This is a genomic window from Pelomonas lactea, from assembly GCF_043555885.1.
GTDB lineage: Bacteria > Pseudomonadota > Gammaproteobacteria > Burkholderiales > Burkholderiaceae_C > Pelomonas > Pelomonas lactea.
This window is the reverse complement of the sequence record NZ_JBIGHX010000007.1, coordinates 280,579-336,547: the sequence shown is the minus strand read 5'-3', so window position 1 is coordinate 336,547 and position 55,969 is coordinate 280,579. Positions and strand designations below refer to the sequence as shown.

Annotated in this window: 48 protein-coding genes (2 of these 48 running past the window's edge); 22 read left to right on the top strand and 26 right to left on the bottom strand. The window is 71.4% G+C overall.

Going from position 1 to position 55,969, the window contains the following annotated elements; genetic code table 11:
• Positions 1-691, top strand: the 3' portion of a protein-coding gene (locus tag ACG04Q_RS19705; protein WP_394512995.1) for a circularly permuted type 2 ATP-grasp protein. Its footprint begins 1,982 nt before the window's first position; the window shows 691 of its 2,673 coding nt (coding positions 1,983-2,673); its start codon lies off the left edge, out of view; the stop codon is at positions 689-691.
• Positions 688-1,623 carry a transglutaminase family protein gene (locus tag ACG04Q_RS19700; protein ID WP_394512994.1) on the top strand — a complete coding sequence of 312 codons (936 nt, stop codon included), beginning with the start codon at positions 688-690 and terminating at the stop codon, positions 1,621-1,623. The genes ACG04Q_RS19705 and ACG04Q_RS19700 overlap by 4 nt, the downstream gene beginning before the upstream one ends.
• Here ACG04Q_RS19700 and ACG04Q_RS19695 read toward each other — a convergent pair whose 3' ends face one another.
• Positions 1,624-1,890 (bottom strand): hypothetical protein, encoded by a 267-nt coding sequence (locus ACG04Q_RS19695; RefSeq protein ID WP_394512992.1) that lies wholly within the window; start codon positions 1,888-1,890, stop codon positions 1,624-1,626.
• Positions 1,891-1,944: 54 nt separating this feature from the next.
• Between ACG04Q_RS19695 and ACG04Q_RS19690 the strand changes: the two genes are divergently transcribed.
• Positions 1,945-2,355, top strand: a complete 411-nt coding sequence (locus tag ACG04Q_RS19690) for an Lrp/AsnC family transcriptional regulator (protein WP_394512991.1) — start codon at positions 1,945-1,947, stop codon at positions 2,353-2,355.
• Here ACG04Q_RS19690 and ACG04Q_RS19685 read toward each other — a convergent pair.
• The 5 genes from ACG04Q_RS19685 to ACG04Q_RS19665 form a co-directional block, all read right to left on the bottom strand.
• On the bottom strand, positions 2,316-3,491 hold the full coding sequence (locus ACG04Q_RS19685) for a PepSY-associated TM helix domain-containing protein (protein WP_394512990.1): 1,176 nt from the start codon (positions 3,489-3,491) through the stop codon (positions 2,316-2,318). The genes ACG04Q_RS19690 and ACG04Q_RS19685 overlap by 40 nt on opposite strands.
• Positions 3,492-3,493: 2 nt before the next feature.
• Positions 3,494-5,662, bottom strand: a complete 2,169-nt coding sequence (locus tag ACG04Q_RS19680; RefSeq protein WP_394512989.1) for a TonB-dependent receptor — start codon at positions 5,660-5,662, stop codon at positions 3,494-3,496.
• 213 nt (positions 5,663-5,875) lie between these two features.
• Positions 5,876-8,407, bottom strand: a complete 2,532-nt coding sequence (locus tag ACG04Q_RS19675; RefSeq protein ID WP_394512988.1) for a S8 family peptidase — start codon at positions 8,405-8,407, stop codon at positions 5,876-5,878.
• A gap of 86 nt (positions 8,408-8,493) precedes the next feature.
• Positions 8,494-11,103: a CHASE domain-containing protein gene (locus ACG04Q_RS19670; protein ID WP_394512987.1), complete on the bottom strand. Its 2,610-nt coding sequence runs from the start codon at positions 11,101-11,103 to the stop codon at positions 8,494-8,496.
• Positions 11,104-11,192: 89 nt separating this feature from the next.
• A complete protein-coding gene (locus ACG04Q_RS19665; protein WP_394512986.1) occupies positions 11,193-13,916 on the bottom strand; it encodes a sensor domain-containing diguanylate cyclase in 2,724 nt (907 codons plus the stop codon).
• Between the two features lie 100 nt (positions 13,917-14,016).
• Here ACG04Q_RS19665 and ACG04Q_RS19660 point away from each other — a divergent pair, with 100 nt between their 5' ends.
• From ACG04Q_RS19660 to ACG04Q_RS19650, 3 genes are read left to right on the top strand one after another with little or no spacing between them, the layout of a single operon-like run.
• Positions 14,017-14,562 (top strand): DinB family protein, encoded by a 546-nt coding sequence (locus tag ACG04Q_RS19660; protein WP_394512985.1) that lies wholly within the window; start codon positions 14,017-14,019, stop codon positions 14,560-14,562.
• 13 nt (positions 14,563-14,575) lie between these two features.
• Positions 14,576-14,935, top strand: coding sequence for a hypothetical protein (locus ACG04Q_RS19655; protein WP_394512984.1), 360 nt, complete (start codon positions 14,576-14,578; stop codon positions 14,933-14,935).
• A gap of 54 nt (positions 14,936-14,989) precedes the next feature.
• A complete protein-coding gene (locus tag ACG04Q_RS19650) occupies positions 14,990-15,133 on the top strand; it encodes a hypothetical protein (RefSeq protein ID WP_394512983.1) in 144 nt (47 codons plus the stop codon).
• 1 nt (position 15,134) lies between these two features.
• Here the strand turns inward: ACG04Q_RS19650 and ACG04Q_RS19645 are convergent, their stop codons facing one another.
• The 3 genes from ACG04Q_RS19645 to ACG04Q_RS19635 all read right to left on the bottom strand — a co-directional run bounded on the left by ACG04Q_RS19645 (position 15,135) and on the right by ACG04Q_RS19635 (position 20,159).
• Positions 15,135-15,692, bottom strand: a complete 558-nt coding sequence (locus ACG04Q_RS19645; protein WP_394512981.1) for a pyridoxamine 5'-phosphate oxidase family protein — start codon at positions 15,690-15,692, stop codon at positions 15,135-15,137.
• Positions 15,693-15,861: 169 nt separating this feature from the next.
• Positions 15,862-16,527 carry a hypothetical protein gene (locus ACG04Q_RS19640; RefSeq protein WP_394512980.1) on the bottom strand — a complete coding sequence of 222 codons (666 nt, stop codon included), beginning with the start codon at positions 16,525-16,527 and terminating at the stop codon, positions 15,862-15,864.
• 101 nt (positions 16,528-16,628) lie between these two features.
• On the bottom strand, positions 16,629-20,159 hold the full coding sequence (locus tag ACG04Q_RS19635; protein ID WP_394512979.1) for an indolepyruvate ferredoxin oxidoreductase family protein: 3,531 nt from the start codon (positions 20,157-20,159) through the stop codon (positions 16,629-16,631).
• A gap of 113 nt (positions 20,160-20,272) precedes the next feature.
• Here ACG04Q_RS19635 and ACG04Q_RS19630 point away from each other — a divergent pair, with 113 nt between their 5' ends.
• A complete protein-coding gene (locus tag ACG04Q_RS19630; RefSeq protein ID WP_394512978.1) occupies positions 20,273-20,752 on the top strand; it encodes an Lrp/AsnC family transcriptional regulator in 480 nt (159 codons plus the stop codon).
• Positions 20,753-20,782: 30 nt separating this feature from the next.
• The gene (locus tag ACG04Q_RS19625; protein WP_394512977.1) at positions 20,783-21,799 is read left to right on the top strand and encodes a sensor domain-containing diguanylate cyclase; all 1,017 of its coding nucleotides are present in this window, start codon (positions 20,783-20,785) and stop codon (positions 21,797-21,799) included.
• Between the two features lie 22 nt (positions 21,800-21,821).
• Here ACG04Q_RS19625 and ACG04Q_RS19620 read toward each other — a convergent pair whose 3' ends face one another.
• From ACG04Q_RS19620 to ACG04Q_RS19595, 6 genes are all read right to left on the bottom strand, one after another.
• Complete coding sequence (locus ACG04Q_RS19620; RefSeq protein ID WP_394512976.1) at positions 21,822-22,586, bottom strand: sensor histidine kinase; 765 nt, start codon at positions 22,584-22,586, stop codon at positions 21,822-21,824.
• 45 nt (positions 22,587-22,631) lie between these two features.
• Positions 22,632-24,224, bottom strand: a complete 1,593-nt coding sequence (locus ACG04Q_RS19615) for a hybrid sensor histidine kinase/response regulator (RefSeq protein ID WP_394512975.1) — start codon at positions 24,222-24,224, stop codon at positions 22,632-22,634.
• Between the two features lie 109 nt (positions 24,225-24,333).
• On the bottom strand, positions 24,334-24,978 hold the full coding sequence (locus tag ACG04Q_RS19610; RefSeq protein WP_394512974.1) for a response regulator: 645 nt from the start codon (positions 24,976-24,978) through the stop codon (positions 24,334-24,336).
• A gap of 33 nt (positions 24,979-25,011) precedes the next feature.
• Complete coding sequence (ccsB, locus tag ACG04Q_RS19605; protein WP_394512973.1) at positions 25,012-26,361, bottom strand: c-type cytochrome biogenesis protein CcsB; 1,350 nt, start codon at positions 26,359-26,361, stop codon at positions 25,012-25,014.
• Positions 26,358-28,430 (bottom strand): cytochrome c biogenesis protein ResB, encoded by a 2,073-nt coding sequence (locus ACG04Q_RS19600; protein ID WP_394512972.1) that lies wholly within the window; start codon positions 28,428-28,430, stop codon positions 26,358-26,360. The genes ccsB and ACG04Q_RS19600 overlap by 4 nt, the downstream gene beginning before the upstream one ends.
• A 75-nt stretch (positions 28,431-28,505) precedes the next feature.
• Positions 28,506-29,126 carry a c-type cytochrome gene (locus ACG04Q_RS19595; protein WP_394512970.1) on the bottom strand — a complete coding sequence of 207 codons (621 nt, stop codon included), beginning with the start codon at positions 29,124-29,126 and terminating at the stop codon, positions 28,506-28,508.
• A gap of 70 nt (positions 29,127-29,196) precedes the next feature.
• Between ACG04Q_RS19595 and yihA the strand changes: the two genes are divergently transcribed.
• Complete coding sequence (yihA, locus tag ACG04Q_RS19590) at positions 29,197-29,970, top strand: ribosome biogenesis GTP-binding protein YihA/YsxC (protein WP_394512968.1); 774 nt, start codon at positions 29,197-29,199, stop codon at positions 29,968-29,970.
• A gap of 3 nt (positions 29,971-29,973) precedes the next feature.
• Here the strand turns inward: yihA and ACG04Q_RS19585 are convergent, their stop codons facing one another.
• Positions 29,974-32,010, bottom strand: coding sequence for a DUF1631 family protein (locus tag ACG04Q_RS19585; protein ID WP_394512967.1), 2,037 nt, complete (start codon positions 32,008-32,010; stop codon positions 29,974-29,976).
• An 87-nt stretch (positions 32,011-32,097) separates the two neighbouring features.
• Between ACG04Q_RS19585 and ACG04Q_RS19580 the strand changes: the two genes are divergently transcribed.
• Both ACG04Q_RS19580 and ACG04Q_RS19575 read left to right on the top strand, forming a co-directional pair.
• Complete coding sequence (locus ACG04Q_RS19580) at positions 32,098-34,281, top strand: tetratricopeptide repeat protein (RefSeq protein ID WP_394512966.1); 2,184 nt, start codon at positions 32,098-32,100, stop codon at positions 34,279-34,281.
• Positions 34,282-34,312: 31 nt separating this feature from the next.
• The gene (locus tag ACG04Q_RS19575) at positions 34,313-35,140 is read left to right on the top strand and encodes a MipA/OmpV family protein (protein ID WP_394512965.1); all 828 of its coding nucleotides are present in this window, start codon (positions 34,313-34,315) and stop codon (positions 35,138-35,140) included.
• An 82-nt stretch (positions 35,141-35,222) separates the two neighbouring features.
• Here the strand turns inward: ACG04Q_RS19575 and groL are convergent, their stop codons facing one another.
• From groL to ACG04Q_RS19540, 7 genes are all read right to left on the bottom strand, one after another.
• Entirely contained in the window at positions 35,223-36,872 is a 1,650-nt protein-coding gene (gene groL, locus ACG04Q_RS19570) for a chaperonin GroEL (protein WP_394512964.1), read from the bottom strand.
• Positions 36,873-36,955: 83 nt separating this feature from the next.
• The gene (locus ACG04Q_RS19565; protein ID WP_268167201.1) at positions 36,956-37,246 is read right to left on the bottom strand and encodes a co-chaperone GroES; all 291 of its coding nucleotides are present in this window, start codon (positions 37,244-37,246) and stop codon (positions 36,956-36,958) included.
• Between the two features lie 175 nt (positions 37,247-37,421).
• A complete protein-coding gene (locus tag ACG04Q_RS19560; protein ID WP_394512963.1) occupies positions 37,422-38,420 on the bottom strand; it encodes a hypothetical protein in 999 nt (332 codons plus the stop codon).
• Positions 38,413-39,408, bottom strand: coding sequence for a hypothetical protein (locus ACG04Q_RS19555; RefSeq protein ID WP_394512962.1), 996 nt, complete (start codon positions 39,406-39,408; stop codon positions 38,413-38,415). Before ACG04Q_RS19555 ends, ACG04Q_RS19560 begins: the two co-directional genes overlap by 8 nt.
• A complete protein-coding gene (locus ACG04Q_RS19550) occupies positions 39,408-40,004 on the bottom strand; it encodes an RAMP superfamily CRISPR-associated protein (RefSeq protein ID WP_394512961.1) in 597 nt (198 codons plus the stop codon). The genes ACG04Q_RS19555 and ACG04Q_RS19550 overlap by 1 nt, the downstream gene beginning before the upstream one ends.
• Entirely contained in the window at positions 40,001-42,964 is a 2,964-nt protein-coding gene (gene cas10 / locus ACG04Q_RS19545) for a type III-A CRISPR-associated protein Cas10/Csm1 (protein ID WP_394512959.1), read from the bottom strand. The genes ACG04Q_RS19550 and cas10 overlap by 4 nt, the downstream gene beginning before the upstream one ends.
• Positions 42,965-43,205: 241 nt before the next feature.
• Positions 43,206-43,481, bottom strand: a complete 276-nt coding sequence (locus ACG04Q_RS19540) for a hypothetical protein (protein WP_394512957.1) — start codon at positions 43,479-43,481, stop codon at positions 43,206-43,208.
• Positions 43,482-43,722: 241 nt separating this feature from the next.
• On the opposite strand from ACG04Q_RS19540, the gene ACG04Q_RS19535 reads away from it, so the two are divergent.
• The 3 genes from ACG04Q_RS19535 (at position 43,723) to csx16 (ACG04Q_RS19525) (ending at position 46,366) form a co-directional block, all read left to right on the top strand.
• A complete protein-coding gene (locus ACG04Q_RS19535; protein ID WP_394512956.1) occupies positions 43,723-44,181 on the top strand; it encodes a hypothetical protein in 459 nt (152 codons plus the stop codon).
• Positions 44,163-44,552 (top strand): hypothetical protein, encoded by a 390-nt coding sequence (locus ACG04Q_RS19530; RefSeq protein WP_394512955.1) that lies wholly within the window; start codon positions 44,163-44,165, stop codon positions 44,550-44,552. Before ACG04Q_RS19535 ends, ACG04Q_RS19530 begins: the two co-directional genes overlap by 19 nt.
• A gap of 89 nt (positions 44,553-44,641) precedes the next feature.
• Entirely contained in the window at positions 44,642-46,366 is a 1,725-nt protein-coding gene (gene csx16 / locus ACG04Q_RS19525) for a CRISPR-associated protein Csx16 (protein WP_394512954.1), read from the top strand.
• Between the two features lie 7 nt (positions 46,367-46,373).
• Here csx16 (ACG04Q_RS19525) and cas6 read toward each other — a convergent pair whose 3' ends face one another.
• Positions 46,374-47,261, bottom strand: a complete 888-nt coding sequence (cas6, locus tag ACG04Q_RS19520; protein WP_394512953.1) for a CRISPR system precrRNA processing endoribonuclease RAMP protein Cas6 — start codon at positions 47,259-47,261, stop codon at positions 46,374-46,376.
• 104 nt (positions 47,262-47,365) lie between these two features.
• Between cas6 and csx16 (ACG04Q_RS19515) the strand changes: the two genes are divergently transcribed.
• Complete coding sequence (gene csx16, locus ACG04Q_RS19515) at positions 47,366-47,689, top strand: CRISPR-associated protein Csx16 (protein WP_394512952.1); 324 nt, start codon at positions 47,366-47,368, stop codon at positions 47,687-47,689.
• Here csx16 (ACG04Q_RS19515) and csm6 read toward each other — a convergent pair.
• Together csm6 and ACG04Q_RS19505 are read right to left on the bottom strand one after the other, a co-directional pair.
• Positions 47,686-48,855 carry a CRISPR-associated ring nuclease Csm6 gene (gene csm6 / locus ACG04Q_RS19510; protein ID WP_394512951.1) on the bottom strand — a complete coding sequence of 390 codons (1,170 nt, stop codon included), beginning with the start codon at positions 48,853-48,855 and terminating at the stop codon, positions 47,686-47,688. The two genes, csx16 (ACG04Q_RS19515) and csm6, sit on opposite strands and share 4 nt — an antisense overlap.
• Positions 48,856-48,862: 7 nt before the next feature.
• Positions 48,863-49,159: a hypothetical protein gene (locus ACG04Q_RS19505; protein ID WP_394512950.1), complete on the bottom strand. Its 297-nt coding sequence runs from the start codon at positions 49,157-49,159 to the stop codon at positions 48,863-48,865.
• A gap of 393 nt (positions 49,160-49,552) precedes the next feature.
• Between ACG04Q_RS19505 and mraZ the strand changes: the two genes are divergently transcribed.
• The 7 genes in view from mraZ to mraY are tightly spaced (at most 4 nt apart) and all read left to right on the top strand, a layout consistent with a single transcriptional unit that may run on beyond the window.
• A complete protein-coding gene (mraZ, locus tag ACG04Q_RS19500; protein ID WP_394512949.1) occupies positions 49,553-49,993 on the top strand; it encodes a division/cell wall cluster transcriptional repressor MraZ in 441 nt (146 codons plus the stop codon).
• On the top strand, positions 49,993-50,946 hold the full coding sequence (gene rsmH, locus ACG04Q_RS19495; RefSeq protein WP_394512948.1) for a 16S rRNA (cytosine(1402)-N(4))-methyltransferase RsmH: 954 nt from the start codon (positions 49,993-49,995) through the stop codon (positions 50,944-50,946). The genes mraZ and rsmH overlap by 1 nt, the downstream gene beginning before the upstream one ends.
• A gap of 4 nt (positions 50,947-50,950) precedes the next feature.
• Positions 50,951-51,214: a cell division protein FtsL gene (gene ftsL / locus ACG04Q_RS19490; protein WP_394512947.1), complete on the top strand. Its 264-nt coding sequence runs from the start codon at positions 50,951-50,953 to the stop codon at positions 51,212-51,214.
• On the top strand, positions 51,211-52,998 hold the full coding sequence (locus tag ACG04Q_RS19485) for a peptidoglycan D,D-transpeptidase FtsI family protein (protein ID WP_394512946.1): 1,788 nt from the start codon (positions 51,211-51,213) through the stop codon (positions 52,996-52,998). The genes ftsL and ACG04Q_RS19485 overlap by 4 nt, the downstream gene beginning before the upstream one ends.
• A complete protein-coding gene (locus ACG04Q_RS19480; RefSeq protein WP_394512945.1) occupies positions 52,998-54,464 on the top strand; it encodes a UDP-N-acetylmuramoyl-L-alanyl-D-glutamate--2,6-diaminopimelate ligase in 1,467 nt (488 codons plus the stop codon). Before ACG04Q_RS19485 ends, ACG04Q_RS19480 begins: the two co-directional genes overlap by 1 nt.
• Complete coding sequence (locus ACG04Q_RS19475) at positions 54,461-55,846, top strand: UDP-N-acetylmuramoyl-tripeptide--D-alanyl-D-alanine ligase (protein WP_394512944.1); 1,386 nt, start codon at positions 54,461-54,463, stop codon at positions 55,844-55,846. The genes ACG04Q_RS19480 and ACG04Q_RS19475 overlap by 4 nt, the downstream gene beginning before the upstream one ends.
• Positions 55,836-55,969: the 5' end (the start) of a phospho-N-acetylmuramoyl-pentapeptide-transferase gene (mraY, locus tag ACG04Q_RS19470; RefSeq protein ID WP_394512943.1), read on the top strand. 1,045 nt of this gene lie beyond the right edge of the window; 134 of the gene's 1,179 nt are visible here — the first part of the coding sequence; its start codon is at positions 55,836-55,838; its stop codon lies beyond the right edge, outside the window. Before ACG04Q_RS19475 ends, mraY begins: the two co-directional genes overlap by 11 nt.

Below are 55,969 nucleotides of genomic sequence, written 5' to 3'. Positions count from 1 at the left end.
GCTGTCGCCCGAGGCCTGGCGCCTCATCCACGAGGCCGCGGCGCAGTTCGAGCAGCACCTGCGCGCGGTGCTGGACCGGCCCGGCACGTCGGTGCCGATGACCGACGTGCTGGGCGTGCTGTCGCGGGCCGACACCCACCTGGCCGCCATCACCGGCGCGCAGACCGACCGCATGACGCGTGACGACGGCTGGCGGCTGCTGTCCATCGGCCGGCAGATCGAGCGCCTGTCCTTCCACGCCGACGTGCTGGCCGAGGCCTTCGTGCAGCACGGCCCCGGCCCGGCCCTGGCGCAACCGCTGGCGCTGACGGAGGACGGCTTTGCGCTGTTGCTGGGCGTGTTCGACTCCACCATCACCTACCGCGCGCAGTTCCAGGCGCGCCGCGAGGCGGCGCCGCTGCTGCACCTGCTGGTGCACAACACCGACAACCCGCGCTCGCTGGCCTGGGTGGCGCGCACGCTGCGCGAGCGCTTCACCAAGCTGGCCCGCCACGACCCCGGCTGGGCCGCCGACATCGGCGCCGAGCTGCCCGCGCCCGAGACCTGGCCGCTTGCCGAGCTGGCGGCACCGGGGCCGATGCTCGTCGAGCAACTGCGGCGCGCCGCCGCGCAGGCCGGCGAGCTGTCGGCGCTGCTGAGCCACCGCTATTTCGCGCACGTCACGGGCGGCGAGCAGAGGGTGTGGCAATGACCGTCACGCTGGCCGTGCACCACGTCACCGAGTACACCTACGAGGCCTCGGTGGAATGGGCGCACCACACCGCCTGCCTGGCGCCGCGCGAGACGCCCTGGCAGGCGGTCAGCGGCTGGCACCTCTCCATCGACCCGCTGCCCGACGGCTGGGGCATCGAGGGCCAGGAGATGGACGACGTGGCGCTGGCCCGGCACCTGCGCCGTGATCCCTGGGGCAACCGCCACCTGAGCTTCGGCCATGCCCGCGTGCACGAGGAGCTGCTGGTCGACAGCCGCTTCACCGTGCGTCTGCTGGACCGCCCCGCCCCCGACCCCCACCGTGGCCCCGCCTGGGAGGCCGTGGCGCAGGGGCTGCGCTACCGCGCCGGGCGTGCGCTGCAGGAGGCCGACGAGTTCGCGCTGGCCTCCGCCTACGCCGCGCCCGACGCCGCGCTGGCCGCCTACGCGCGCCGCGCCTTCCTGCCCGGCCGCACGCTGGCCGCGGCGGGCCTGGCGCTGATGCACCAGATCCACGCCGACCTGCGCTACCTGCCGCACAGCACGACGGTGGCCACGCGCGCGTCGGATGCGCTGGCGCAGCGCAGCGGCGTGTGCCAGGACTTCGCGCATGTCTTCATCGCCGCCTGCCGCGCGCTGGGGCTGGCCGCGCGCTACGTGTCGGGCTACCTGCTGACGCGCCCGCCGCCGGGCCAGACCAAGCTGGTCGGCGCCGACGCCTCGCATGCCTGGGTGGAGCTGTGGTGCCCCGAGCAGGGCTGGCTGGCGCTGGACCCGACCAACGATGTGCCGGCCAACCTGGACCACGTGACGCTCGCCTGGGGGCGCGACTACGCGGACGTGGCGCCGCTGCGCGGGGTGCTGCGCGGCGGCGGCGTGGCCACGCTGCGCGTGGGCGTGACGGTGGAGCCGATCGGCCAGCCAGGCGCCTGATCAACTGCCCAGCAGCGGCAGCACCGACACCACCATCAGCAGGGCCGCGCCCCAGTTGAAGGCCTGCAGCGCGCGCGGCCGGTGCAGCCAGCGGCGCATCTGCTCGCCCAGCAGCACCCAGGAGCCGCAGCAGGGCAGGTTGACCGCCACGAACACCGCGGTGATCAGCCACGCGCCGAGGCGGCCGTAGGCCGTCACCGCCGTCAGCGCCATGGCCCAGGCCTTGGGGTTGACGACCTGGAGCAGCGCCGCGGCGACGAAGCCCATCGGCCGCCCCTGTTCGCGCCCGTCCGCCCGAGATCTTGCGCGAGCTGGCCGCTGATGGCCGCTGATTGCCGCCTGACCAATGCCGAGCTGTCCCAGCGCATCGCCCTTTGCCCATCCGCCTGCCTGCGCCGGGTGCAGGAGCTGGAGCGGCTGGGCGTCATCAAGGGTTACCGGGCGGTGCTGGACCCGGCGCGCCTGGATCTGGGCTTCGTGGCCTGTGTGGCCATCGGCCTGTCGCGTCACACGCCGGCCGAGCAGCGGGGCTTTGAACAGGCCATGCGCGATTGCCCGGTCGTGCGCGAATGCCACAACGTCACGGGTGCATTCGAGTACCTGATCCGCGTGGAAGTGGCCGACCTGCCGGCCTACAAGCGCTTCCATGCCGATGTGCTGGGTGGCCTGCTGCAGGTCAGCATGATCACGAGCTACATCGTGATGGAGTCGCCCAAGGACGAGCGCGGCTGAGCCGCACGGCGCTGGCGGCGGCGCCACCACAGCCAGGCACCGGTCGCGAACAGCGTGGCCGGCAGCAGGCCGAAGGCCGTCCACAGCAGCCGGGCCACCAGGCCCAGCGCCTCGCCGCTGTGCAGCGGAAAGAAGCTGTCGACCAACTGGTTGCCCGCCGGCGCAGCGAGCGGGTCATACCGCGCCAGCATGCGGCCCTGGCGGTCCAGCCGCACGCGGGTGTAGCCGGTGGATTCGCGCAGCTCGCCGGGCTGCAGAAGCCGCACCTCGACCGGACCCTTGCCGGCCAGCGTCAGGCGTGACCAGCGCGCCGCCGGGAATTCCTGCTGGGCGGCTGCCACCCAGGCGTCCGGCCCGACGGCGGGGCCCGAGGCGGTGCCCGTGCCCGTGCCCGCGGCCGGCTTGGGCAGCTTGGCCAGGCGCTGCAGCGGCAGCACGGCAGCCACGCCGTCACGCGTGGGATTGGGAAACACCAGCGCCGCCCCGGTCAGCGACACCACCAGTGCCACCGGCAGCAGCCACAGCCCGGCAGCCCGGTGCAGTTCGTACCAGCGCCGGGCCGGCGGGCCCTGCCAGCGCACGCGCAAGGCCTGGCCCCAGGCTTTCAGGCGCGGCCCGGCGCTGCGTGGCCAGGACAGCCACAGGCCCGTCAGCGTGAGGCCGGTGAAGAGCAGCGCCACCACGCCGGCGACGACATGGCCGGTCTCGCCGCCGAGCAGGTGGCTGTGCAGCTCGTACAGCAGCGGCACGGCATGGGCGGCGTCGAAGCGCACGGCACCCCGCTCCCGCGAGCCGAGGTAGCGGCCGCAGTGCGGGTCGATGAAGTGTTCGGTGCGCCAGCCGGTTCCGGGCTGGCGTGCTTCCCAGACCTGGTAAGGCCCACCCGGCTCGCGGGGCGCCACCACCGTCTGGGCGCGGGCGCTGGGGGCATGGTCGGACAGCAGCGCCAGCGTGTGCGCCACCGGCTGGCCGGTGGCCGGGCAGGCCTGCGCCGGCGCGCGGAACCAGGCCGGGTTCAGGGCCGCGTCCAGCGATTGCTGCCACACCATCAGGCTGCCGGTGAGACCCAGCAGCACCAGCACCAGACCGGCCAGCAGGCCGACCCAGCGGTGCAGCAGCGTGAAGAGCTTGCGCATGGTCAGAAGTCGCGCCGCCAGCTCAGCGTCCAGGTGCGGCCGCGGCCTGCGTAGTAGTCGTCATTCGTGCCGGAGTAGTTGGCCTCGCCGTAGTAGGTGAAGTAGCGGCGGTCCAGCAGGTTCTCGATGCCCAGGCCCCACTGGCCCCAGGCCGTCTGCCAGCGGCTGGCGAGGTCCAGCACGGTGTAGCCGGAGAAGCGCTCGGCCAGCGAGGTGCTGCCCGAGGTCTTGCCCAGGTTGGCCTCACGGGGCCGGTAGTGCGACAGGTTGAGCTGCGTGCTCCAGGCGCTGCTGGGCGTCCATTGCGCACCGAGCAGGAGCTTGTCCGGCCCCTGCGACCGCGCGCCCAGCATCAGGTCCAGCGGCTGGCCGGCGGCACTGGCCGTGCGGCCCAGCGTGCGGGCATAGGTGCCGTTGAGCTTGAAGGCGGCATTGAAGCGGTGCTCCGCGGTGAGCTCGACGCCCTCCACCTCGATGGGCACGCGCTGCACCGTGCCGATGCCGTTGGACACGACGATCTGGCTGCCCAGCTCCGAGCGGGACCGGTAGACCGATGCGGACAGCGTCGTGCTGCCGCCGCGCCAGTTGGCGCCGACCTCGTGGTTCTTCACGACGATGGGCTGCAGGTCGACCAGCTGACCCACCGACTGGTTCGCGGTGCGCACCGCACGCAGGATGAGGCCGGCGTCCGGTGGGCCGAAACCCTCGTTGTAGGACGCAAACGCCGACCAGCCGCTGCGGCCGAAGCGCCAGATGCCGCCCAGGCTCTTCACCAGCTGGTTGGCGCGACGCTCGCCGCCGGTGACGAGGGTGTTGCCGTAGAAGGCCAGCGTGCGGTAGGTGTCGACCTGCAGGCGCGTGTGCTCGTCGCGCAGGCCGCCGCGCACGGTCAGCGGGCCGGCCTCGTACTCCAGCTGGGCGAAGGGCGCGAGGCTGCGGTAGTGCAGGGGCGGCACCCAGGTGCGGCCGGTCTGCGTCAGGCGCTGCGAGGAGGTGTCGTCCAGCAGGTCCAGGCCGGCGGTGAGCTCCAGCCCCTGCAGCCCGACGTCGGGCCGCACCCAGCTGCTGCGCAGGCCCCATTTGTCGGCCACCACTTCGCTCTGGTCGACGAGGGTGCCCACCGGCGCGAGGCTGGCGTCCTGGAAGGTGCTGATCAGGCCGCCGCTGTAGCGCGCCTTGAAGTCCTGCTTGAAGAGCTGCACGCTGGCGCGGCCGCCGGCGAGGTCGTCATGTGTCCACTCCAGGCTGGCCGAGCGCACGCGGTTGCGCGGCGCGTCCCAGGCCGGGCGCCCGTCGGTGGAGGTGGTGGGCTGGCCGGTCGCGCGGTTGCCGGGCACGTCGATCCGGTCATCGAAGCCGTCGGCGTTGAACCCGTTGACCATGATCTGAAGGCGTTGCGCACCGAACTCGGTGCCGGCCTTGAGGAAGAGGTCGGCCGAGCGGTGCAGCGACTCGGTTGCCAGCGGCCGGCCGGCGCCATCCACGCCGCTGTCCTGGCTCGAGGTGCCGGCGTAGAAGATCACATCCCAGGGCTGGCTGCTGGCGTTGCCGTTGCTGCGGTGCTGCAACAGGTAGCCGGTCTTCCAGCTGCTGCTGTCGCCGTCGAACTGCGTGCCCAGCTTGACCTCGACCGCCTGCTGCGTGCCTGCCCGCGTCGGGCGGCGGGTGATGGTGTTGATGATGCCGCCGGTCGCGCCCATGCCCTGGGCCGCGGAGGCGCCGCTGACCACCTCGATGCGCTCCACGACCATCGGGTCGGCGAAGTAGCCCTCGCGGCCGCCGAAGCGCAGCGGGTTGGTCTGCGGAATGCCGTCCAGCAGCAGCAGCGCATTGCGGCCGCGCAGGCCTTCACCGAAGTTGCTCAGCTTCTGCCGCGACGGCGCGTAACCGGGCACCTGCTGGGCCAGCAGGGCGCTGGGGTCTTCGCTGACGAGGGTCTGGGTGTCGATGTCGGCGCGGGAGATCACGCCGACGGCGCCGGGGATGCGGTCCAGCGCCTTGCTGCCGCGCGTGGCCGTGACGAGCACGGCTTCGAGCTGCTGGGTGGGGACGTCGGCGGCGCGTGCGCCAGGGCTGAGCAGCGCGGCGCCCAGGGTCAGGACGAAGGGATGCCGGCTCGGGAGTCGGCGGCGGGGCGGTTTCTGATCGGCAGTGGCAGTCGTGCGAGGCATGGCGGGAGCAGGGCAAGGGGGCGCGCAGGCCGGGCGGCGACAACGTCGCCGTACCAGGGCGGCCCGGGGAAAGCCCGGCAGTGTATCTTGCGAATGAGAGTGATTCGCATTAACGACAGTGCAATGCCTGCCGCGTGCTCGCGGATCGGTGAGCCGGGTTTGCCGCGCGGCGTCGTGCCCGGCGTCGTGCCCGGCGCAGGCCGCGCGAGGGCCTCACACGCCGGCGCGCCGCCGCCGGCGGCACCCGGCCATCAGCGCCGCAGCCAGCAGGCCCGGCAGCCACGCTGCCGACATGCCCCCACCGCCGCCGCCCGAGCTGTTGCTCGAACCGCTGGTGGCCGTGCTGGCCGCCGCGACCGTGATGACCTGCGTCTTCACCGCCTGAGCGCCGGCGCTGTCGGTGAGCGTCAGCTGCACGGTGACCGTGCCCGCCGCGCTGGTGGCCAGCGTCGCCGTGGTGCCCGCCGTGGCGCCGCTGAACGATGCGATGCCGCTGCCACTGGTGATGCTCCAGGCATGGCCCGTCAACGTTCGCCCCGCTGGCGCGCTGGAGCCGGCGCTGTCCAGCAGCACGTTGTTGCCGGCCGTCACCGTCGTGGCCGACGCGTTGATGCTGGCCGTCGGGCCCTGCGGCGTCACGGTGACCGTTGTGCTGGCGCTGCCGGTCTGGCCCAGCGAGTCGGTCGCTGTCAGCGTGACGATGAACGTGCCGCTGCTGCTGCCCAGCGTGGACACCGCGGCCGTCGCCGCGTTCGTGGCGGTCGTGAAGCTGGCCAGCCCGGCCGGCGCGGCGCTGACGGCCCACTGGTAGCTGGCGATCGTGAAGCCCGTCGCCGCCGTCGTGCTGCTGCCGTCGAACGTGACCGGCGTGCCCGCGGCCACGGCGCTGGCCGACGCGACGATGCCCACGGTCGGCGCCGCCGGCGCGGTGACGGTCAGCGTCCTCGTCGTCGTGGCGGTCTGGCCGAGGCTGTCGGTCACGGTCAGCTGCACGGTCACGGCGCCGATGCCGCTCGTCCTCAGGCTGGCCGTGGCGCTGTTTGTCGCCCCGCTGAAGCTTGCGATGGCCGCGCCGCTGGTGAGGCTCCAGGCCCAGCCGGTGATGCTGCGTGTGCCGGGCGCGGTGGACGCGCCGGCATCCAGCGTCACCATCGAACCGGCGGTCACCGTCGCGGCGCTGGCGCCGATGCTGGCCGTCGGCGTGGCGGTGTTGGCGGCGGCGGCCACGGCGGCGCCCACGTCCAGCAGGCCGGCGCCGCAGGTGGACGTGGTGCAGTAGCACTCGTCCTGCACGGTGGCCGTGGGCGCGCGGCAGGCCGGCACGCTGCTGCCCGCGGGTTGCGCGGGAAAGCTGCGCGCGGTGGACTGCAGCAGCGATTTGATCTGCGCCGGTTTCAGCGACGGGTTGACCGACAGCATCAGCGCCGCCGCGCCTGCCACCATGGGCGTCGCGAAGCTGGTGCCTACCGAGTAGTTGCTGCTGTTGCTGTAGGTGTGCGTGCCGGCCGTCGTCGTGCCGCTGTTGGTGGCGGTGAGGATGGGGTACAGGCAGGCGCCGGTCGTGTTGACGCAGTTGCCGCCCGGGGCGGCGATGGCCACCTCGGGACCGATGCTGGAGAAGCCCACCTTGGTGCCCACGTGGCGAACGCCGGCCACGGTGATGACGCCGGCGCAGTTGGCTGGCACGCCCACGGCCAGGCCTTCCGAGTTGCCGGCCGCCACCACCACCGTCACCCCCGCGGCGACGAGCTGGTTGATGGCGTCCTGGTACGCCGCGCTGCAGCTGCCGCTGCCGCCCAGGCTCAGGTTGATGACCCTGGCCGGGTTGGCGTTGGCCGTGGGCACGCTGGTCAGGCCGGCGGCCCACAGCATGCCGGCGATGATGTCCGAATCGGTGCCGCCGCACTTGCCCAGCACGCGCACCGGCAGCAGCTTCACGTCGTATCCGACCGAGGCCATGCCCACGCCGTTGTTGGTCTGCGCGCCGATGATGCTGGACGTCTCGGTGCCGTGCCAGCTGCTGTTGGTGGCCGCCTGGCCGGTGCCGCACTGGCCGGCCGTGGTCCAGTCGCCGGGGTCGGTGGCGTCGGCGTCCCGGCCGCCGCCATCACCCGCCGTCGTCGTCGAGCTGACGAAGTCGTAGCCGGGCAGCAGCTTGCTGGCGAGGTCGGGGTGGCCCGGCAGCACGCCGGTGTCGACGTCGGCGACGACGAGGCCGGTCGAGCCGGTCGTCAGCGCCCAGGCACCCACCGCGTTGATGGCCGACACCAGCGTCGCGTCCGGCGCCTGCAGGTACCACTGACCCGCGGCCAGGGCCGCGCCCGAGGCCGCGGGGAGCAGCGGGTCGTTCGGCAATGCGGCGGTGGCGAGCGCATGGCGGCGCTCGTCGGGCACCGCATATTCGACGTCGGCGTCCTTCGCGAGCCGGGCCGCCAGCGCGGCGGAGGTCATGCCCTTGCCGCCCCACACCACCTGGCTGCGCGCGTCGATCATGCGGCCGTCGCGCAGCGTCAGACCCTGCCGGCCGGCCAGCGTGGCCGCGTGCTGCGGGCCGCGGTCGCCGCGCTCGCGGGCGGCACGCATCAGCGGGCCCAGCGCCTTGAACTTGACGATGACGCGCGCGCCGTCGGCGTCCGCCGCGGCGGCGTGGGCGGGCAGCGAGGCCAGCGCCAGCGCGAGCAGCCCGATGAGGGCGATCAGCGCGAGCAGCAGGGGCAGGCAGAGGGAAGCGGGAAGGCGGCGCACGCGGAACTCCGGTCGTGAGACGACATGCTCGCGCACACCGGTATCCGCCGTGCTGCCGCTTTGTGTCGGCGCCGATACATCGCGGTTCAGCTGCGACGGCCCCGCTCCCCGAGCAAGGCCGCCAGCCGCGCGCCGAGCTGCTCGGCGATGTATTCCTTGGGCAGCACGCCCACGCCGCTCATGCCGGCGCAGGCGCTGCGCAGCGCCTCGGTCACCTGGCCGGTGACGATGAGCACGGGCAGCGTGGCATGCCGCTCGCGCAGCGTGCGCGCCACCTCCAGCCCGGAGGCGCGGGGCATGTCGTAGTCGGTCAGCACGAGGTCCACCGCGGCGGGGTCGGCCGCGATGGCGGCGAGCGCGTCGGCCGGCTCGGCAAAGGTGCGCACGGTGTAGCCCTGGCGCAGCAGCAACGCCTCCACCGTCAGGCGCAGCACCTCGTCATCGTCCAGGTAGACGATGCGCTCGCCGTGCCCGTGTGCTGCGCAGGCGTCCGGCCTGGGCGCGTCGCTCGCCGGCCCGTCGACAGCGCCGTCCACGGCCGGCAGCCAGATCTCGAACACGCTGCCGTGTCCCGGCATGGAGCTGAGCTCGATGTGGCCGCCGTGGCCGGTGACGATGCCGTGCACCATCGCCAGGCCCAGGCCTGTGCCCTGGCCCGGCGGCTTGGTCGTGAAGAAGGGCTCGAAGATGCGCTGCCGCAGCGCGGCGTCCATGCCGGCGCCATCGTCGTGCACGCTGAGCAGCGCCCAGTCACGACCGTCGTGGTGCCGGGCTCTCAACGTGATTTCGATGCGGCCCTGGTGGCCAGGCATCGCCTGCCAGGCGTTGTTGCACAGGTTGAGCAGCACCTGTTGGAGCTGCGAGGGCTCGGTCACGACGTGCAGCGGTTCGTCGGGGAGGTCGGCGTCCAGCGTGACGGTGGCCGGCAGGCTCAGGCGCAGCAGCGCGAGCGTCTCCTCCACCAGCGGCCGCAGCGGCTGGGCCCAGCGTCCCTCGGCGGACGGGCGGCCGAAGGTGAGCAGTTGCTGCACCAGCGAGCGTGCCCGCAGCCCGGCCTGGCGCACGCGCTCCAGGTGCGGCCGCGCCACGTGCCCGGGCGGCAGGTCGGTGTCCAGCAGCGCGACGCCGCCCAGCACGACGGCCAGCACGTTGTTGAAGTCGTGCGCGATGCCGCCGGCCAGCGTGCCGAGGGCCTGCATCTTCTGTGCGTGGCGCAGCTGCTCTTCCAGCCGCTGGCGCTCGGCGGCCGCATCCAGGCTGGGCTTGAGGTCGCGCACGATGACGCTGGCCAGCAGCTGGCCGTCGGTGTCCTGGTAGGTCATGGAGCTGACCTCGGCCTCGAAGGTGCTGCCGTCGGCATGCCGCATGCGCAGCTGCCCGCGCATGCGGCCGGTGGCCTCGCGCTCGGCCAGCAGCGGCGCCAGCCGGGGATCTTCCAGGTCCAGCAGGTCGCCGCGGGTGGCTGCCACCAGCTGCGCCTCGCTGCGGCCGAACAGCTCGCAGGCCGTGCGGTTGGCGGCCACCACGCCGCCGCCCGGGCGGGTGTTGAGCACGGCGTCCAGACTGTTCTCGAACAGCTGCCGCAGCCGCGTCTCGCTGCGCGTCAGCTGCGCCTTCTCGGCCTCCAGCCGGGCCAGCCCGTCGCGCACGCGGGCCTCGGCCCGGTGCCGGATGCGGCCCAGCCCGGCCGTCAGTGCCGTCAGCGCGAGCGCGCACGCGAAGCCGCCCGCCAGCAACGTGACCGTGCCGTCGTTGACGTCCTGCCACCACGGCGCAGGCGGTCGTGCCACCGTCACCTCCCACCGGCGGTCTGCCACCGGCAGCGTGAAGCGGTAGGCCTCGGCCAAGGCCGGGGCGCCGGGCTGGCTGTCGTAGACCATGGGCGCGCCGGCGGGGGCCTGCGGGTCTGCCACGCGCACACGGGCCTCGGTGCTCAGGCCCGCGGGCAGCGCGTCGCGCACCAGCGCCGCGCCGCGCAGCGCGATGCCGACGACGCCGGTGGCCGCGTCGCGGCGTGCCTCGGGGGTGGCGGGCAGCGTGTCGCCGCGGTAGATGGCCGCCCGCACGACGACGCTGGTCAGCTCGGGATGGTCGGGACGATGGCGGTCGCGGGCCAGCCGCAGTGGCGGCGTGGCGACCGGGGTGCCGCTGTCGATGGCGCGCTCGACGGCCTGGCGGTAGCGCTGGCCGGGGTCGTAGAGGTCGTAGCCGTCGTTGGTGGGGTCGGCCGGGTGCTGGTGGCGCAGCAGCATGTATTCCGGCCGCGCGCCCGGGGGCTGGATCTCGAAGCTGTCGTGGCCGGCGGGGTCGGTGCTGCGGTCCTCGCGCACGCGCGCCAGATAGTCCGCGCGCTCGGACTCGCTCACCCGCTCGGCCACGAAGCTCAGCGTCAGGCCGGGGTAGCGTTGCCCGCCCAGCACGTTGTCCACGTAGCGGGCGAAGCGGGCATCGGTGAGCGGCCGCTGGCCGGCCGCCAGCCTCAGGCCGGGCAGGATGTCCAGGTGGGCGCGCAGCGACGCCGCCAGCGACAGCCGGAACGCCTCGACGCGATGCTCCATCAGCGCCACCCGGTGCTCGGCGTTCTGTTGCACCGACCAGGCGGCCAGCGACAGCGTCAGCAGCAGCGCGGCGATGAACAGCAGCCACGGCAGCGCTCGGCGTAGGAAGGGCTCCGCGCGGGCGGCTTGCTGGGGCATCGTGGGCGGTCTCCCGAGGCCTGCCACGCCGGCCGACTAACGGCGTCGTGCTGTGGCAGATGGGCGCGATGATAGCGAGCGCAGGTGAGCTAGCGCGCCAGTGCCCGGGAGCGGGCGGCGCGCTTGTTGGCGTACATGGCCTCGTCGGCGTGACGCATCAGCCCGTCGGGCGAGCGGCCGTCGGTGGGGAAGTGCGCCAGGCCCAGGCTGCTGCCCACGGCGACCTGCACCCCGCTGCTCAGCGTGATGGGCTGGATCAGCGCGTCCAGCAGCCGGTTCAGCACCGGTTCGGCCTCGGCCGGCCCCTGTGCAGGCGTCAGCAGCACGACGAATTCGTCGCCGCCCAGCCGGGCCACGGTGTCGGTGGCCCGCAGGCCCGCCTGCAGCCGCGCGCCGACGGCCTTCAGCACCTCGTCGCCGGCGTCGTGACCATGGTGGTCGTTGACCTGCTTGAAGCCGTTCAGGTCCAGGTAGGCGAGGGCGAACACATGGCCCGAGCGCTCGGCGCCGTGGATGGCCTGGCGCAGCCGGTCGGCCAGCAGCAGCCGGTTGGGCAGTCCGGTCAGCGCGTCGTGCAGCGCGGCCTGCTCCAGACGCGCCTCGTGAGCCTTGCTCTGCGTGATGTCCACCATCATCCACATGGTCTCAATGGCGTGTTGCTGGGTCGCGGTGGTCAGCTCCACGCCGGTCAGATCCACCCAGATCAGCGTGCCATCCTTGCGGCGCATCTGCAGCTGCGTGCGGAAGCGCCCACCGGCGTGCATCTGCGGCAGGGCCAGCGCGCCCAGCGCCTCGTAGGTGGCCGCGTCCACGTGCAGCTGCAGCGCCGTCTTGCCCAGCAGTTCGCCCGCCGCGTAGCCGAACATGCGCTCCAGCGCCTGGTTGCGCCAGGTGATGTGGCGATCGTGCATCTTGGCGATGCCCACCAGGTCGCTTTCCAGCATGGCCTTCTGGTCCTGCGTCAGCTCATGCAGCTGCTGGCGGATGCGGTGGGTCTCGGTGATGTCGAACATCACCGAGCGGCTGCGCAGGTAGCGGCCATCGGCCCCGTAGAGCGCTGTGGCCGACAGGCTGACGCGGCGGTGGCGGCCATCGCGGCCGGTGAGGTCGAACTCCAACCCCTTGACGCGGCCCTCGCGCTTGAAGCGCGGGAAGGCCTCGTCGAACAGCGCGCGGCCCTCGGCGCTGAAGAAGTCGCGCGGGCTGGCCTGGCCGATGAGCTCGCCGGCCGTGCAGCCCAGCCACTTCAGGCCCAGCGCGTTGATCTGCAGGAAGCGGCCGTCGCTGTCCAGCGCGTAGTAGGCGCAGGGGGCGTTGTCGTACAGGTCCTGCAGGCTCTGGCGCGCCTCGTCGGCCTGGGCCTGCAGCTGCTTGCGCGCGGTGATGTCGGACTGGATGACCACGAAGCCGTTCAACTCGCCGTCGGCTGCGCTCAGCGGCTGGATCTCGATGTCGGCCCAGTAGTCGCGCCCGTCCTTGGCGCGCTGCATCAGCTCCACATCGCAGCCCAGCCCCACCTCCATGGCTTCGCGCATGCCGTGCACGGTGTCTGCGTCGGTCAGCTCCGAGTGCAGCAGCTCGCCGGGCAGCCGCTGGTGCGCCTCGGCCGCGGTGTAGCCCGTCATGCGCGTGAAACCGGCGTTGACCCAGACGATGCGCCGCTCGGGGTCGGTGATCATGACCGCGTTGGTCGTGTGGCTGGCGACCGTGGCCAGCCGCGCCAGGTCGGCCGTCATGCTGCGGGCCATCTGCTCGGCGCGCGCGCGGCCCGCGGCCAGCAGATAGACCGTTGCGGCCAGCAGCAGGCTCAGCAGCGCGCCGCCCAGCCCCAGCCCGACGCCGGACAGGCCCAGCAACTGCACGGCAGCGGCATGGGTCAACGCGGTCTCCAGCCGGAACTCGCGGCCGCTCACCGTGAACAGCGTGGCCTCAGCCGTCGGCGCGTCGACGACCGGGTCGTCGGCGGCCGCAGCAGACGGCAGCACCTGGCCGTTGCGCGAGGCCAGCAGCGGTGCGAAGTTGCCGTCCGGCATGCGCGCCGACAGCCGCAGGTCCAGCAGCGCCGACGACTGCTCGGCCACCCCGTGCAGCAATTCGTTCGCCAGCAGCGGGGCGTACAGCAGACCTTGCAGCGATGCGCGGCGGTGCTGCGGTGTGTCGGGGTCGTGCCCTGGCCGGTAGACCGGTACCAGCAGCAGGAAGCCCGGCCCCTTGAGCGGGTCCTGCGCCAGGCGCACGGGGCTGGACAGCGTGGGCTCGCCTGTGTCTATGGCCTGTTCGATGGCCTGGCGGCGTGCCGGGTCGGCGCCCTCGTCCTGACCCCAGGCCGCGAAGTTGCGGGAGAAAGGCGATATCTGCGTGACGACGTACAGCGTGGGAGCGTCACCGGAGCCCTGCACGCGGAACTCGGTCTGGCCCTCGCGACGCTGCCGGGCGCTGAACTGGGCCAGCTCCGTGCGGTCCACGCGCTCGATGAAGCCGAAGCCATGGACGCCAGGAAACTCCCGCGGCAGATCGCGGGACTCGACGTAGGCCTCGAAGGCCGCGCGGCTGAACCGGCCGTCCAGCGCGGCGAGGGTGCCGCGCGCGCCCTTGAGACCGTAGACCGGCAGGGTCAGCCGCTTGATGACGTCGGCCTGCAGCCGTTCCACCTGGCGCTCCTGCAGCAGACGCGCTTCGCTGCTGGCCTGGCGCTGCTGCCAGATGACGGCGCCCGCCGTCAGTGCGAGGCCGATGGACAGCACAGCCGCCGCCGCTACCCATGCGGTGGGGCTGGCCATCTCGGGCCCGGTGTAGGCGTCTCCGATGCGCAAGCGTCGTCCCTTCGGTCGGCGTGGCGTGCGTCTTGATTGAAGCATGTCCACACGGCGTCGTCAGCCCCGCCAACGCCGCGGTCGCCGCACAATTGCCGGCATGACCCTGCTGCTGACCCAGGCCCGCGCCAACCGCCTCGCCAACCGCCGGCTGCTGGCGGCCGTGGCGACACTGCCCAACGCCGAGTTCCACGCGCCGCGCACCAGCTTCTTCCCGAGCCTGGCGCTGACGCTGAACCACCTGCTCAACGTCGACCACTACTACATCGCCGCGCTGCACGGCGACGCGGCCATGCGCGAGATCTGGGCCGCCTACGTGCCCGCGCAGACGGCGGCCGAGCTGGCCGCGCGGCAGGACGACAGCGACCGGCGGCTGATCGACTTCTGCGCAGGCCTGAAGGCGGGCGACGAAGACCGCATCGTCGCGTTCGACCGCGGCGCCGGCATCGAGGCCGGCCCGCGCGAGCCGCTGGGGCGCGTGCTGGCCCACCTGTTCATGCACCAGACGCACCACCGCGGCCAGGCGCACGCGATGCTGGCCGGCACGTCCGTGAAGCCGCCGCAATTGGACGACTTCATCCTGCTGGGGGACAAAGTGCATCGCGTGCACGACATGGCCGCCTTGGGATGGCACGAACCGGTGTAGCAGGAGCCTCGTCATGCAGAAGGTTGAACTGGTCGGTGGCAAGCCCGGCATGCAGAAGGTCGGTTGTACGCGGGCGCTGCAGGCCGCCTGCCAGCTCGGGCTGGGTGCGGCCCAGGGCAAGACCGACGCGCTGCTGGAGCGAAGGTGCCCGACCGTCTCCGTGGCATCAGCGCCGGCCGCACGACGGCTGATTCTGCAACTCGCGTCGCTCGGTGTCGTGGCGCGGTTTGCCGAAGACGCGACCTACTCGCCGCAAGCGCGGTTCGACGCCGTGTTCACCCAAGTGGCGCCACTGCTGCCGCCGCCGACGTTGGCCACGGCCCGCGCGCTCGGCGCCCACGGCGAATGGGAGCTGGCGTTGTCGCACTGCTAGGCCGCGCTGGGCGCGGAGGCGCTGCCGGCGGAGACGGAGCGACTGCTGTCGGACGTGCTGGTCGAGTTCGGCCTCGCATTGCCCGACGATGCGTGGGCCGCGGAGATCGAGCGCCAGCTCGCCGCTGCGGACCGCGGCGACACGCCGGCCACGCCGGCGAACGACGTGTTCGGCCGGGCTCGCGGCCGGGCCCGCTAGCTCACGGCCGCAGGTTGCCGACCTGGCCGTCGTCGAACTGCTTGCCCAACGCGGCGCCGATCAGCATCTTCACGCCGGCCACGGCGTCGCCGTGCTTGTTGTCCCAGTACTGGCCCTGCGTGGGATGGACGCGGATGACGCTGATGCACGGGTCGTCCTTGCCCTCGTGGAACCACACGCGGGCCAGCGGCGTCCACAGCTTGTCGATGAGGGCCTTGTCCTGCAGCACGATGGCGTGGCCGGTCAGGTGCATGAAGCCGGAGTGCTCGGTGGCCTGGAAATACAGCTCGACCTCGCCGTTGGCCTCGATCTGCGCGTTCTTGTGGCTGTGCTTGTCGCTGAGGAACCAGAGGTTGCCGTCGTCGTCGCACTGGCGCACGCCCATCGGCCGCACGCCGCCGTGCGTGACGAGGAAGCAGGTGTCGGCCTTGTCGACGACCTGGCGGATCTTGTCGACGGCGTCCGGGCCGGCCAGGTCGTGGCGCAGGTCGGCGTTGTGCGCGTCGGGGTGGGTGGGGGTGAGGTCTTGAGCTGCCGGGTTCTGGACGGGTGGCGACATGACGAACTCCGATGGATGACGTCGCCACGATAGAAGCCCCTCCTTCGCGGCGATGTCAGTTCGCATCCCGCGCCGACGTCGGACACAAGTCGGTAGAGCCGGCCATCGCAGCACAAAAAAGCGCCGCTTTAAGCGGCGCTCCGATGGCACGGCGGCTGCTAATCAAGCGTCAGATCTTGAGAACGTCCTTGGCGAGCACGTCAACGCAGGCGCTGCCTGCCTTGGCCAGGTGGCTCTTGAGCAGAGCCGCCTTGTCCGCCAACAGTTGATCCTTGGTCGGCGGATTCTTGTCATCGCCCTGCACGGAATTGCAGGCAGATTCGGCGATGACGGTCTTCGTTGCCGCGTCGATGAGACGCAGGCGGCCCACATACGTCACCTTGTAGTGGCTCCAGTCGGTGGGGTAGTAGTTGAACATCCAGTTCAGCGTCTTGTAGTCGAGGATGTATTGCGCTTCAGGGTTGGCTGCCACCAGCGCGGCCGCATTGTCGGAAGGCTGCACCCCCTTGGCCGGCGTTCCCTTCACGGCCTTGGCCGCCGTCAGCTTCTTCAACAATTCGGCAGAGATGGCGATCGCGGGGTCTTCAACGCCGTTGGTCTTCACGATCTCATTACCTTCGGAGATCATGGCCGCGGCGCCAAGCAGCGCAAATGCCGCCTTCCCGGCCGTGAAGGCGGTGAAGTCGGGCGTCGCGTACTGCGTCGTTGCAACGGTCTTGCCATCGAGCTTGGCCAGCGCTTCCGTGGAAATGGGCTGATGTTGAACAGAAGCGCAGCCTGTCATGCCAACGACGGCAATGAAAGCGGTGGCTGAGGCGAGGTGGTGGCGAATCATGGAGCTCCCTGTAGTGTTGAATGGGCGCGGGAGTCTAAACAGTGCCGACGACAGCCCGGGTTGCGAGTTTCCCCAGGGGCTTGAGGGTCCGAGATGCAGCCCTACAGCTCCGCCACACCCTTGACACGTACGGGAATCGCGACGGGCTGAGCCACAACTTCGACCGCGCGGCCGTGGAATTTGTCCAGCAACGCCAGCCACTGCTTCTTCACGGCCACCACGTTCGCGTGCTTCACATGCCCGTAGCCGCGGATCTTCTCGGGCAGGCGGGCCAGCTCCACGGCGGTGGCCAGGTTGGCCTCGGTCAGTGACGCCAGCATCTCGTCCACCAGCCGCTCGTAGTCGGCGATCAGCTGCCGCTCCATGCGGCGCTCGTCGGTCTTGCCGAACACGTCCAGCGCGCCGCCGCGCAGTCCCTTGAACTTCGCCAGCCACTTGAAGGCGGTGAAGGTCCACGAGCCCATCTCGATCTTCCTGGCACGGCCGTCGGCGCCGGGCTTGGCGATCAGCGGCGGCGCGAGATGGAAGCTCAGGCTCGACCAGTTCTCGAACTGGTCCTTCATCGCCTGTTCGAAGCGGCCGTCGGTGTACAGCCGCGCCACCTCGTACTCGTCCTTGATGGCCAGCAGCTTGGCGTAGTAGCGGGCCACGGCCTGCGTCAGGCGCTGGCCCTTGCCGAGTTTCGCCTCCGCAGCGCGTACGCGGTCGACGAGTGCGCGGTAGCGCTGCGCGTAAGCGGCATCCTGGTAATCGGTCAGGAACTTCACGCGCCGCTCGATGAGGCCGTCAGGGCCGTCGAGCTGGTCGAAGTTGAAGAGCTTGACGACGTTGACGTCGCCGGCCAGGCGCTGCAGCGCATCGGGCGCGGCGATGGCCAGGCGCCCCAGCGCGAACGCGGTCTTGTTGGCGTCGACCGCCACGCCGTTGAGCTCGATGGCGCGCATCAGCGCCGCCTCGCCGACGGGGATGAGGCCGCGCTGCCAGCAGGCGCCCAGCATGACGATGTTGCTGGGCAGCGTGTCGCCCATCAGGCGCTGCGCGATGTCCTGCGCGTCGATGGTCTCGAGCGCACCGCTCTCGCCGACAGCGAACTTCATCTTCTCCAGCAGCGACGGCGCCTGCAGCGACGCATCCGGGTTGCGCACGAAGCCGGCGGTAGGCAGCTCGTGGGTGTTGGCGAGGATGACGGTGCGGCCCGCCTTCACGGTGCCGAGCGCATCGGGCGAGGCGCCCACCACCATGTCGCAGGCCAGCAGCACGTCGGCCTGTTGGGTGTCGATGCGCACCTGGTTCAGCAGGTCCAGCGTCGGCGCCACGCGCACGAAGCTCAGCACGGCGCCGCCCTTCTGCGCAAAGCCCATGAAGTCCAGCACCGAGGCCTGCTTGCTTTCCAGGTGGGCGGCCATCGTCACCAGCGCGCCGACGGTGACGACGCCGGTGCCGCCGACGCCGGTGACCAGCATGTCGAACGGCCCGGTCCACTGCCACGCGGCGGGCGGCTGGATGGCGGCGATCTCGCGCGCCAGGTCTTGGGCCGTGTAGCGGGCACCGGCCTTCTTCTTCAGCACCGGGTCATGCACCGACACGAAGCTGGGGCAGAAGCCGTTCACGCAGGAGAAGTCCTTGTTGCAGCTGCTCTGCTCGATGGCGCGCTTGCGGCCCCAGTCGGTCTCGACGGGCACGACGGAGAGGCAGTTCGATGCCACGCCGCAGTCGCCGCAGCCTTCGCAGACGGCCTCGTTGATGAAGATGCGCTTCGGGGGATCGGCGAACTCGCCCTTCTTGCGGCGGCGGCGCTTCTCGGCGGCGCAGGTCTGGTCGTAGATCAGCACCGTCACGCCTTCGATCTCGCGCAGCTCGCGCTGCACGGCGTCCATGGCGCTGCGGTCGTGGAAGGTGGTGCCGGCGGGGAACAGGCCGTGGTGGCCGGTGTACTTGTCGATGTCGTCGGACACGACGACCAGCTTCTTCACGCCCTCGGCCTCCACCTGTCGCGCGATCTGCGGCACGCTGGTGGTGCCGTCCACCGGCTGGCCGCCGGTCATGGCGACCGCGTCGTTGTAGAGGATCTTGTAGGTGATGTTGGCCTTGGCCGCTATGGCCTGGCGGATGGCCAGATAGCCCGAGTGGTAGTAGGTGCCGTCACCCAGGTTCTGGAAGACGTGCTTCTCCTTCGTGAAGCGGCTGTGCGCCGCCCAGTCCACGCCCTCGGCGCCCATCTGGATCAGGCCCGAGGTGCCGCGCTCCATCCAACTGGCCATGAAGTGGCAGCCGATGCCGGCCAGCGCCCGCGAACCCTCGGGCAGCTTGGTGGAGGTGTTGTGCGGGCAGCCCGAGCAGAAGTAGGGCTGGCGGCGCACGCCGTCGGCGGCGTTGCTGAGCAGGCAGGGCGTGAGGAAGTCCACCACCAGGTGGCGGCGGTCCAGCGCGGGGTTCAGGCGCGCCAGCCAGTCGGCCACGGTGTTCATGATGCGGCTGGGGCGCAGCTCGCCCAGTGCGCTCAGCACCGGCGCGCCGTGCTCGTCGGTCTTGCCGACTACGCGCGGGCGCTGGAACTCGGGCAGGTGGTACAGCAGCTCCTTGATCTGGCGCTCCACCACCGGGCCCTTTTCCTCGATGACGAGCACATCGGTCAGGTTGCTGCAGAACTCGACGATGCGCGTGGGCTCCAGCGGGAACACCAGGCCCACCTTGTAGACGCGCACGCCGGCCGCGGCCAGGGCGTTGGGGTCCAGGTCCAGCCGGCGCAGCACTTCCATGAAGTCGTAGTGCGCCTTGCCGACCGTCACGATGCCCAGCGTGGCCGCGGGGCTGGTGACGATGTGCTTGTCGATGCTGTTGACTTGGGCGAAGGCGCGCACCGCGTCGAGCTTGTGGGCCAGGCGCGATTCGAGGTCCAGCGAGGGGAGGTCGACCGAGCGGATGTGCAGGTTCGTCGGTGCGACGTAGTCCACCGCATGCTCGAAGTCCAGCGGCACGGCGTCCAGGTCCACCGTCATGCCGCTCTCCACCACCTCCGAGATCGCCTTGAAGCCCACCCAGGCGCCGCTGAAGCGGCTCAGCGCCCAGCCGTAGAGGCCGAACTCCAGGTACTCGGCCACGTTGGCCGGGTGGACGACGGGCATGCTCCAGGCCTGCAGGGCCTGGTCGCTCTGGTGCGGTGTGCTGCTGGAGACGCAGCCGTGGTCGTCGCCGCACACCACCAGCACGCCGCCTTGGGTCGACGTGCCGTAGACGTTGCCGTGCTTGAGCGCGTCGCCGGAACGGTCCACGCCCGGGCCTTTGCCGTACCACATGGCAAAAACGCCATCGACGGTGCGCTGCGGGTCCAGCGCCACGCGCTGCACGCCGAGACACGCCGTGGCGGCCAGGTCTTCGTTGATGGCGGGCAGGAACTCGATGTGGGCGGCGTCGAGGAACTTCTTGGCCTTCCACAGCTGCTGGTCCACCATGCCCAGCGGCGAGCCGCGGTAGCCGGACACGAAGCCGGCCGTGTTCAGCCCCGCGCGCTCATCGACCTTCTTCTGCGCCAGCAGCAGCCGCACCAGCGCCTGCGTGCCGGTCAGGAAGACGGCGCCGCCGTCGGCCGCGAGGTTGTCGCTGAGCTGGTAGGGGCGCAGGGTGTCGGTCATCGCATGTCTCCTCTTGGGCGGGAGATTCTTCCTCGCGCATGGCGCAAGAACTTGCCTCAATCCCGCCGAAGCCGTATGGCAATGAGATGATTTATCTCAAACAAGGTCAATCCATGGAAAAAACAGAACTCGACCGCGCCAGCCTGCAGATCCTGGAGGCGCTGCAGGCCGACGCGCGGCTGTCCACGCAGGCGCTGGCCGAGCGGGTGGGCCTGTCGGCCACGCCGGTATGGCGGCGCGTCAAGGAGCTGGAGGACCGCGGTGTCATACGCGGCCAGGTGGCGCTGGTGGACCGCGAGAAGGTGGGGCTGTCCATCCTCGTGCTGGCCCAGGTCAGTCTGGTGCGGCACAGCGAGGGCGCGGTGGAGCAGTTCGAGCAGCTCGTCGGCACGCGGCGCGAGATCATCGAATGCCATGCGATCACGGGCGATTCGGACTACGTCATCAAGGTCGTCGCCGCCGACATGAAGGTCTATGACCTGTTCCTGCAGCAGCACATCTTCAAGCTGCCGGGCGTGGCCAGCGTGCGCAGCAACGTGGTGCTGCGCGAGGTCAAGTACGAGACGGCGCTGCCGGTGGGGCAGGGCGCATAAAGTAGCCCGTCCACCACGCCACCGAGGCCCATGGATTCCTTCTTCGCCCAGCTCTCCGATTCCGTCCACGGCGCCCGCACGCTGGAGGAGCTGACCCGCCCGCTGCTGCAGATGCTGGAGGCCGTCACCGGCCTGGAGTCCACCTACCTGACCACCGTGGACCTGGCCGAGGGGATGCAGCACATCGTGTATTCGCGCAACTCGCAGGACCTGCAGATCCCGGAGGGACTGTCCGTGCCCTGGGGCGACACGCTGTGCAAGCGCGCACTGGACGAGGGCCGCCCTTATACCGACAACGTCGGTGAGGTCTGGGCCGACTCCGAGGCCGCGCGGCTGCTGGGCATCCAGACCTACGTCAGCACGCCGGTGCGCACCGACGACGGCGCGCTGTACGGCACGCTGTGCGCGGCCAGCTCGCGGCGTCGGCCACTGTCTCCGCAGGCCGGCCATGTGCTCAAGCTGTTCGCCGGCCTCATTGAGCAGCATGTGGCGCGCGAGCGCCTGGTGGAGCAGCTGCAGCGGGCCAATGCCGAGCTGCAGGCGCAGGCGCTGACCGATGCGCTGACCGGCCTGATGAACCGCCGCGCGCTGGCGCTGGAGCTGTCGCGGCTGACGTCGCTGGCGCAGCGCACCGGCAGCTGGCTGCTGGCCGGCGCCATCGACCTGGACGGCTTCAAGCAGATCAACGACAGCCATGGGCACGACGCCGGCGACGAGTTCCTGCGCGGCATCGCGCGCAAGCTGCAGGCCGCGCTGCGCGCCGGCGATGTGCTGGCGCGCATGGGCGGCGACGAGTTCGTCGTCGTGGGCCTGGGCCCCAAGCTCGCGGAGGATGGTGCCGGCGCGGCGCAGCTGATGCGCCAGCGGCTGGCATCGGCCACCGTGGGCCAGTACGCCGCGGGTGCGCACGTGGTCGACTACGCGGGGGCCAGCGTGGGCGTGGCCTGCCTGGACCCGCAGCGCGCCGGCGCCGAGGAGGTGCTGCGCCAGTCCGACGCGGCGATGTATCGCGACAAGCTGGCGCGTCGTCGGGCGGCGGCGCCCTGAAGCCCCGCGCGGAGCATACCGCTCAGGCGTCGGCGGCGCGCAGTACCAGTTCGAAGCGGGCGCCGCGCCCGGCGCCATCGCTGTGCACCTGCAGCCGTCCGCCCATGGCGCGCATCAGCTCGCGCGTCAGCGACAGCCCCAGGCCCGTGCCAGGGATGGCACCGCCGTCGCGGCCCAGGCGGTTGTAAGGCTCGAACAACTGGGCCATCTGGCTGTCGCTGAAGCCGTCGCCCCGGTCCTGCACGGCCAGCACGACATGGTCGCCACGCCGCTCGGTCTCGATGTCGATGCGACCGCCGCCGTGGCCGTACTTCAGCGCGTTGGACAGCAGGTTGTCCAGGCATTGGCGCAGCCGGCGCTCGTCGGCGCACACGCTCATCGCGCCGGTGGGCTGGTGCCATGACAGCTGCAGCCCCGCGAGCGCCGCCTGGGCCTGCGCCGCAGCGCGGGCGTGGCACAGGAAGCTGCCCAGCTCGATGCGGCGGGTCTGGATGCTGAACTGCCCCGATTCCATGCGCGCGATGTCTCCCACGTCGGCAAGCAGGTGCTGGAGCCGCTCGACGGCCTCGAGGATGTGTGCCAGCCGCTGTGCCTGGCCGGCCGGCAGCGGCGACGCCTGCATCAGCTGCGCGAAGCCACGGATCGCATTGACGGGGTTGCCGATCTCATGGGCGATGTAGGACAGCATGTCCGCCCTGGGCGGACAGGAGGTGGCGGCGTCGCCGTCAGCGTCGGCCGGCATGTGCGGCGAGGCCCCAGGCGGCGGGCTGTGCGTGTCGGCGTGCATCGGGTCTCCCTGGGTTGGTCGTCGTCGTCGTTCTTCTGTTGCAGGTCAGCGGCCGCCGTGGCGGGCCAGCGCATCGGCCAGGCGGCCGGCCAGCTCCAGCACGTCCGTCGGCTTGGTCCAGTAGTCGTCGAAGCCCGCGGCCATGGCGCGGTCGATCTGCGCGGGCGTCGCGTCGGCCGACAGCGCGATGCACAGCGTCCGGGCCAGCGTCGCGTCGGCGCGCAGCGCGTGCACGACGTCCAGGCCGCTGATGCCGGGCAGGTTGATGTCGGCCAGCACCACCTCGGGCCTCTCGCTGCGTGCAAGGGCCAGCCCGCCGAGGCCGTCGGCCGCGTGCAGCACCCGCCACTCGGGGCGGTCGCGCAGTGCCTCCTGCACCAGCAGCGTGTTCAGCGGCTCGTCCTCGATGTACAGCAGCGTGAGGGCGCCGCCCGCCGGGCCGTGCGGCGCGCTGCCCCGCCGGTGCTCCGCGCGGTCCAGGTCGAGCAGACCGTCGACGAGTTCGTGCAGCCGGCGGGCCGATCCCTGCACCCACTCCAGGCGTTCGCGCTGACGGGCGCTGAGCGGCTCGTCATCCATCAGCAGCAGTTGGCTGAAGCCCAGCACGGCGTTCAGCGGCGTGCGCAGCTCATGGCTGGCGCGCGACAGGAAGGCGCTCTTCTCGGCGCTGGCGCGCTCGGCGGCCAGCTTGTCGCGGCGCAGTGTCTCGATCTCGACGTGCTCGTCCACGTCGGCGATGAAGCCGTGCCACAGCAGCGTGCCGTCCGCGAGCCGCGACGGGCTGGCGTGCGCCGAGCGCCAGCCGGGCGCCGCGCTGTCGGGCAGGCAGACGCGGAACAGGTGCTGCCAGGGCTGGTGGGCGGCAGCGGCAGCGCTCATGCAGCGCAGCAGGCCCTGCAGGTCGTCGGGGTGGCAGCGTGCCAGATAGGCGTGCAGGCTCGGCGGCTGCAATGGCGGCAGAGCGCCCAGCACCTGGTCGGCCTGGCCGCTGATGAAGCTGAGGGAACCTTTCTGGCCGGGCGGTTTGCGGTACTGGAACAGCATGCCCGGCGTCTCGCGGCTGAGGCTGAGCAGCAGCTCGGCGCGGTCCTGCAGGTCGGCCCGGCTGGCGAGCAGCTCCACGTGCTCGCGGCGGTGGCTGAACCAGGCGTTCACGGCGGCGGCCAGGTCGGTCAGCAGCGTGGCCTGCACGGCGTCCAGCCGGCGCGGCACGGTGTCGGCCACGCCCAGCGCGCCCAGCGTCACGCCGTCGAGCTGCAGGGGCAGGCCGGCGTAGGCGCGCAGCCGCAGATGCTCGGGGTTTGCGCCGGTGACCCAGGGGCTGTCCGCGAAGCGCGGGTCGGCCAGGGCGTCGGGCACTTCGAAGAGGCCCTCGGCCTGCAGCGCGTGGCTGCTGAATGCGGTGTCGCGGTCGCCGTCGGCCAGCTCCGTGCCGTAGCGGGCCTTGAACCACACGCGCTGCGCACCCACCAGGCTGACCAGCGCGATCGGAAAGCCCAGCAGATGCGCGGCGCAGCGCACCAGGCCGTCCAGCACGGCATCGGGCTCGGCGCTGGCGGGCGGGCCGCTCAGCCCCAGGTCGGCCAGGCATTGCAGTCGCTGGGCCTCGTGGGCGGCGGGGAGTTCGGCGGCATTCATGAGGGTGCAATCTAGGCACCCTGCCCACCAGCCGATGCCGGGAGTTCTTGATCGCCGCCGTCAGGTCGCCCGCAGGCCGTGCAATAGCACCGGACGAGGGGCGGTCGGCTCAGCTGTCGTCGCTGATGAGGCCGTGCCGCAGCGCGAGCTTCACGAGCGCGGTCACGTCCGGCGCTCCCAGCTTGGCCATCAGCCGGCTGCGGTAGCTGTCCACCGTCTTGGGCGACAGGTGCAGCGCGGTGGCGATCTCGTTGCTGGAGTGGCCGTTGACGACCAGCGTGACGACCTGACGCTCGCGCACCGACAGGCTGGCGAACGGGTCCTGGCCGTCGCCCTGGGCCAGCGCGTGCGCGGCCAGCTCGGCCACGCCCTGGCCCAGGTGGCGGCGGCCGGCGCGCAGCGCGGCGATGGCCTGCAGCAGCTCCTCCGACGGCGAGCCCTTGAGTACATAGCCGCAGGCGCCCAGCCTGAGCGCCATGCCCACGTGGCGCGGCTGGGCCGACATCGTCAGCACCAGTGGCCGCACGGGCAGCTGGCGGCGCTGCAGCTCCTCCAGCAGCTCCATGCCGGAGCGCTCGCCCAGCGACAGGTCCACCAGCACGATGTCGGGCGTCAGCTGCTGCAGCTCGGCCAGCGCCACGGTGAGGTCGCCGCTGTCGCCCACCACCTCGTGCCCGGCCTGGCCCAGCAGCGCGCGCAGGCCCTGGCGTACCATCGCGTGGTCGTCGACGAGGTAGATGCGGGCGTGTGTCATGCCAGCACGGTGGCGCCGCGGGCCCTCACACGCTCAGAGCGTGCCGTAGCTGTGCAGGCCCGACAGGAACATGTTGACGCCCAGGAACGCGAACGTCGTGACCAGCAGGCCCACCAGCGACCACCAGGCCGACGCCATGCCGCGCAGGCCCTTCATCAGCCGCATGTGCAGCCAGGCCGCGTAGTTCAGCCAGACGATGAGCGCCCAGGTTTCCTTCGGGTCCCAGCTCCAGTAGCCGCCCCAGGCCTCGGCGGCCCAGAAGGCGCCCAGGATGGTGGCGATGGTGAAGAACGCAAAGCCCAGCGCGATGGCCTTGTACATCAGGTCGTCGAGCTGGGGCAGGTCGGGCAGCCGGGCGCTCAGGGGCCGGCGCAGCGCGACGCACAGGCCCAGGAACACCATGACGCCAAGGATCTTGCCGGCCCAGCCGACCAGGCCGGTGGCCGTCTCGGGCGTGATGTCACCGAACAGCCGCACCGCGGCGATCAGCGCCACGATGAGGCCCGGCACGCCCACCAGCCCCACCAGCAGCGCGCGCGTGGAGGCCGTCTTCAGCAGGTAGGCCAGCGCCACCATGGCCGCCAGCGCGAACGCGCCGTAGCCGACGAAGTTGGCCGGCACGTGGATCTTCATCCACCAGCTCTGCAGCGCCGGCACCAGCGGCTGGATCTCCTGCGCCTCGCGTGCCACCGTGTACCAGAGCAGGAAGCCGACGGCGCCGGTCACCACCAGCATCACGTAGGCGCCCAGGGACCGCGTCGCGAAGCGCTGCTCGTAGTACAGGTGGAACAGCGTCGTCATCCAGCAGAACAGCACGAACACCTCGTAGAGGTTGCTGACCGGGATGTGGCCGATGTCGGGGCCGATCTGGTGGCTCTCGTACCAGCGCACCAGCGTGCCCACGAGCGCCATGAACACGCCGCCCCAGGCCAGCTTGGAGCCGACGACCTCGGCCACGCTGTTGCGCCCGGCGCCGGTGAAGAAGCCGCCCCAGTAGAACAGCATGCTCATCGTGAACAGCAGGCTCATCCACAGGATGGCGCTCTGGCTGGACAGCATGTACTTCAGCAGGAAGACCTTGTCCGCGGCGGCCAGGTCGGCGCCGAAGGCGTCGGTCTGGCGCGCGTACAGCGCGATGGCCAGCAGCGCCGCGGCGCCGGTGGCGACGCACAGCAGCCGCAGCGGTTTCCAGAACCAGCCCAGCGCGATCAACGACGGCAGCGCGCAGGCCAGGATGCCCTGCTCGTAGACGTCCATGCTGGCGTGGTAGCGGCTGAACGCGTAGCCGCCGCCCAGCAGCACGAGGGCGGCGAAGACCCAGTCCAGCGCGTCGCGGCGCTGCAGCGCATGGCGGCGCGGCAGGTCGAAGGTGGTGGTGTTCATGTCTTGTCTTTCAGCACGGCTGCTTTCAGCTGCGCAAACAGCGTGGCGTTGTCGGGTGACTCGCGGGTGCTGGACATGGCCATGCGCACCTGCGAGCTGGCGGTGTCGGCGCTGGGCGCGATCCACACCCACAGCCGGCGCTCCTTGATGTAGAGCATCGCGAAGACGCCGACGATGAGCAAGAGGGCGCCCAGGTAAACGAGCTTCTGCCCCGGCGCGCGGGCGACCTGGAACACGCTGGCCTGCACCTGCTCGAACTCCTGCAGCTGCAACAGCACCGGCGCGGGGTAGTACAGGCTGTCGGACAGCGACAGCACGGCCTGCGTCATGAAGGCCTGCGTGGCGTCGTCGATGGGCGAGGGCTTGAGGCCGTCGCGCTCGCGGGCGAGCTGGTGCAGCTCGAACAGGCTGCCGTTGAGGATGCGCAGCAGCACTTCGGACACGCGCGGGCGCTCGGCCTCGGGCACGTCGCGCTCGATGAACTGCGACAGCGCCGGCAGCCCCCCCTTGACCTCGTCACCGGGTTGCGCCGCGGCGCCGGAGAACAGTGTCAGCGCGCGCTGGGCCGTCAGCTGCAGCTGCGACTGCATCTGCGGCTGGGCCGACGGCGTGGCGGACGCGGCATAGGCGCGCGCGGCGGCATCGCGCAGCTTTGGATCGGCCAGCGCGTGGCGCAGCCGCAGCCAGCCGTCCAGGCTGTCGCGCTCGTCGGCGGGCATGCGCAGGTAGCGGAAGCTCTCGGCCGGCGACTCTCGCATGCCGGCCAGGAACACGCGCCGCCCGTCCAGCGCGACCGGCAGCATGTAGTTGTTGAACTCGCGCGCCTGGCCGGCCGCGTCGCGCAGCTTGTAGCTGAAGCTCGGGCCCACGTTGTGCAGCGACTTCGCCTTGTCGCCCTTGGCGCCGCTGCCCAGGTGCTTGCTCAGGCTCTCGCCGAGGTCGACCTTGCGCACGTCGGCGCCGCTGGCGTTGGCCTCGCCGGCCAGGTTCTCCACGTTGATGACGCGCAACCCGTCCAGCTCCAGCGTCTGCTCGCCCAGCGCCAGCTTGGTGCCGACGCGGCCGTCCAGGTTCGTCGTCGGCCCGCCGGACAGCGGCAGCAGCTTCAGCTTCAGCTGGCTGCCGCCGTCCTCGAAGCTGCTCTGGTAGATGGCCAGGCCGTTGTGGATGACGGGCTCGTTGACCTTCACCGTCGCCTCCCGCCGCGTGCCGCCGTCGTGGATGACGATGTCGCTGGCAAAGCTCTTGGGCATGCCGGTGGGGTAGTAGTCGACGCTGAACTTCTTCAGCTCGATGTCGAACGGCAGGTCCTGCAGCACGACGCCGCTGGGCAGGTTCAGCACGGCGATGCCTTGGCGCTGGCGCTCGGGCACCGACACGTTGCCGCGGAAGCTCGGGTTGGCGGCGGACAGGCGGTGCTCCGGCTTGATCTCGGAGATGAATCCGGAGCCGGTGTAGAGCTGCTTGCCCTGCACCCACATGGCCAGCTTGACCATCGCGTTGCCGTCCAGCACGCCGCCGATGAGGATGAGCACGATGGCCGAGTGCGCCGCCAGGTAGCCGATCTTGTTGGCCGCACCGCGCCGCGCGGCGATCATGATGCCGTGCTCGCGCCGCTGCACGCGGGCCTTCCAGCCCAGCGCCGTCAGCGTGCTGCCGATCTCGGCCATCGCCATCTCGGGGTTGCTGGGCAGCTCGGCGATGGCCTTGTGGTGGTGGGCCTGCAGCGACTGCTCGCGCACGCCCTCCTTGTAGCTCTTCAGGTCGGCCAGGATCTTGGGCGTGTTGCGGGCGATGCACAGGCTGGTCGAGACGACCAGGAAGGCCAGGATCACCAGGAACCACGGCGCGCTGTAGACCGTGTACAGCCCCAGCGCTCCGAACACCTCGGCCCAGAACGGGCCGAACTGATTGATGTAGTTGCCCAGCGGCTCGCTCTGGCGCAGCACGGTGCCGATGACCGAGGCGATGCAGATCACGCTGAGCAGCGCGATCGCAAAGCGCATGGACGCGAGCAGGTCCAGCAGTTCGCGGGCCGGCGAGGGGCGGGGGGCGGTGGCGGAGGACATCGGGCGGAGTTTCGGCCAACAAAAAAGGCCGGTGCGTGACACCGGCCTTCGTTCAGCGAGGCTGCTTGCGCTGGATCAACGCAGTCCCGCGACGTAGTCGGAGACGGCCTTGATTTCCTTGTCGTTCATCTTCGCGGCCACGCCGGCCATGACCGGGTTGTTGGCGCGCGTGCCGCTGCGGAAGGCCACCATCTGCGCCTCCACATAGTCGCCGTGCTGGCCGGCCAGGCGCGGGTACTGCGCGGGGATGCCGGCGCCCGTCGGGCCGTGGCAGGCCGCGCAGGCGGGAATGCTGCGGTCGGCGATGCCGCCACGCCAGATCTTCTCGCCCAGCGCGACGGTGTCCTTGTTCTTCGCGAAGCCGGGCTTGGCGGTCTTGGACGCGTAGAACGCGGCGACGTTGCGCATGTCTTCATCCGACAGCGGCGCGGCCATGCCGCTCATGACGGCGTTCTTGCGCTTGCCGCTCTTGAACTCGGCCAGCTGCTTGGCCAGGTACTCGGGGTGCTGGCCGGCCAGGATGGGGTTGGCCGGGCTGCCACGCGAGCCGTCGGCCGTGTGGCAGGCCGCGCAGACCTGGGAGGACAGGGCGCCACCCTTGGCGAGATCGGGCTTGGCCGGCGCAGCGGCCGGCTCGTTCGCGGAGGCCGTGGCGGCCAGCAGCAGACTCGACAGGAAAATGGCGACAGTCTTCATGGATTTGTTGGATTCCAAAGGGCGCAACCTTCAAATTTTACAATGCCGAATCACAGCGCCCGACCCGCCCATGACCAACGAAATCCCTGATGCCGACACCTCGGTCCCCGCTGACGCCACCGCGTCGGCCCCCGTCACCGAGAAGCTCGCGCTGGCCTGGACGCATACCGCGCGCTTCCTGACCACCGCCAGCCAGTTGGTGCACCTGCCTGCCACCGAGCTGCCGGAGATCGCCTTTGTCGGCCGTTCCAACGCCGGCAAGTCCACGGCCATCAACACGCTGGCGCAGCAGAAGCGGCTCGCGTTTGCATCCAAGACGCCCGGCCGCACGCAGCACATCAACCTGTTCGAGCTGGGCCCCAAGGACGCCGCCGACGCGCTGCTGGCCGACCTGCCCGGCTACGGCTACGCGGCCGTCAACAAGTCCGCCAAGCAGCGCTGGCAGAAGGTGATGGCCGACTACCTGGCCATTCGCCGCAGCCTGTCCGGCGTCGTGCTGATGGTGGACTCGCGCCTGGGCCTGACCGACCTGGACAAGCAGCTGCTGGAGTTCGTTGCTGCCCGCGTGGCCACCGGCGAGATCCGGCTGCTGGTGCTGCTGACCAAGTCCGACAAGCTCAACCGCAAGGAGGCCGACGCCATCCTGCGCGACACGACCGACTACCTGGCCGGCCTGTCGACCGAGCATTCCGATGTGGCGGTGACGCTGTTCTCGGCGCTGAAGAAGAGCGGCGTCGGCGACGTGGCGCTGGCGCTGCGGGAGTGGGTGCAGTCGCACCGCAGCTCCGGCGAGGTGCCGGACGCAGTGCTTGCCGCGGCCCCGCCGGTCGAGCCGCAGGACTGAGGCTCAGCCGCCATCCAGGTCGCTCATCAGCGTGTCGACGGCACGCTGCACGACGCTGTCGTCCTCCAGCGCCGTGATGAGGCCGTTGGCCAGCAGGGCCTCCAGCGCGCCGCGGGTCAGCGGCAGGCGCTCGTCCGCCTCGCGGCCCACGAACAGCATGAACTGGCGACCTTCGCTGATCCACGCGACCTGCGCGGTGTGCCAGTCGCCCTGGATGAACAGGTGGAACCAGCGGCCGATCTGCAGCCCGTCTATCCAGCGCTGCAGCGCGGCGCGGGCGTCCGGCGAGTCGTGTTCGTTGTAGAGCTGCACCGGCACTGTCGGCAGCTCGCCGCGGTCGACGTCGGCGCTGAGCCAGTGCGACGGCACCTGCGAGTCGCGCTCCTCCATGAGTCGGCGCACGATCTCGTCGGCCGACACCGGCGCCGCGTTGCCCATCGCGTCGGGCCGCGGCGGCGCGGCGGGGCGGCGCGCGCCGGCTTCCAGCGCCGGCAGGCCGCGCAGCAGCCGCGCGTGCTGGCCCATCAGTTCGGTCAGTGGGGGCTCGCGCCGGGCTTCGGGCAGCTGGATGCTGTCGCAGCCGGCCACCAGCCGCTCGATGAGCACCGGCAGCCGCATGCGCAGCGCCTCTCGGTCGGCCATGTCGCGCGGCGTCGTCAGGCTGTCGATGACGGCGTCCACCAGTTCCATCGCGGCCAGCGCCTCCTGCGAGTCGCGGCCGTGGCGCACCATGGCGTTGACGATGACGTCCACCCAGGCCGTCTGCAGGAATCGGTGCACGCGCGGGCCCAGCGGGGCGTCGGCGATCTGGTGGTCGATCTGCTCGCGGATCAGGTCGCGCCATTCGCTGCGCAGCTGTTCGCGCTCCAGCGCGGCCAGCGCGACGGCGTTGCGCTGGCTGCTCTGGCGGGCCTGCTGGTCGATGTGGGCATCGACGCGCACCAGCACCTGCTGGAACAGGCCGGCGGTGGGCGTCGGTGCGTCCACCAGCAACTGGGCCTCGGCCTCCATGAAGCGCAGGAAGTCGACGAAGCGCGGGTCGTCGGCACGGCCGAAGGCCATGCCGTGCGCGGCGACGCGGTTCAGCAGCGCCCACGTGGGGTGGTCCTGGCGGCGCAGCAGCATGGAGTCGGCGCGCGCCAGCCGCACGACCGCGATCTGCAGCCGCGCCAGCAACGCCTTCAGCGGCGGCAGCAGGCGCGGGTCGGCCAGGATCTGGTCGTACAGCCGGCTCAGCATGTCGGGGCCGGTCGAGCGCACGAACGGCGCGGGGGCTGCGGGGTCGCGGGGTGGGGCCGCGCCCAGGCCTTGCGGGCCTGAGTTGACGGCGTCGACGCGGCGCGACAGGCCGTCCAGCGTGCCGTGCGACGGCGCGCGTGCGCCGATGCCGCGCGCGGCGGCCAGGCGCTGGTGGGCCAGGGGATCGGTCTGCGCGTGGCCGTGCGAGGCCACCATGTCGCCGATGTCGGCGGCGTGCAGCGTGGCGCAGGCGGCCACGTACTGGCGGTTCAGCGCCCTCGCCAGCGGCTGCGCCGCAGCACGCATCAGCTCGTACCGGGCCTGTGCGGCGAGCGGGCTGGCGGCCAGCGCGTGGTGCAGCGCGTGGGCGTAGAGGGCGGGGCGCAGCGGGTTGTCGCGCTCGCGGGCGCGGGCGATGCCGCGCAGCGCGGCGTAGAAGTTGCCGATCTGGTGCAGCTCGGCACGGCTCATTTCCTCGGCGGTGTGCGTCACGTGGGCGATGGCCACGTCCTGCAGCGCCTGGTGCTCATCCACCAGGCTCAGGCCTTCCAGGCCCGCGGCATGCAAGGGGCGGTACAGCGGGTCCTCGCCGCGGCGGCCGGCCTGCAGCAGCTCGATGAGCCGGCCCTCGAAGTCGGCCGCAAAACCCGCCCTGACCTTGCGCCAGCCCTCGCGCAGCGGGAAGTGCTGGGGTTGTGCGTCCAGTTCGTCCTGCACCAGATTCAGCAGCTCGCGGGCGAGCGGACCGGCCTCCAGAAGGGCGTGGTCGATCAGTTCGTGAGGATGCAGGTGAGGGGACATGGACGACTGGAAGCGGCGCGATGCGATTATCTGGCGCCGTCTTGGTGCGCCCCGCGGAGTTGCGGCTCACTACCACCCCTTAACCACATGGCCGACGCCGCACTTCAGCAGCTTTTCACGCTTTTCCGGAATGGCTGCCATGCCGAGATGGCGCAGCAGGCCCGCGCGCTGATTGACACGCGGCCCGATGACGGCCAGTTGTGGAAAGCGTTGTCAGTGGCGCAGCAGATGCTGGGGCAGGATGCGCTGCCGGCGCTGCGTCGCGCGATGCAGCTGCTGCCGCAGGATGCCGAGCTGGCCGCCAACCTCGGCGCGCTGCTGGCCGCCCGTGGGCAGTGGGACGAGGCCTGCGCGGCGTATGAGCAGGCGCTGCGGCTGCAGCCTGGCCTGGCCGGCGCGCACAACAACCTGGGCAATGCGCTGCTGGCGCTGCAGCAACCGGCGCGCGCGCTGGCCGCGTTCGACACCGCGCTGCGCGTGCAGCCCCGGCTGGTCGCGGCGCTGGGCAATCGCGCCCGTGCGCTGCTGGCGCTGGGGCGGCACGGCGACGCGGCCGATGCGTTCGGCGCCGCCGTGTCCGCGCAGCCGGCCGACGCCGCGCTGCGCGAGCATGCCGCCACGGCGCTGGCCGCCGCCGGGCGCGAGGAGGAGGCGCTGGCGCAACTGCGCGAGGCCTTGCGGCTGGCGCCGCAGCGGGTGCCGACGTGGTTTCTGCTCGGCCAGTGGCTGCTGCAGCGTGGGGATGAGGACGGTGCAGCCGAGGCCTGGGCGCGGGTGTTGGCGATCGATGCCGGCCATGCGGAGGCGGCCTGCAACCTGGCGCTGCTTCGGCCCGGGCGCGGCGAAGCGGTGCTGGGCGCCGCGCTGGCGGCGGGGCTGTCCGGCGAGCGGCGTGCTGGCGTGCTGATCAATCTGGGCAGCCTGTTGCTGTCGCAGGACCGCCATGCCGACGCGGTGGCCGCCTGCCGCGACGCGCTGGCCGCGTCGCCGGCATCGCCACACGCGCTGCACAACCTGGCCCAGGCGCTGAAGCGGCAGGGGCGGCTGGACGAGGCGGACGGGGCGCTGACCCGGCTCATCGCGCAGCAGCCCGGCCTGGTGACGGCGCACAGCGACCGGCTGCTGCTGCGTGCGTACCGCGGCGGCGCGCCGGCCGCGCTGCGGGCCGAGGCGGCGAAGGTGGGGCGTCTCATCGCCGCGCCGGCCGTGGTGCGGCCGCCGCGGGCTGCGGGGCCGCTGCGCGTGGGGCTGGTGTCCGCCGACCTGCGCCAGCATCCGGTGGGGCGGCTGGCCCGGGCCTGGCTGCCGGCGCTGGCGGCGCGCTGCGAGCTGTTCGTCTACGCCGGCGCCTCGGACGCGCTGCTGACGCCCGCGCTGCGCGCCAGCGTGCCGCGCTGGCTGGACGTGGCAGGCCTGGACGATGCGGCGCTGGCGGCGCGCATTGCCGCGGACGGCATCGACGTGCTGGTGGACCTGCATGGCCATACCGGCGGCCACCGGCTGGGCGTGTTCGCGCGCCGGCCCGCGCCGCGGCAGTTCAGCTGGCTGGGCTATGCGGGCAGCACCGGGCTGGCGCAGATGGACGGCGTCGTTGGTGACCGCTGGCTGCTGCCGGACGACGCCGAAGCCGGCTTCGTCGAGCCCTTGCTGCGGCTGCCGCACAGCTTCACGGTCTACGCACCGCCGGCACAGGCGCCGGCCGTGGTGGCGCTGGGCGACGCGCCGCGCTTCGGCAGCTTCAACGCGCTGCACAAGCTGGGTGACGATGTGCTGGCGCTGTGGGCGCGCGTGCTGGCGGCCGTGCCCGGCAGCCGGCTGCTGCTGAAGGCGCCGGGCCTGCAGCACGACGCCGAGCGCGCCGCGCTGCTCGCACGCTGGCCCGGCGACGTGGCGCGGCTGGACCTGGAAGGCCCGGGCCCGCTGGCCGACTACCTGGCCGCCTTCGCCCGTGTGGACATCGCGCTGGACCCGTGGCCCCACAGCGGCGGCATGACGACGCTGGACGGCCTGTGGATGGGCGTGCCGGCGCTGACGCTGCCGGGCGCGGCGCCCATCTCCCGCCAGGGGCTGAGCTTTGCGCAGACGCTGGGGCTGGCGGACGGCTGGGTGGCGCGCGATACCGACGACTTCGTGCGGCTGGCCGCGCTGCGCGTGCAGGATCGCATGGCGCTCGCCACGCTGCGAGCCGGCCTGCGCGGGCGCATGGCAGCCAGCCCGCTGTGCGACGCCGGCCGCTTTGCCGAGGCCTGGCTGGCGCTGCTGACGGCATGATGCGCGCCATCCTCACTCCGACCCGCCGTCCATGAAGCGCCTTCTTCCGTTGCTGTGCCTGGCCGCCACCGCCGCGTGGGCCGATGAACCTGCGTCACGACGCGACGCGCCGCCGCTGTGGGAGCTGGGTGTCGGCGCGGCCGGCATCTCGCAGCAGGCCTACCCGGGCTCGGACCAGCAGGCCCGCCGCGCGCTGGTGCTACCCTACCTGATCTACCGCGGGAAGGTGTTGCGCGCCGATGGCGACGGCGCCGGCCTGCGCGCGGTGCGCACGGACGACTTCGAGCTGGACGTGTCGTTCGCCGGCACGCTGAGCTCGGGCTCCGAGACGCTGCGGGCCCGCGCGGGCATGCCGCGGCTGGGCACGCTGGTGGAGGCCGGGCCGGTGGCGCGCTGGTTCGTCAACGGCCGCGGCGCCGCCGAGCGCCTGGTGCTGGAACTGCCGGTGCGTGGCGTGTTCGAGCTGCGCAACCTGAGCCGCCACCGCGGCATGACGTTCGAGCCGCGGCTGTCCTGGCAGCACCGCCCGCAGGCCGACGGCTGGGCCTACGGCGCCAGCGTCGGCGCCGTGGTGGGCGACCGCCGGCTGGGCGCCGCCTTCTACGGCGTGATGGCCGCCGAGGCGCTGCCGGACCGGCCGGCGTTCGACGCGAAGGCGGGCCTGATCGCGTGGAGGCTGGGCGGCAGCGTCGCGAAGAGCCTGACGCCCGATCTGCGCCTGTACGCCTTCGGCCGGCTGGACAGCCTGGCCGGCGCGGCCAACCGCGACAGCGCGCTGGTGCGGCAGACGACGGGCTTCACCTACGGCATCGGGCTGAGCTACACGCTGATGCGCTCGGCCGCCAGCGCCAGCGACTGAGGCCGCTGCGGGCATGAAAAAAGGGGCTCCCTCGCGGGAGCCCCTTCTGTTTGTCAGCGACGGGTGGGTCGCCGGCGTGGACTTACATGTCCATGCCGCCCATGCCACCCATGCCGCCCATGCCGCCGGGCATGCCGCCGGCCGGGGCGTCGTCCTTGGGGGACTCGGCCACCATGCACTCGGTCGTCAGCATCAGCGATGCGACGGACGCGGCGTTCTGCAGCGCGGTGCGGGTCACCTTGGTCGGGTCCAGGATGCCCATTTCGATCATGTCGCCATAGGTGCCGTTGGCGGCGTTGTAGCCGTAGTTGCCCTTGCCTTGCAGCACGGCGTTGACGACGACGGACGACTCTTCGCCGGCGTTGTAGACGATCTCGCGCAGCGGGGCTTCGATGGCCTTCAGGATCAGCTTGATGCCGGCGTCCTGGTCGGCGTTGTCGCCCTTGATTTCGCCAGCCGCTTGCTTGGCACGCAGCAGGGCCACGCCGCCGCCGGCGACGATGCCTTCTTCAACGGCAGCACGGGTGGCGTGCAGCGCGTCTTCCACGCGGGCCTTCTTCTCCTTCATCTCGACTTCGGTGGCAGCACCGACCTTGATGACGGCCACGCCGCCAGCCAGCTTGGCCACGCGCTCTTGCAGCTTCTCGCGGTCGTAGTCGCTGGTGGCTTCCTCGATCTGGATGCGCACTTGCTTGACGCGGGCTTCGATGTCGGCAGCAGCGCCGGCGCCGTCGATGATGGTGGTGTTTTCCTTGCCCACTTCGACGCGCTTGGCCTGGCCCAGGTCGGCCAGCGTGACCTTCTCCAGCGTCAGGCCGACTTCTTCGGCGATGACCTTGCCGCCCGTCAGGATGGCGATGTCTTCCAGCATGGCCTTGCGACGGTCACCGAAGCCAGGCGCCTTGACGGCGACGACCTTCAGGATGCCGCGGATGGTGTTGACCACCAGCGTCGCCAGCGCTTCGCCGTCGACTTCTTCGGCAATGATCAGCAGCGGGCGGCCGGCCTTGGCCACTTGCTCCAGCGTGGGCAGCAGGTCGCGGATGTTCGAGATCTTCTTGTCGAACAGCAGGACAAACGGGTTGTCCAGGATCGCGGCTTGCTTCTCGGGGTTGTTGATGAAGTAGGGCGACAGGTAGCCGCGGTCGAACTGCATGCCTTCGACGACATCCAGCTCGTTGTTCAGGCTCTTGCCGTCTTCAACGGTGATCACGCCTTCCTTGCCGACCTTGTCCATCGCGTTGGCGATGATCTGGCCGACGTCGGCATCGCTGTTGGCCGAGATCGTGCCGACTTGAGCGATTTCCTTGGAGGTGGTGGTGGCCTTCGAGGCAGCCTTCAGCTGGGCGACCAGGGCGGCGACCGCCTTGTCGATGCCGCGCTTCAGGTCCATCGGGTTCATGCCGGCGGCCACGTACTTCATGCCTTCGCGCACGATGGCCTGGGCCAGCACGGTGGCAGTGGTGGTGCCGTCACCGGCGTTGTCGCTGGTCTTGGAAGCGACTTCCTTGACCATCTGCGCGCCCATGTTCTGGAGCTTGTCCTTCAGCTCGATTTCCTTGGCGACCGACACGCCGTCCTTGGTCACCGTGGGGGCGCCGAACGAGCGCTCCAGCACCACGTTGCGGCCCTTGGGGCCCAGGGTTACCTTGACCGCGTTGGCCAGGATGTTGACGCCTTCAACCATGCGGGCGCGGGCTTCGCCGCCAAAGATCACGTCTTTTGCTGCCATTTGATTCTCCGAATACTTAAATTGGGGTCAGAGTCAATTTCTCTGAGTCGTTGGGGCCGCTTGCGCGTCGCCCCGGAAGGCAATTACTTCTGCACGACGGCGAAGAGGTCTTCTTCGCGCATGACCAGCAGTTCCTCGCCGTCGACCTTGACGGTCTGGCCGGAGTACTTGCCGAACAGCACGCGGTCGCCGACGACGACGTTCAGGGTCACGAACTCGCCCTTGTCGTTGCGCTTGCCGGGGCCGACGGCCAGCACTTCACCCTGGTCGGGCTTCTCGGCGGCGTTGTCGGGGATGAAGATGCCCGAGGCGGTCTTGGTTTCCTGTTCCAGGCGGCGAACGATCACGCGATCGTGCAGGGGGCGCAGCTTCATGGGGTCTCCTTCAGAGAGTTTGAACCGCAGCGGCCGCGAGTCCAGAGGTGCGGCGCGCCGAAAAAATGGGGCCGAACAGCCGGCCCGATTTCGTTAGCACTCGGGTGAAGAGAGTGCTAGCAGCTCGCATTATAGGGACGCAGTCCGTCGATTCAAGACCGCTGCGCAAACCCGCTCATGCGTCGCGACGCACCCGCACCCAGCTCATCGGCAATGCTTGTGCGACGTTCTCGCCGCGTGTCGCCGCAGCACCGGTGTGTGCCACTGCGATGCGAGAACCCATGCCCGCCCGGCCGGAGGTGGGGTGGGCGGCGTGGCCGGCACCGGCGCCGAGCTGGATCACTGCCCAGCGGGCGTCGTTCTCGACGAGGTCGAGCGTCTGCCGCGCCCAGACCAGGAAGCGCTGCAGCGGCGTGTCCGGGTCGGCGGCGGGTTCGCCACGCAGTGCGTCCAGCGTCGCCCTGAGCAGCGGCGCGTAGTGGTGGTTGCAGGCGGAGAAGGCGTGCTCCAGTTGTTCCGCAGGACGCTCGTCGTCCGCCGGCGCCATGCGGGCGTGGAACCGTAGGTCGGTGGCCGGCAGCATCACGAGGGACCAGTCGGTCTCCCGCATGACTGGCATGGGCCGGGGCGCGTCGAGCCGCAGTCGGGCGGGGATGGCTGCCAGCATGTCGGGCGTATTGCCGGCAACGGTGGCATTGGTGAAGCGCAACCACGGCGAGCCGCGGCCCGGGGCGGGGTCCTGGGCGTCGCGGGCCACGCGAAAGGCCGCCTTCAGGTGGCCGCCGGAGATGACGGGGGCGGCGGCGTCGCCTTCGGTGCGCCAGAGTGCGAGCTGGGGGGCGCCCATGTCGGCGCCACCCAGGTAGGCGCGGTAGGCTGCCTGCACTGCCGCGCTGGCGCGCACCAGGGGCTGGCCGACCTGGCGGATGACAGCCAGGTGCTCGCACATGAAGCGGTGGCATTCGCGCAGCGGGTCGGCGCCGCGGGCGCGTGCCTCGTAGGCCGTGCGCTGAGGCCGCGACAGCCGCCGCGTGAATTCGCTCTGGTCGACCTGCCAGACGTGATCGCCCACGAGGGCCATCGACAGCACGTCGAGCCGTTCCTCGGACCCGAAGTGCAGCGCGCCACCGGGCTCCAGGATGAGCCGGGCGCCGGGTCGGCGCAGTTCAATCATCCGCCGCCTCCCGCTCGGTGACGCTCTGGGCCTGGCGCGCGAACTTCACGGGCAGCGCCGGGGCATAGCCCTGGTGGATGGTGCGCGGGTCGCGCAGTGACAGGCTGCCATCCCCACCGAGGCCGTGGCCGTAGAACGGCAGCGGGTAGCGCGGTGGCGGCACGAACAGCGCGCCGGGGCTGGCCATCAGCACGGGGGCTTTCACGACGCCGGCGGCACCCGGCACGCCGGGCTCCTGCAGTGCACCGTGGCGCCCGTGGTGGACCGTGGCGCGATAGAAGCTGTTGAGCATGCGGTGGCGGTCCACCCGCAACGGTGTGCAGTGGCCCAGCGTCAGCAGCGACTCATCGGGCGCCGCGGGGCGCCAGGTTCGACGCGCCACCGAGCCGATCTCGAACTTGCCGGCGCCGCGGCTGGCGCCCGCGCCGTAGCCGCGCCAGCCGATCTCCTCCAGCACCTGCAGGAACTCGTCCTGCGCCAGCCGGTCGTCGTCCAGGATGACGTCCAGCACCAGGTTCACGCCGGCATGAAACCAGGTCTCATGGTGCACGTGTTCGCCGCTGCCTTCCACCGCCCGGATGCGGCTGTCGCGCATGGCGTGGGCCTGCTCGCGCTGCCAGGCCGCGGCGGGCTGGCCGGCGGGCAGCAGGTCGTGGTCGGTGCGGCAGTGCTCGAGCCAGTTCTCGAGCGCGAGCTTGTTGGCCTTGTCGAGCGGCATCCAGCGGCGCGACTTCGCTTCCTTCGAGCTGATGCCCGAGACGCCCTTGAACAGGTACATCGGCACCGTCGGCCGGGGCACGAAGCCCAGCGGACGGGGATCGCCCACCACCGCGAACGGGCGGTTCGCGGTGTACCCCTGCAGCAGCTCGACCAGTCGGCCCGGGGCGCGCGCCGCGCGGCATGCGCACCATTGCCCGAACAGCGTGCTGCCCGCCAGCGGGGACGAGAAGCCGGTGCGCGGCGTGATCTGGACCTCGATCCAGGCCATCAGTCGGCACCGATCCGGTCCAGGCGCTCCTGCGCGGACTGGCCGTCCACGCGCAGCGCCGTGAAGCGAACGCGCCCCATGCCGCGCGACGTGCCGGCGCCCAGGCCCTCCCACTCCAACATGCGCAGCCCGGCAAGCACGGTGTCCAGGCCGTCGGCGCGGCGCATCGACAGGCCGAGCCGGAACACGAACGGTGCGCCGGCGGGCACGACCTCGCGCGTGCGGACACGGCCGCCGTCCTGCAGATCGCAGCGCACCTGCGTCACCGCCTGCAGCGCGGCCTGGCGGTCGGTGAGCCAGTCGGCGTCGAGCGGGCAGTCCCAGAAGGACAGCGCGCCCCGTACGCCGTGGGTACCGAACAGCGCCACCAGCGGATCGCCGGCATGCGGCATCCATTCGCGCAGTTCCACCCGGGCCAGCAGGGCTCGCATGCGGCCCTTGATGGAGGACCCCGGGATGTAGGGCATGTCGTCGATGCCGCCGCGGGCGGTCGGCACTTCCTTGGCACCCACGGCGGCGGTGCCGGCCGCGCCGATGTGCAGCGCGGACGCCAGCGTCATGCGGGCTTCGATGCGGATCAGGGACACGTCCATCATTGCGTCGTTTCCTCCAGCCGCGCGAGCGCGGTCTGTGTGCCGGCGAACGCCAGCACCGTTTCCCAGAACCAGCGCGCACAGTGCAGCTCGTCGGCGTTGCGCACGCGCTCCAGCAGCGTCCGGCGCATCACCGCCAGCTCGGGGGCGCCCTGCCCGGTGGCGCGCGGCCGCACGGCGGCGACGGCCATGCGGGGCCGCAGCAGCGCGAACACGTGGTCCTGCCGGTCGCACTCGGTGTCCCATTCGCGCAGGTCGCGCATGTACGCATCGACCGCGCGGCGCGACACGGTGCGGATCAGCCGGGCGATATGCGCAGCGGCCTGCCCGAACAGGGCCTCGTCGGGCACGGACCAGTCCAGCGCCTGCAGCGCGGCCTCCAGCGTTGGCGCGGCCGCGTCCTCCGCGGCCTGCGTCTCCGGCGCAGTGGCAGGCAGCGTGGCGGCGTGTGTCGCGGCCGAGGTGTCGGGGCGGCCCAGATTAAGCAGCAGCGTGTGGCCGACGATGGCCATGTCGGCGCCGTGGCGGGAGAAGCCGCGCGTGTCCAGCAACTCGATGAGGTGGCGCATGCGCCGCGCTTCGGTCGCGGGCGCGGCGCGCTGCCGGCCATGCATCGAGATCAGCGCCGAGATGGCCTGGTGGAGTTGCGCGCGCCAGCGCAGCTGCGCGAAGGCGCGTGAATCGTCCAGGCGGTGGCAGACCGCGAGCAGCCGGCGGGCGAACTCCTGGTAGCCCGTCTGGAGGCCGGCGCCGCCCGTCCGCGGCGGTTGCGCGTGGAGCGTGCGCAGCAGCTCGTGCGTCAGCGCCATCATGTCCCGCCACGTCGCCCAGGGGACGCTGCGGCCCCGGAAGGCGACGGAGCCGCGCTCGCGCTTGGCAAGCACGAGGGCGTCATCGGCCAGGCGGTCGACTTCGGCGAGCGCGGTGCGCGGCGTGCCGACGTGGATGCCGACGGAGAACGTCAGGCTGGGGTTCTGCGTGTAGCGCGACCAGTGGGCTTCCAGCGAGCCGGCCAGCTCGAGGATGTCCTGTGCCTCGCCGATGAAGCAGAAGTCGTCGCCGCCGGCCAGCACGGTCTGGATGCGCGGGTGCCTGTCGCGCAACAGGCTGGGCACATGCCAGGTGAAGAAGTGCTCGATCTGCCGCGATATCTGGCTGAGGCGCCCGAGGCTGAAGCCCGGAATGCCCTCCTGGAGCATGCGGCCCAGCCGGTCCACGTCGCCCTTGAGCATCGCCATGGGCTGGCGCCGGCCGACGCCGCTGAACAGCGCGATGGGGCGCTGCGGATGCCCCTGGAAGCCGCGTTCCTGCGCGTGGCGCAGCCCGGGCGCGATGTCCCAGACACGTGTGCCGGCGTGCAGTGCCGCCCGTGGCGGTGCCTCCGTCAGCCGCACGAGGTAGCCGAAGTAGTCCAGCGCCTGCGGTGGCGCCGACGGGTGGCGGGCGTCCCTCGCTCGCATGTCGTGGATGTGCAGCCAGCGGGAGCGGCCGAGGCGGGCGGACAGTTCCAGCTGCGCGGCGCTGGCGCGGCTCAGTGCCGGCCAACCCGCCGTGGCGGCCCGGGCGGGGTCGACCAGCGTCTGCACCAGCGACTCGGGGGCGGGCGAAGCCAGCGTCGTGCCGTCCAGCGAGCAGACGTCGGCTCCCTGCGCCAGCCCGTCGAGGTAATGGTGCAGCACGGGATCGGCGCCTTCCGCGAGGCGGAACCGGCGGAACTTCGCGTCGTCCAGCTGGCGCAGCGTGCGCTTGTAGCGGCCGGCGAAGGAGTCGCGGTAGGCGGCCGGGCCTGGCGCCTTGCGTGCGCCGCCGACCGCCGCGGCCGGCGCCATCCACCAGCCCAGCGCGATGCCGCCGCTGCCGCCCAGCTCGCGCAGCGCCCAGTCGTCGAACTCGGCGCGCAGTTCGTTGAGCCGGGCCCTCACGGCCTCGGTGTGCGGCACCAGCAGCATGAACTTGGAGGCGGCGCTGAACATGCGGCATGCCGAGGGCAGGCCCAGGTGGTCGAGCACGCGCAGCGTGGCCAACTCGGCGGTCAGCTTGACGAAGGCCGAGCGGCCGCCGGCAACGGCGTTGGCCAGCCAGGGCGAGGCACTGCTGGCGCCCAGGATGAAGCCCTGGATGGGGGTGAACTCGCCCAGCACGAAACGGTAGGGGTCGGTGCGCCGGCCGTCGGTCCGGGCCGCATCGTCGTGCAGACGCAGACAGGCCGCACACGCCGCCGCCATGCGCGCCAGATCGGCCAGGCTGTCCAGCGGCCGCGGCGCGAAGGCGTCGACGGGGACCGCGTGCAGCACCGCGTCGAGGGCGGCGTTCAGGCCGTCCAGCCAGTCCCGTTCCAACTGGCCTCCTGTGTCGGGCATGCGCCGCGTCATGTCGGCGAAGTCGTCCCAGAGCGCGGCATAGCCGCCGCCCTGCGGCGTGTCCGCGGACGCATTAGACGGCAGCGCCGCCGTCAGTGGCCGCAGCGGCAGCCGGGCAGGCTGGCCCAGGCTCTCGGGGCTGCGAACCGTGATGCCGCCGTTCACCTGTGAGATCAGCGGGCAGATGCCCTCGCGGGCAGGCAGCTCGCCGGACAGCAAGCGAGCGTCCGGCAGCCAGTCCAGCAGGGCGCAGCCGGCCACGTGCTTCCAGGCCTGGCTCACCGCTCCCAGCGTCTCTCCGGACAGGCCGACCGGCAACGTGGACGCGGCCGGTCCGCCCTCCAGCGCTGATTGCAGCGCATGCGGGCTGGCCAGCCAGGCCAGCAGGCTGCGGACCTGCGCCGGCACGCCGGGCGCCTCTTGCAGCGTGGCCAAGCGTCGCGGCACACCGGCGGCAAAGGCCGCGACGCGTTCGGCCAGCGGCCAGGCGGGATCGAGCTCGTCGGCGGTGGCCCGGGCGGCCAGTTCGCGCACGCAGATCAGCTGGGCGGTCAGGGCGGCGAGTGCCGCGGCGTCGGATGACTCAGGGGACGTCGTCGTCATCAGGGGCGGCGCGAGGCGGGCATCGGTTCGGGCGCAAGAGAAGGGGGGCCGCCTGCGTGAGCAGGACGGCCCGAGTTGGTATCGATAGAAAGGCAATCCCCTCGCAAGTCGGGGCGTCATCGAAGCCGCGGCCAGATTAGCCGCGGGCGGCGGAAGGCCAGGCGAAAAACGCCGCGCCTGCGTCGAGTTCTTCACACTTGGCCAGGCCGGGGCGTCGTCGACGCCCCGGCCTGGCCGGCGGCTAGAAACCCTCGGCGGCCCAGCGGTCCGCCTCGCGGGGGCTCAGCGCGCGAGCGGCCGGCACCCAGCGCGGCGAGGGGGTGTCGCGCAGGGCGACCTCGAGCTCTCCGCCGCGCAGGCGCACGGCGATGCAGATGCCCGCCGCGCACCGCCACGGCTTGCGGGCCCAGATCACCTGGACGGGCGGTAGGTGCCGGCGGCGCGGTGCGGCCGATGCCGCGGAGGTGGTGGGCGCTTCGTCGCGCCAGACCAGCGCACGGGAATGTCGAACAAACATCTTTTCTCCTTGACGTGTGAATGCACTTCGAACGCCCGGCCGGGCGTTCGGCGATCAAGGAGTGGGGGACGGGTCACGACATGGGCTGCACTGTAGCGCCCGGTGCGGGCGGGGCCGGCGCACGCCAACGTTGCCATGCGTTCGCCCGTGAGCGGCGCGCACCAACGTTGCGAAGTGGCCGGCCGGTGGGTCGGCGGCGGGAGCATCTCGATCCAACAACAACACAAGGTCGAGGGAGTCCATGAAACAGCAGGAAATTCTTCTGTCCGGAACGACGGACGCGGCGCCGCCGGTATGCCCGCAGGCATTTGACCGCCTCTGGCAGGCGGCCTACGGGGCGGCGGTGTCGCTGCCGCATGCGGCGGACCGCACCGCCGGTGTTTGGCGGCCTTTCGATGCGGGCCGGCCGCTGATGCCGCTGCTGCGGGCCTGTGCCGCGCACCTGCATGTGGCGCACGAAGACACCGCCGTGCGGGCCGGGCTGCAGGCGCGGCTGCTGCAGTTGAGCGTCTGGCTGTGTTCGGACGAGGCGCGCACGGGCTGCGGCCGGTTCGCGGCGTGGGCGCGCGACGGCGCGGACTGGCGGCTGATCGCCGTGCACCGCGACCTCCTGCGCCAGGCGGCAGCCTGCCGCGCGCTTGCCGTCACGCGCCCCCATCGTCATCAACAGGGAGCGTGCCCATGCCTCGCCATTTCCTGATCGGACTGCCTGCGCAGCCGTGGCTGCGCGTGCTCGATGGTCTGCGCCCGGGCACGGCATGGTGGTGCGTCGCACGCCTGGCCGAACTGGTGCCGCGGCATGGCGATCATGTCGCGGGGTTCTTCTCCCTCGCCGAGACGGCCCTCATGCAGCGCTTTGGCCTGCAGGTGCTGACGTTCAGCGCCGATGGTGCGGTGCTGCCCGGCGCGGCGCGGGCGCTGCGAGAGAGGCGCGGCCTCCGGCTGGTGCCTGTGCCGCCGGTGCTGGTGTCGCCGCAGGAAGCGGCGCCGTTCGAGGCGGGGCCGCGGGCGCTGCAGCGCGCCGTGGCTGCCCGCGCCCGCCGGGCAACTGCCCATTGGGCCGGCGCGTGAACCTTCCACGATCTGTCGGGTGTTGACGCCGGGCGGCCCGGGGGGCGCCACCAGAATTTCGCCGTTCCAACTTCTGTTCGACCTCATCCATGCCCAAGCGAATCTTTGTCACGCGCCACCGAGGTGCGATCACGTGGGCCGTGCGGCACGGGCTGCGTGCGCGCAAGGTGGAGATGAGCAATTTCGACGTGGCGTCGGTGGCGCCGGGCGATGTCGTGATGGGCACGCTGCCGGTGCACCTGATCGCGGAAGTCAACCGGCGCGGCGCGCACTACTGGCACCTGGCGATGGATGTGCCGCCCGAGGCCCGCGGCAAGGAGCTGACGGCGGACGAGATGGATGCCTACGGTGCGCGCCTCGACGAATTCCGCGTCACGGACCTCGGCTCGCGCACGCAGTCCATCGACACCCCCGAAGCGTGGGAGGACTCGGACGGCCGGCCCGTGCTGCACCTGTGCATCGCCACCGGGCAGGCCCTGCCCAACGTCATGCCGATCATCCAGGGCGCCTGGGACCGGGTGGTCGTGTTCGCCAGCCCCACGATGGCCGTCCAGGCCGAGCGGCTGATGGACGTGGCGCGGCGCGAGGGCGAGCGGCGTGGCCAGACCGGCGCGCCCATCCTCGTGCGGCTGCCGGCCGACGGCGGCTACGCCGCCACGCACCAGCGCGTGATCGCCGAGGTGGCCAAGCTGCGCAAGGGTTTCCCCGAGTACCGCGTCGTGCTGAACATCACCGGCGGGCAGAAGTTGATGACACTGGCCTTCGCCGATGCATTGCGTTCGCAGGCGGACATCATCTACTGCAACACCGACCGGGGGCAGATCGAGCGGATCGACCCGCCGGGCGCCGACGGTCTCCAACTGCCCGACGACCTGCTGGACCTGGCGACCTACCTCGAAATGCAGGGGCTGCGCATCACGCGTCAGATGCGGTGCGATGACGATGAGGTGATGGCGCGGCTGAAGTCACGCGAGCGGCTGACGGCGATGCTGGCGCTGCGGATGCCGCAGTTCGACACGGGGCTGCAGTCGCAGGTCGGGCCGTCCCGTCGCGTGGCCTACGGCCTCGCGGCGGCGCTGCACGATCTGGCCGCCACGGCCGTGGACAGCACGCGCGCGACGGGCAAGGCCCGCACGCCGCGGCCTTTCCAGGCTGTCCAGGTTGCGCAGCTGATGGAGCCGTTCCGCGTGAGCGCCGACAGCCGCACGCTGCTGCAGCAACTGGTCAAGCAGGGGGTGCTCGACGAATCCAGCGGCATCCAGGGGGGGCAGCTGCGCGTGGTCTTCCCGGATGTCGCGGCGGCGGTGTACCTGTCGGGGGGCTATGTGGAGGAGTTCGCGCTGCTCAGCGCTGCGGCCATCGGGCTGCCGGTGTCCCACTTCGCGGGCAATGTCGGCATCGACGTGCGACAGGCGCGCGCCGACCGGCGCAACTACGAGCTCAACGAGCTGGACCTGGCGCTGGTCTGGCGCAACCGCCTGCTGATCGTGGAGTGCAAGGCCGGCCGCGCGCTGATGAACAAGAGCCAGGACATCCTGAACAAGTCGGCGACGCTGCGCGACGCCGTCGCCGGCCTGCACGGAAGTTCCTGGATCCTGTCGACGTCGGAGCTTTCGAAGACGCACTTGGGCGACGTGATGGACCGGGCGGCGCTGAATCGCCTGACTATCCTCGATGGCGCGGAGTCGCTGCGCGACCTGCCGCAGCGGCTGGCCGAATGGGCGGGCATCGAATGGCAGCCGTCGTTTCGCTCGTGGGCCAAGGTGCTGGGAGGGAACTCGTCGAGGTCTGCAGCCAAGCCCGCGCGCCGGTGAGCGGGCCTCAGCCGGCGTCTCGGGCCGACGCCAGCCGCAGCTGGCCGAAGCCCAGCGTCGTCTTGCTGCCCAGGTGCAGTTGCTGCGCCAGGGCCAGCCAGGGCAGCGCGACCCGGGCCGGCGCGTCGTAGCGCCAGCTCCCCACCAGGCCGCTCAGCGGAAGCTGGCGGGCCTGCCGGGCGGACCAGCGCGGCGCCTGCGCGACGCGGGTGTCCTCGGCCCGAGGCGCCCATGCCGCCGCTCGGTCGAGCCAGGCCCGGCGCGCAGCCGCGTCGATGAGAGGGGCTTCCGCCGCGATGCCGCTGACGCGGCGGACGGCCGACAGGCGCGCCAGGCAGGCCAGCAACAGCACGTCCATCGGCATGGCCTGGCGCAGCCACTGGTTGCGATGCTTCACCCGCCAGGGGCTGTCGGCGCGCACCTCCAGCGGCTCGGCGGCGCTGATGGCCGGCGAGGCGCTCACCTGCATCCACAGCTGGTCCGCGTCCACGTGTTCGGCAGCGGCGGCCTCGCGGAGCCGGGCCGGCATGCGCTCGCGGCCCAAGCCGGCCATGCCCATGTCCTCGATGGCCCGCGCGACGTCGGGAAGCCGGGGAATCGCGGGGCCCACAAGCGTCCAGCAGGCGTCCACCGCACGGATGCCGTCCGCGCCGTCGGCCGCCAGCGGGTGGGCGCTCAGCCACCAGGGGCGCACGGCGTCGTCGGCCGTTTGTCCGCCCATGAACAGCTCGGCACTTACAGGGGCCGTGGCGAACAGTGCGCGGCCGAACGAGCCCCGCAGCAGGGCGCCCCAGCCCAAGTCGGGCATTCCCGATACCGGCGCATCGAATTCGAGGCGGCAGGCAAGGCGCACCCACGCGAGGCCGGCCAGCCGCGGGCGATCAGGCGGGGTCATGGCGAGCGTGTCGACGCTGGGCGGGTGCCGCGGCGCCGGTCGTGCGATCCTTGGCGCGGACGCCGCTGGCCGTGCATCTTCGAACCTCGCCTGAGAACCTCAACGTGACCACCTACCTCGTCTCCCGTCATCCCGGTGCCATTGTCTGGCTGAAGGCGAACCTGCCACCCGGCACGGACGCCGGCGCGTGCGTGGTCGTCGAGCATCTCGACGCGCAGGTGCTGGCTGCGGGGGACGTCGTCATGGGCGTGCTGCCGCTGGCGTGGGCGGCCACCGCCTGCGCGCGCGGTGCCCGCGTGCTGTCGTTGGACGTGCGTCTCGCCGCCGGCCAGCGCGGGCAGGAGCTCGATGCGGACGAGCTGACCCGGGCCGGTGCACGGCTGGTGGCCTATGACGTGCGGGTGGCGGACCCGCCCCCGGCGGGTTAGAGCACCAGGATCTGCGCGGGCTGCAGCCCCAGCAGGCCGTACTGGCCGTCGCGGGTGGCACGATCCGCCGGCCCCGCGATGACCAGATGCCGCGCCAGCTCGGCGCCGAGGCCGCGCTGCAGCGCCTTGTTGATGGGCGACACGCGGGTGCGCAGCTCTTCCGGCGTGAGCTGCGTGGGCTGGGTCTCGACGCCAATGCGCTGGCACACCTGGTGCATCAGCGCTGCGTCGAGACCGATGTTGCGGGACGGATAGCGGTGCACGCGCAGCATGCCGGGCGCAATCAGTGCGTCGTTCTCCTTCAGGGCCCGCTGGCGCCGGAGCGCGAAGTACAGGTACCAGGCGAACAGGGCCGGCTCCAGCACGGTGGGGGCCATGCCGGCGATGCGGATTTCGCGCGAGGCCGGCGCCAGCTCGACGCGGAACGGCGCCATCGCCAGCTGGGCGCGCCGCACCAGATCCTCGAAGCCGATGTCTTCGCGGCGCAACTGCTCCGGCAGGCCGTCGGACATGCGCACGAAGGCCACCGGCGCCAGCGCGAGCCGGGCCTGCGCTGTCGACACCTGGCCGCCGCCGGGCAACGGCAAGGCCTGTGCCGGGGCGGGTGGGTAGAAGAAGTCGCCGCGCCCTTCGAACGGCGCGTTCACCAGCACGTGCGACAGCCGGTCCTGCGCCCTGCCGATCAGCGACAGCACGTAGCCGATGTAGAAGCCCATGGACTTGCGTCCGCCCGCCAGCGACGCGTGGATGGCGCAGCCGGGGTCCGCCGCCAGCGGCCGCATCACGCCCAGCACGGTGTCGCCCAGCGCCGTGTCATCGCCCACCGAGTCGATGTCCTCCACCTCGACGCCCTGGCGCCGGACCACGTGCACCTGCACCGCCAGCTGCGGCGCACCGCCGGCGGCCGCCGCCGCGCCGAGCTGCTGCAGCAGCCGGTCCAGCACGCCGCTGTCGAGCAGCTCGGCGCGCACGCGCCGGGCGCCCGCCGCCGTCGTGATGACGTGCAGTTCGCCCGGTACGAAGTGGTCCGCGTCGTCGTGGGCGAGTGCGTAAAGCGTCTCGGTGACCACCTGCGGCGACAGGCCGACGACGCAGACAAGCGCGCGTCGCGGGTAGGAGCCGGGGCGGCCGGGCTGCGTGCTCAAGGGCATGGTGGGCAGCGGCATCGAGGTGTCACCAGTCATTGCCGAAGGACCCTCCGCAGCTCGACGAGCTGCTCCAGGCATCGCTGGAGGACGACGAACTCCAGGTGTCGCCGCTGGAGGAGGCGCTCCAGGTGTCGCTCATGTCGGTGGCCGAGATGCCGCCTACGGTGGTCGAGCCGTAGACCTCGCCGGTCACGTCGATGCATGACCCCGGAATCATCGGCATGCCGTTGGTGTTCACCGACGGGCCCATGTCGATGGGGGTGCTGCTGGCGTTGCTGTCGCAGCCGAAGCTGCCGAAGAAGGAAGAGAGGAAGCTGAACATGGGAATCTCCTTGAATTGCTGTTGTTCGATGACGCCACCGCCGACCGACGGGTCTTGCGCCGTAGTGCCGTCGTTGCTGCGATGGGATGAAGTCTCGCCCGGCACCGGCGGCGCCGGGCCACACGCCAACGTTGCCGTCGCCCGCCGCGCGGGAGGCGGTGGCGGCGCTGCAAACAGGGGATGCGTACAAACGCGGTGGGCCGACTTTGAACCTAAAGCTCAACTTCGCAATATTTCGGCAAGTCCTTATTTATTAACGATATTTTTGGTTAAAACTGTATTTTTTTACAGTCGATGCTAAGTGCTTGATTTCATTGAAAAAACTTGTGCGCATTCTTGACCCTGGGGTGGTCAGGGCTTAAAGTGGGGAGAAGTGTCGTTTCGTGGTGAAAAGTGTCGGAAATCGTCTTTCAGGGAGCTTCAAACTTGGCGTTGGACGCCAAGGGGCGCCTGGGCGTTCCCGCGCGACACCGTGAGGTGCTGCAGGCGCTTTGCCAGGGGCGGCTGACGATCACCAAGCACCCTGACGGCTGCCTGATGCTGTTTCCGCGCCCGACGTGGGAGACGTTCCGCGACAAGGTCGCCGGCCTGCCGATGTCGGCTGCGGGCTGGAAGCGGGTGTTCCTGGGCAACGCGATGGATGTCGAGATCGACTCGGCCGCGCGCGTGCTGATCTCGCCCGAGCTGCGCGAAAGCGCCGGGCTGGACAAGGACGTCGTGCTGCTGGGCATGGGCAGCCATTTCGAGATCTGGGACAAGAAGGCCCATGTCGCCCAGGAGGCCGAGGTGCTGGCTGGTCCGATGCCGGACGCGCTCAAGGACTTCAGCTTCTGATGAGCGCCGGGATGCATGACGGCGCCACGTTCCGCCACACGACCGTGCTGCTGGATGAGGCGGTGGGCGGCGTGCTGGCGCGGCCCGACGGCGTCTACGTGGATGGCACCTTCGGCCGCGGCGGTCATTCGCGGCTGCTGTTGAGCAAGCTGGGCGCGCAGGGGCGCCTGATCGGCATCGACCGCGACCCGGAAGCGATTGCCGCGGCCGCCGCCATCACCGATCCGCGTTTCACCATCGTCCACGCCGGCTTCGCCGACATGGCCGAGGAACTGGCGGCCATCGGCGTGCATCAGGTGGACGGCGTGCTGCTGGACCTGGGCGTGTCCAGCCCGCAGATCGACAACCCGGAGCGGGGCTTCAGCTTCCGCTTCGACGGGCCGCTGGACATGCGCATGGACACCACGCGCGGCGAGAGCGCGGCGGACTTCCTCGCGCGCGCCGACGAGCGCGCCATCGCACAGGTGATTCGGGACTATGGCGAAGAACGGTTTGCTGGCCAGATTGCAAAGGCGGTTGTTGCTCGCCGAGAAGCCGGTGCGCCGCTCACGCGCACCGACGAACTGCGCGAACTCGTGGCTCGCACGGTCAAGACCCGTGAGCCCGGCCAGGACCCGGCCACGCGTACCTTTCAAGCTCTTCGGATTCATGTCAACGGCGAACTGGAGCAGCTTGATCAAGGGCTGAAGGCCGCGCTGCGCCTGTTGGCGCCGGGCGGGCGGCTGTCCGTCATCAGCTTCCACTCGCTGGAAGACCGCCGGGTGAAGCAGTTCATCGCCGAGTACAGCAAGCCTGTGTTCGACCGCCGTGCGCCATTCGCCGAGCCGGCGCCGCTGATCCTGAACGCGCTGGGCCGCGTCAAGCCCAGCGACGCCGAGGTGGCCGCCAACCCGCGGTCGCGCTCCGCCGTGCTGCGCATCGCCGAGCGCACGGATGCGCCGCTGAAGGCCTGATGCCGTGGCCAAGTTGAACTTCGTGCTGATCGTGGCGGTGCTGGCGAGCGGCATCGTGCTCGTGCACAACGCCTACGAGTCGCGCCGGCTGTTCGCCGAGCGTGACCGCATCAAGGCCGAGGGCCAGCGCCTGGCGGCCGACGCCGAGCGGCTGAAGGCCGAGCGCCACGCGCAGGCCACCAACCTGCGCGTGGAGCAGGTCGCGCGCGAGCGGCTGGGCATGCGGCTGATCTCGCCGGCCGTCGTCGCGTCGGGGGTGAGTCAATGACCCGGCAGAACAAGTCCGGCGCGCGCGCGCTCGGCTCGGGCCGCGCGGTGAACTACTCCACCAGCCCGCTGCTCGCGTCCAAGACGCCGCCATGGCGTTCGCGTTTCCTCGTGGGCCTGGTGGGGCTGGCGTTCGCCGGGCTGCTGGGTCGCGCCATCTATGTGCAGGTGCTGCACACCGAGTTCTTCCAGAAGCAGGGCGAGGCCCGCTACGCGCACACGCTGGAGCTGCCGGCCAGCCGGGGGCGCATCAACGACCGCTCGGGCCAGACGCTGGCCGCCAGCGTGGCGGTGCCGTCCATCTGGGCGATCCCGAAGGAGGTCGACGCCGACCCCGCCAAGCGCCAGGCGCTGGCCAGCGCGCTGGGTCTGTCGCCCCGGGAGCTGGAGGCCAAGCTCAACCCCGAGTCGCGTTTCGTGTGGCTCAAGCGCCTGGCCGATGACGAGACGGCGGCCAAGGTCAAGGCCATCGGCGCCAAGGGCGTGTTCCAGGACCGCGAGTACCGCCGCAAGTACCCCGAGGGCGAGGCGGCCGCGCATGTGGTGGGCTTCACCAACGTCGAGGACCGCGGCCAGGAGGGCATCGAGCTGGCGTTCCAGAAGGAGCTGCAGGGCCGTGACGGCTCGCGCTCCGTCGTGCGCGACCGGCTGGGCCGCGTCGTGGAAGACATCGGCGACATCGTGCCCGCGGCGAACGGCCGCGACGTGGACCTGTCCGTCGACTCCAAGGTGCAGTTCTTCGCCTACCAGCGCATCCGCGACGCGGTGGCGGCGAACAAGGCCAAGGCCGGCTCGGTCGTCGTGCTGGACGCGCAGACCGGCGAGGTGCTGGCGCTGGCCAACTTCCCGAGCTACGACCCGGGCAACCGCCAGAACCTGTCCGGCGAGCAGCTGCGCAACCGGGCGCTGACCGACGTGTTCGAGCCCGGCTCGACGATGAAGCCCTTCATCGCCGGCCTGGCGATGGAGACGGGCCGCGTGAAACCGGAGACGCTGGTGGACACCGGCAACGGCAAGTACCCGTTCCAGGGCGCCGTCATCAGCGACACCAAGGCGCATGGCGTCATCACGGTGCGCGAGGTGATCCAGATGTCCAGCAACATCGGCACCACCAAGCTGGCCATGCAGATGCAGCCGCGTGAGATGCACGAGCTGTTCACGGCCATCGGGCTGGGCCAGCGGCCGCAGATCAGCTTCCCCGGCGCCGTCAGCGGCAAGCTGCGGCCGTACAAGACCTGGCGCCCCATCGAGCAGGCGACGATGAGCTACGGCTACGGCCTGTCGGCCTCGCTGTTCCAGCTCGCGCGGGCCTATACGGTGTTTGCGCGCGACGGCGAGATCATTCCCGTCAGCATGCTGCGCCAGCCGCACGACCACCCCGTGCCCGGCATCCGCGTGTTCTCGCCCAGCGTCGCGCTGGAACTGCGCCACATGCTGCAGGCCGCGGCCGGCCCGGGCGGCACGGCGCCCGACGCGCAGGTGCCCGGCTACAGCATCGGCGGCAAGAGCGGCACGGCGCACAAGCAGGAGGGCCGCGGCTATGCGAGCCACAAGTACCGCTCCTGGTTCGTCGGCATCGCGCCCATCAGCAACCCGCGCATCGTCGTGGCCGTCATGGTGGACGAGCCCACGGCCGGCGTCTATTACGGCGGCAAGGTCGCCGGGCCCGTGTTCAGCCAGGTCACCGCGCAGACGCTGCGGCTGCTGGGCGTGCAGCCCGACCTCGACGTGAAGAGCCAGATCGTCGCGAATCAAAAGGCTACGGCCGTGGAAGAGAGCTTCTGATGCTGACTCGCCTCAAATCTCCTGACGCCGCCGCGCGCTGGCTCACCGAATGGTGCACCGGCACGCTGCGCACCGACAGCCGCCAGGTGCAGCCCGGCGACGCCTTCATCGCGTGGCCCGGCTACGCCCGCGACGGCCGTGAGTACGTCGCCGCAGCGCTGGCCGCGGGCGCCGCCACCTGCCTGGTGGAAGACGACGGTGTCGACCGTTTCGGCTTCGTGGATGCGCGTGTCGCGTCGCTGCCTGGCCTGAAGGCGCGCACCGGCGACATCGCCGCGGCCTTCTTCGGCAAGCCCACCGACACGCTGGACGTCATCGCCGTCACCGGCACCAACGGCAAGACTTCGTCGGCCTGGTGGATCGCGCAGGCCTCGGCCCAGCTGGGCAAGCGCTGCGGCGTCGTCGGCACGCTGGGCATCGGCGAGCCGCCCAAGCTCGACTACAACGGCCTGACCACGCCCGACCCCGTGCTGCTGCAGGCCGCGTTCGCACGCATGCTGCGCGACGACTTCGCCGCCTGCGCCATCGAGGCCAGCTCCATCGGCATCGTCGAGAAGCGGCTGGCCGGCACGGCCGTGCGCGTGGCCGTGTTCACCAACTTCACGCAGGACCACCTCGACTACCACGGCGACATGGACGCCTACTGGGTGGCCAAGCGCGCGCTGTTCGGCTTCCCCGGCCTGCGCGCCGCGGTCGTCAACCTGGACGACGCCAAGGGGGACTCGCTGGCGGCCGAACTGTCGGCGCTGGACGTGTGGACCACCGGCGTAGAGCGGCTGGACGCGCGGTTGACCGCCCGCGGCCTGCACTACACCGGCGACGGCCTGGCCTTCACGCTGCACGAGGGCGCAGACGCCATCCCGGTGCAGACCGGCCTGATCGGCGACTACAACGCCGCCAACCTGCTGGGCGTGGCCGGCGCGTTGCGCGCGCAGGGCCACACGCTGGCCGACGTGGCCCGCGCGCTGTCGCGCGTGACGCCGGTGCCGGGCCGCATGCAGCGCGTGGGCAATGGCCGCGAGCTGCCGCAGGTCGTCGTCGACTACGCGCACACGCCCGATGCGCTGGACAAGGCGCTGTCCGCGCTGCAGGGCCTGGCCCAGGCGCGCGGCGGCGAGCTGGTCTGCGTGTTCGGCTGCGGCGGCGACCGCGACCGGGGCAAGCGCCCGCAGATGGGCGCCATCGCGGCGCGGCTGTCGGGCCGCGTCGTCGTGACCACCGACAACCCGCGCACCGAGGTGCCGGCGCAGATCCTGGCCGACATCACGGCCGGCGCGCCGGCGGCCACCGTCATCGAGGCCCGCGAAGAAGCCATCCGCGCGGCCATCACCGAGGCCGGCGCGCGCGACATCGTGCTGATCGCCGGCAAGGGCCACGAGGACTACCAGGAGGTGCACGGCGTGCGCCGGCCGTTCTCCGACGTGGCCGAGGCGCGCGCGGCGCTGCTGGAAAGGGCGGGCCTGTGAGCTTTCTTTCGCTGCTCGAGGCGCAGGCGCTGCTGCCCGGCTCCACGCTGGTGGGCGACGGCGCGACCGCCTTCGCCCGTGTGCACAGCGACACGCGCACGCTGCAGCCCGGCGACCTGTTCGTCGCGCTGCGCGGCGAGCGCTTCGATGCGAACGACTTCCTCGCGCAGGCCCGGGCCTGCGGCGCCGTCGCCGCGCTGGCCGAGCGCGGCCTGGCCGAGGCGGGCCTGACGGGCCTGCTGGTGCCCGACGCGAAGGCGGCGCTGGGCCAGCTGGCCGCCGCGTGGCGCCGCCAGCACCAGATCCCCGTCATCGCCGTCACCGGTAGCAACGGCAAGACGACGACGACGCAGATGGTCGCCAGCATCCTGCGCGCCTGGGTGGGCGACGACGCGCTGGCCACGCAGGGCAACTACAACAACGACATCGGCGTGCCGCTGACGCTGATGCGGCTGCGCCATGACGACGAGCGCAGCCACCGCGCCGCCGTCATCGAGCTGGGCATGAACCACCCCGGCGAGATCGCGCCGCTGGCCGCGATGACGGCGCCCACCGTCGCGCTGGTCAACAACGCGCAGCGCGAGCACCAGGAGTTCATGGCCACCGTCGAGGCCGTCGCGCGTGAGAACGGCGCCGTGCTGCAGGCGCTGCCGCCCAGCGGCTGCGCCGTGTTCCCCGCCGAAGACCCGTGCGCGCCGATCTGGTTCGAGATGGCCGGCGCGCGTCCGCACCTGACCTTCGCGCTGCGCGGCGAGGCCGATGTCACCGGCAGCGCCGAGTGGCAGGGCACGCACTGGGCGCTGGAGCTGCACACCCCCGCCGGCACCGCGCCGGTGGCGCTGCAGATGGCCGGCGAGCACAACGTGCGCAACGCGCTGGCGGCGGCCGCGTGCGGCCTGGCGGCCGGCGCACCGCTGGCGGCCATCGCGCAGGGCCTGGAAGCCTTCCGCGCCGTCAAGGGCCGCAGCGAGCTCAAGCGCGATGCGCGCGGCCGCACGCTCATCGACGACAGCTACAACGCCAACCCCGACAGCGTGCGTGCGGCCATCGACGTGCTGGCCGCGTTGCCGGGCGACAGCTGGCTGGTGCTGGGCGACATGGGCGAGGTCGGCAACGACGGCCCGGCCTTCCACCGCGAGGTGGGCGCCTACGCGGCAGAGCGTGGCATCGCGCACTTCTGGACGGCCGGCAGCGCCGCCCGCGACGCGGCCGCGGCCTATGGCGCCGCCGCACGCGCCTTCGACAACACGGCCGCGCTGATCGCGGCCCTCGACGAACAACCTGACGCGGCCCAGACCCTGGTCAAGGGCTCGCGCTTCATGAAGATGGAACAAGTGGTCTCCGCACTTCAGACTCAAACGGGAGACACCCATGCTGCTTAGCCTGGCCCAGTGGCTGCAGGGCCTGTACCCCGACCTGGGCTTTCTGCGCGTCTTCAACTACATCACCTTCCGCGCGGTGATGGCCGCGATGACGGCGCTGCTGATCGGCCTGGCCTTCGGGCC

Coding starts and splice junctions, on each gene's coding strand:
- ACG04Q_RS19700 (WP_394512994.1), top strand. CDS start 688: ATGACCGTCACGCTGGCCGTGCACCACGTCACCGAGTACACCTACGAG.
- ACG04Q_RS19695 (WP_394512992.1), bottom strand. CDS start 1,890: ATGGGCTTCGTCGCCGCGGCGCTGCTCCAGGTCGTCAACCCCAAGGCC.
- ACG04Q_RS19690 (WP_394512991.1), top strand. CDS start 1,945: ATGGCCGCTGATTGCCGCCTGACCAATGCCGAGCTGTCCCAGCGCATC.
- ACG04Q_RS19685 (WP_394512990.1), bottom strand. CDS start 3,491: ATGCGCAAGCTCTTCACGCTGCTGCACCGCTGGGTCGGCCTGCTGGCC.
- ACG04Q_RS19680 (WP_394512989.1), bottom strand. CDS start 5,662: ATGCCTCGCACGACTGCCACTGCCGATCAGAAACCGCCCCGCCGCCGA.
- ACG04Q_RS19670 (WP_394512987.1), bottom strand. CDS start 11,103: ATGCCCCAGCAAGCCGCCCGCGCGGAGCCCTTCCTACGCCGAGCGCTG.
- ACG04Q_RS19660 (WP_394512985.1), top strand. CDS start 14,017: ATGACCCTGCTGCTGACCCAGGCCCGCGCCAACCGCCTCGCCAACCGC.
- ACG04Q_RS19655 (WP_394512984.1), top strand. CDS start 14,576: ATGCAGAAGGTTGAACTGGTCGGTGGCAAGCCCGGCATGCAGAAGGTC.
- ACG04Q_RS19645 (WP_394512981.1), bottom strand. CDS start 15,692: ATGTCGCCACCCGTCCAGAACCCGGCAGCTCAAGACCTCACCCCCACC.
- ACG04Q_RS19640 (WP_394512980.1), bottom strand. CDS start 16,527: ATGATTCGCCACCACCTCGCCTCAGCCACCGCTTTCATTGCCGTCGTT.
- ACG04Q_RS19635 (WP_394512979.1), bottom strand. CDS start 20,159: ATGACCGACACCCTGCGCCCCTACCAGCTCAGCGACAACCTCGCGGCC.
- ACG04Q_RS19630 (WP_394512978.1), top strand. CDS start 20,273: ATGGAAAAAACAGAACTCGACCGCGCCAGCCTGCAGATCCTGGAGGCG.
- ACG04Q_RS19625 (WP_394512977.1), top strand. CDS start 20,783: ATGGATTCCTTCTTCGCCCAGCTCTCCGATTCCGTCCACGGCGCCCGC.
- ACG04Q_RS19620 (WP_394512976.1), bottom strand. CDS start 22,586: ATGCACGCCGACACGCACAGCCCGCCGCCTGGGGCCTCGCCGCACATG.
- ACG04Q_RS19615 (WP_394512975.1), bottom strand. CDS start 24,224: ATGAATGCCGCCGAACTCCCCGCCGCCCACGAGGCCCAGCGACTGCAA.
- ACG04Q_RS19610 (WP_394512974.1), bottom strand. CDS start 24,978: ATGACACACGCCCGCATCTACCTCGTCGACGACCACGCGATGGTACGC.
- ccsB (WP_394512973.1), bottom strand. CDS start 26,361: ATGAACACCACCACCTTCGACCTGCCGCGCCGCCATGCGCTGCAGCGC.
- ACG04Q_RS19600 (WP_394512972.1), bottom strand. CDS start 28,430: ATGTCCTCCGCCACCGCCCCCCGCCCCTCGCCGGCCCGCGAACTGCTG.
- ACG04Q_RS19595 (WP_394512970.1), bottom strand. CDS start 29,126: ATGAAGACTGTCGCCATTTTCCTGTCGAGTCTGCTGCTGGCCGCCACG.
- yihA (WP_394512968.1), top strand. CDS start 29,197: ATGACCAACGAAATCCCTGATGCCGACACCTCGGTCCCCGCTGACGCC.
- ACG04Q_RS19585 (WP_394512967.1), bottom strand. CDS start 32,010: ATGTCCCCTCACCTGCATCCTCACGAACTGATCGACCACGCCCTTCTG.
- ACG04Q_RS19580 (WP_394512966.1), top strand. CDS start 32,098: ATGGCCGACGCCGCACTTCAGCAGCTTTTCACGCTTTTCCGGAATGGC.
- ACG04Q_RS19575 (WP_394512965.1), top strand. CDS start 34,313: ATGAAGCGCCTTCTTCCGTTGCTGTGCCTGGCCGCCACCGCCGCGTGG.
- groL (WP_394512964.1), bottom strand. CDS start 36,872: ATGGCAGCAAAAGACGTGATCTTTGGCGGCGAAGCCCGCGCCCGCATG.
- ACG04Q_RS19565 (WP_268167201.1), bottom strand. CDS start 37,246: ATGAAGCTGCGCCCCCTGCACGATCGCGTGATCGTTCGCCGCCTGGAA.
- ACG04Q_RS19560 (WP_394512963.1), bottom strand. CDS start 38,420: ATGATTGAACTGCGCCGACCCGGCGCCCGGCTCATCCTGGAGCCCGGT.
- ACG04Q_RS19555 (WP_394512962.1), bottom strand. CDS start 39,408: ATGGCCTGGATCGAGGTCCAGATCACGCCGCGCACCGGCTTCTCGTCC.
- ACG04Q_RS19550 (WP_394512961.1), bottom strand. CDS start 40,004: ATGATGGACGTGTCCCTGATCCGCATCGAAGCCCGCATGACGCTGGCG.
- cas10 (WP_394512959.1), bottom strand. CDS start 42,964: ATGACGACGACGTCCCCTGAGTCATCCGACGCCGCGGCACTCGCCGCC.
- ACG04Q_RS19540 (WP_394512957.1), bottom strand. CDS start 43,481: ATGTTTGTTCGACATTCCCGTGCGCTGGTCTGGCGCGACGAAGCGCCC.
- ACG04Q_RS19535 (WP_394512956.1), top strand. CDS start 43,723: ATGAAACAGCAGGAAATTCTTCTGTCCGGAACGACGGACGCGGCGCCG.
- ACG04Q_RS19530 (WP_394512955.1), top strand. CDS start 44,163: ATGCCTCGCCATTTCCTGATCGGACTGCCTGCGCAGCCGTGGCTGCGC.
- csx16 (WP_394512954.1), top strand. CDS start 44,642: ATGCCCAAGCGAATCTTTGTCACGCGCCACCGAGGTGCGATCACGTGG.
- cas6 (WP_394512953.1), bottom strand. CDS start 47,261: ATGACCCCGCCTGATCGCCCGCGGCTGGCCGGCCTCGCGTGGGTGCGC.
- csm6 (WP_394512951.1), bottom strand. CDS start 48,855: ATGCCGCTGCCCACCATGCCCTTGAGCACGCAGCCCGGCCGCCCCGGC.
- ACG04Q_RS19505 (WP_394512950.1), bottom strand. CDS start 49,159: ATGTTCAGCTTCCTCTCTTCCTTCTTCGGCAGCTTCGGCTGCGACAGC.
- rsmH (WP_394512948.1), top strand. CDS start 49,993: ATGAGCGCCGGGATGCATGACGGCGCCACGTTCCGCCACACGACCGTG.
- ACG04Q_RS19485 (WP_394512946.1), top strand. CDS start 51,211: ATGACCCGGCAGAACAAGTCCGGCGCGCGCGCGCTCGGCTCGGGCCGC.
- ACG04Q_RS19480 (WP_394512945.1), top strand. CDS start 52,998: ATGCTGACTCGCCTCAAATCTCCTGACGCCGCCGCGCGCTGGCTCACC.